The organism is Kitasatospora sp. NPDC058063, assembly GCF_042885395.1.
In the GTDB taxonomy this organism is placed as follows: Bacteria; Actinomycetota; Actinomycetes; order Streptomycetales; family Streptomycetaceae; genus Kitasatospora; species Kitasatospora lactacystinica.
The window spans coordinates 114735-170824 of sequence record NZ_JBHVSD010000007.1 but is presented as its reverse complement, the minus strand read 5'-3'; the positions used below and the strand labels follow the sequence as shown (position 1 = coordinate 170824).

At 71.9% G+C, this 56090-nt stretch carries 50 protein-coding genes, 1 tRNA gene, 1 pseudogene and 1 riboswitch (2 of these 53 cut by a window edge); of the genes and pseudogenes, 21 read left to right on the top strand and 31 right to left on the bottom strand.

Annotated elements, in window-relative coordinates:
* From ACFVUY_RS14345 to ACFVUY_RS14320, 6 genes are all read right to left on the bottom strand, one after another.
* On the bottom strand, nucleotides 1-257 hold the 5' portion of the coding sequence (locus ACFVUY_RS14345) for an SIS domain-containing protein (protein WP_387695203.1). Its footprint begins 829 nt before the window's first position; the window shows 257 of its 1086 coding nt (coding positions 1-257); it begins with the start codon at nucleotides 255-257; its stop codon lies beyond the left edge, outside the window.
* 239 nt (nucleotides 258-496) lie between these two features.
* Nucleotides 497-1777 carry an extracellular solute-binding protein gene (locus ACFVUY_RS14340; protein WP_387695202.1) on the bottom strand — a complete coding sequence of 427 codons (1281 nt, stop codon included), beginning with the start codon at nucleotides 1775-1777 and terminating at the stop codon, nucleotides 497-499.
* Between the two features lie 456 nt (nucleotides 1778-2233).
* On the bottom strand, nucleotides 2234-3787 hold the full coding sequence (locus ACFVUY_RS14335; protein ID WP_387695201.1) for a glycoside hydrolase family 3 protein: 1554 nt from the start codon (nucleotides 3785-3787) through the stop codon (nucleotides 2234-2236).
* Between the two features lie 6 nt (nucleotides 3788-3793).
* Nucleotides 3794-4624, bottom strand: a complete 831-nt coding sequence (locus tag ACFVUY_RS14330) for a carbohydrate ABC transporter permease (RefSeq protein ID WP_387695200.1) — start codon at nucleotides 4622-4624, stop codon at nucleotides 3794-3796.
* Nucleotides 4621-5646 (bottom strand): carbohydrate ABC transporter permease, encoded by a 1026-nt coding sequence (locus ACFVUY_RS14325; RefSeq protein ID WP_387695199.1) that lies wholly within the window; start codon nucleotides 5644-5646, stop codon nucleotides 4621-4623. Before ACFVUY_RS14325 ends, ACFVUY_RS14330 begins: the two co-directional genes overlap by 4 nt.
* Nucleotides 5647-5737: 91 nt before the next feature.
* Entirely contained in the window at nucleotides 5738-7012 is a 1275-nt protein-coding gene (locus ACFVUY_RS14320; protein ID WP_380548227.1) for an extracellular solute-binding protein, read from the bottom strand.
* 337 nt (nucleotides 7013-7349) lie between these two features.
* Here ACFVUY_RS14320 and ACFVUY_RS14315 point away from each other — a divergent pair, with 337 nt between their 5' ends.
* The 4 genes from ACFVUY_RS14315 (at nucleotide 7350) to ACFVUY_RS14300 (ending at nucleotide 11503) form a co-directional block, all read left to right on the top strand.
* Nucleotides 7350-8141, top strand: coding sequence for a GntR family transcriptional regulator (locus ACFVUY_RS14315; protein WP_355261095.1), 792 nt, complete (start codon nucleotides 7350-7352; stop codon nucleotides 8139-8141).
* A 434-nt stretch (nucleotides 8142-8575) separates the two neighbouring features.
* On the top strand, nucleotides 8576-8839 hold the full coding sequence (locus ACFVUY_RS14310; protein ID WP_387695198.1) for a DUF3311 domain-containing protein: 264 nt from the start codon (nucleotides 8576-8578) through the stop codon (nucleotides 8837-8839).
* Nucleotides 8836-10449, top strand: coding sequence for a monocarboxylate uptake permease MctP (gene mctP / locus ACFVUY_RS14305; protein WP_387729907.1), 1614 nt, complete (start codon nucleotides 8836-8838; stop codon nucleotides 10447-10449). Before ACFVUY_RS14310 ends, mctP begins: the two co-directional genes overlap by 4 nt.
* Before the next feature lie 154 nt (nucleotides 10450-10603).
* Nucleotides 10604-11503: a histidine phosphatase family protein gene (locus ACFVUY_RS14300; RefSeq protein WP_387729904.1), complete on the top strand. Its 900-nt coding sequence runs from the start codon at nucleotides 10604-10606 to the stop codon at nucleotides 11501-11503.
* A gap of 70 nt (nucleotides 11504-11573) precedes the next feature.
* Here the strand turns inward: ACFVUY_RS14300 and ACFVUY_RS14295 are convergent, their stop codons facing one another.
* Entirely contained in the window at nucleotides 11574-12536 is a 963-nt protein-coding gene (locus ACFVUY_RS14295; RefSeq protein ID WP_387695195.1) for a helix-turn-helix domain-containing protein, read from the bottom strand.
* A 380-nt stretch (nucleotides 12537-12916) separates the two neighbouring features.
* Here ACFVUY_RS14295 and ACFVUY_RS14290 point away from each other — a divergent pair, with 380 nt between their 5' ends.
* Together ACFVUY_RS14290 and ACFVUY_RS14285 are read left to right on the top strand one after the other, a co-directional pair.
* Nucleotides 12917-13411, top strand: a complete 495-nt coding sequence (locus ACFVUY_RS14290) for a GNAT family N-acetyltransferase (RefSeq protein WP_387729901.1) — start codon at nucleotides 12917-12919, stop codon at nucleotides 13409-13411.
* Between the two features lie 106 nt (nucleotides 13412-13517).
* The gene (locus ACFVUY_RS14285; protein ID WP_387729899.1) at nucleotides 13518-15749 is read left to right on the top strand and encodes an acyltransferase family protein; all 2232 of its coding nucleotides are present in this window, start codon (nucleotides 13518-13520) and stop codon (nucleotides 15747-15749) included.
* A 27-nt stretch (nucleotides 15750-15776) separates the two neighbouring features.
* On the opposite strand, the gene ACFVUY_RS14280 is transcribed toward ACFVUY_RS14285, so the two are convergent.
* The 5 genes from ACFVUY_RS14280 to ACFVUY_RS14260 all read right to left on the bottom strand — a co-directional run bounded on the left by ACFVUY_RS14280 (nucleotide 15777) and on the right by ACFVUY_RS14260 (nucleotide 22034).
* Entirely contained in the window at nucleotides 15777-16973 is a 1197-nt protein-coding gene (locus ACFVUY_RS14280; protein WP_387729896.1) for a glycoside hydrolase family 113, read from the bottom strand.
* 15 nt (nucleotides 16974-16988) lie between these two features.
* Nucleotides 16989-18440: a glycosyltransferase family 2 protein gene (locus ACFVUY_RS14275; protein ID WP_387729894.1), complete on the bottom strand. Its 1452-nt coding sequence runs from the start codon at nucleotides 18438-18440 to the stop codon at nucleotides 16989-16991.
* 79 nt (nucleotides 18441-18519) lie between these two features.
* Nucleotides 18520-19296 carry a hypothetical protein gene (locus tag ACFVUY_RS14270; RefSeq protein ID WP_387729892.1) on the bottom strand — a complete coding sequence of 259 codons (777 nt, stop codon included), beginning with the start codon at nucleotides 19294-19296 and terminating at the stop codon, nucleotides 18520-18522.
* Between the two features lie 168 nt (nucleotides 19297-19464).
* Nucleotides 19465-20919 carry a glycoside hydrolase family 26 protein gene (locus ACFVUY_RS14265; protein WP_387729890.1) on the bottom strand — a complete coding sequence of 485 codons (1455 nt, stop codon included), beginning with the start codon at nucleotides 20917-20919 and terminating at the stop codon, nucleotides 19465-19467.
* 140 nt (nucleotides 20920-21059) lie between these two features.
* Nucleotides 21060-22034, bottom strand: coding sequence for a hypothetical protein (locus ACFVUY_RS14260; RefSeq protein ID WP_387729888.1), 975 nt, complete (start codon nucleotides 22032-22034; stop codon nucleotides 21060-21062).
* A gap of 333 nt (nucleotides 22035-22367) precedes the next feature.
* Nucleotides 22368-22512: riboswitch (cobalamin riboswitch) on the top strand.
* A gap of 192 nt (nucleotides 22513-22704) precedes the next feature.
* Here ACFVUY_RS14260 and ACFVUY_RS14255 point away from each other — a divergent pair.
* Both ACFVUY_RS14255 and ACFVUY_RS14250 read left to right on the top strand, forming a co-directional pair.
* Nucleotides 22705-25116, top strand: a complete 2412-nt coding sequence (locus ACFVUY_RS14255; RefSeq protein ID WP_387695222.1) for a ribonucleoside-diphosphate reductase subunit alpha — start codon at nucleotides 22705-22707, stop codon at nucleotides 25114-25116.
* The gene (locus ACFVUY_RS14250) at nucleotides 25116-26135 is read left to right on the top strand and encodes a ribonucleotide-diphosphate reductase subunit beta (RefSeq protein ID WP_387695187.1); all 1020 of its coding nucleotides are present in this window, start codon (nucleotides 25116-25118) and stop codon (nucleotides 26133-26135) included. Before ACFVUY_RS14255 ends, ACFVUY_RS14250 begins: the two co-directional genes overlap by 1 nt.
* A 66-nt stretch (nucleotides 26136-26201) precedes the next feature.
* Here ACFVUY_RS14250 and ACFVUY_RS14245 read toward each other — a convergent pair whose 3' ends face one another.
* Complete coding sequence (locus ACFVUY_RS14245) at nucleotides 26202-26411, bottom strand: DUF397 domain-containing protein (RefSeq protein ID WP_387729885.1); 210 nt, start codon at nucleotides 26409-26411, stop codon at nucleotides 26202-26204.
* A gap of 29 nt (nucleotides 26412-26440) precedes the next feature.
* Nucleotides 26441-27295 carry a helix-turn-helix domain-containing protein gene (locus tag ACFVUY_RS14240; protein WP_387729883.1) on the bottom strand — a complete coding sequence of 285 codons (855 nt, stop codon included), beginning with the start codon at nucleotides 27293-27295 and terminating at the stop codon, nucleotides 26441-26443.
* Between the two features lie 234 nt (nucleotides 27296-27529).
* Here ACFVUY_RS14240 and ACFVUY_RS14235 point away from each other — a divergent pair, with 234 nt between their 5' ends.
* Nucleotides 27530-27967, top strand: a complete 438-nt coding sequence (locus ACFVUY_RS14235) for an ATP-binding protein (protein WP_387729880.1) — start codon at nucleotides 27530-27532, stop codon at nucleotides 27965-27967.
* On the top strand, nucleotides 27964-28236 hold the full coding sequence (locus ACFVUY_RS14230) for a hypothetical protein (RefSeq protein ID WP_387729877.1): 273 nt from the start codon (nucleotides 27964-27966) through the stop codon (nucleotides 28234-28236). The genes ACFVUY_RS14235 and ACFVUY_RS14230 overlap by 4 nt, the downstream gene beginning before the upstream one ends.
* 106 nt (nucleotides 28237-28342) lie before the next feature.
* On the opposite strand, the gene ACFVUY_RS14225 is transcribed toward ACFVUY_RS14230, so the two are convergent.
* Complete coding sequence (locus ACFVUY_RS14225) at nucleotides 28343-28804, bottom strand: SRPBCC family protein (protein WP_387730065.1); 462 nt, start codon at nucleotides 28802-28804, stop codon at nucleotides 28343-28345.
* 179 nt (nucleotides 28805-28983) lie between these two features.
* Here ACFVUY_RS14225 and ACFVUY_RS14220 point away from each other — a divergent pair, with 179 nt between their 5' ends.
* The 3 genes from ACFVUY_RS14220 to ACFVUY_RS14210 all read left to right on the top strand — a co-directional run bounded on the left by ACFVUY_RS14220 (nucleotide 28984) and on the right by ACFVUY_RS14210 (nucleotide 31487).
* Entirely contained in the window at nucleotides 28984-29475 is a 492-nt protein-coding gene (locus tag ACFVUY_RS14220; protein ID WP_387729874.1) for a hypothetical protein, read from the top strand.
* A 67-nt stretch (nucleotides 29476-29542) separates the two neighbouring features.
* On the top strand, nucleotides 29543-30400 hold the full coding sequence (locus ACFVUY_RS14215; protein WP_387729872.1) for a transcriptional regulator: 858 nt from the start codon (nucleotides 29543-29545) through the stop codon (nucleotides 30398-30400).
* 103 nt (nucleotides 30401-30503) lie between these two features.
* Complete coding sequence (locus tag ACFVUY_RS14210; protein ID WP_387695179.1) at nucleotides 30504-31487, top strand: NAD-dependent epimerase/dehydratase family protein; 984 nt, start codon at nucleotides 30504-30506, stop codon at nucleotides 31485-31487.
* Nucleotides 31488-31577: 90 nt separating this feature from the next.
* On the opposite strand, the gene ACFVUY_RS14205 is transcribed toward ACFVUY_RS14210, so the two are convergent.
* From ACFVUY_RS14205 to ACFVUY_RS14195, 3 genes and pseudogenes are all read right to left on the bottom strand, one after another.
* A complete protein-coding gene (locus ACFVUY_RS14205) occupies nucleotides 31578-32165 on the bottom strand; it encodes a sugar ABC transporter permease (RefSeq protein WP_387729870.1) in 588 nt (195 codons plus the stop codon).
* A 55-nt stretch (nucleotides 32166-32220) separates the two neighbouring features.
* Nucleotides 32221-32493: pseudogene (locus ACFVUY_RS14200) on the bottom strand (carbohydrate ABC transporter permease); the annotation flags it as partial.
* Between the two features lie 17 nt (nucleotides 32494-32510).
* On the bottom strand, nucleotides 32511-32813 hold the full coding sequence (locus tag ACFVUY_RS14195) for a hypothetical protein (RefSeq protein ID WP_387729867.1): 303 nt from the start codon (nucleotides 32811-32813) through the stop codon (nucleotides 32511-32513).
* Nucleotides 32814-32891: 78 nt separating this feature from the next.
* Between ACFVUY_RS14195 and ACFVUY_RS14190 the strand changes: the two genes are divergently transcribed.
* Entirely contained in the window at nucleotides 32892-33785 is an 894-nt protein-coding gene (locus ACFVUY_RS14190) for a LacI family DNA-binding transcriptional regulator (RefSeq protein ID WP_387729864.1), read from the top strand.
* Nucleotides 33786-33842: 57 nt separating this feature from the next.
* Here the strand turns inward: ACFVUY_RS14190 and def are convergent, their stop codons facing one another.
* From def to ACFVUY_RS14150, 8 genes are all read right to left on the bottom strand, one after another.
* Entirely contained in the window at nucleotides 33843-34484 is a 642-nt protein-coding gene (gene def / locus ACFVUY_RS14185; protein ID WP_387695175.1) for a peptide deformylase, read from the bottom strand.
* A 43-nt stretch (nucleotides 34485-34527) separates the two neighbouring features.
* Nucleotides 34528-35520, bottom strand: a complete 993-nt coding sequence (locus ACFVUY_RS14180) for a hypothetical protein (RefSeq protein ID WP_359908447.1) — start codon at nucleotides 35518-35520, stop codon at nucleotides 34528-34530.
* A gap of 289 nt (nucleotides 35521-35809) precedes the next feature.
* The gene (locus tag ACFVUY_RS14175) at nucleotides 35810-37144 is read right to left on the bottom strand and encodes an HD-GYP domain-containing protein (RefSeq protein ID WP_380540019.1); all 1335 of its coding nucleotides are present in this window, start codon (nucleotides 37142-37144) and stop codon (nucleotides 35810-35812) included.
* Between the two features lie 104 nt (nucleotides 37145-37248).
* Nucleotides 37249-38682, bottom strand: coding sequence for an HD-GYP domain-containing protein (locus ACFVUY_RS14170; protein WP_387695174.1), 1434 nt, complete (start codon nucleotides 38680-38682; stop codon nucleotides 37249-37251).
* A gap of 401 nt (nucleotides 38683-39083) precedes the next feature.
* Entirely contained in the window at nucleotides 39084-39494 is a 411-nt protein-coding gene (gene rsrA / locus ACFVUY_RS14165; protein ID WP_387694949.1) for a mycothiol system anti-sigma-R factor, read from the bottom strand.
* Complete coding sequence (locus tag ACFVUY_RS14160) at nucleotides 39491-40396, bottom strand: sigma-70 family RNA polymerase sigma factor (RefSeq protein WP_387729862.1); 906 nt, start codon at nucleotides 40394-40396, stop codon at nucleotides 39491-39493. The genes rsrA and ACFVUY_RS14160 overlap by 4 nt, the downstream gene beginning before the upstream one ends.
* A 129-nt stretch (nucleotides 40397-40525) precedes the next feature.
* A complete protein-coding gene (locus ACFVUY_RS14155) occupies nucleotides 40526-41164 on the bottom strand; it encodes an alpha/beta family hydrolase (protein ID WP_387729859.1) in 639 nt (212 codons plus the stop codon).
* Nucleotides 41165-41184: 20 nt separating this feature from the next.
* Complete coding sequence (locus ACFVUY_RS14150; protein ID WP_387694947.1) at nucleotides 41185-41937, bottom strand: SOS response-associated peptidase; 753 nt, start codon at nucleotides 41935-41937, stop codon at nucleotides 41185-41187.
* A gap of 151 nt (nucleotides 41938-42088) precedes the next feature.
* Here ACFVUY_RS14150 and ACFVUY_RS14145 point away from each other — a divergent pair, with 151 nt between their 5' ends.
* The 5 genes from ACFVUY_RS14145 (at nucleotide 42089) to hisN (ending at nucleotide 46660) form a co-directional block, all read left to right on the top strand.
* A complete protein-coding gene (locus ACFVUY_RS14145) occupies nucleotides 42089-42814 on the top strand; it encodes a M50 family metallopeptidase (RefSeq protein ID WP_387729857.1) in 726 nt (241 codons plus the stop codon).
* A 65-nt stretch (nucleotides 42815-42879) separates the two neighbouring features.
* Entirely contained in the window at nucleotides 42880-44211 is a 1332-nt protein-coding gene (gene aroA / locus ACFVUY_RS14140; RefSeq protein WP_387729854.1) for a 3-phosphoshikimate 1-carboxyvinyltransferase, read from the top strand.
* Nucleotides 44212-44226: 15 nt separating this feature from the next.
* Entirely contained in the window at nucleotides 44227-45279 is a 1053-nt protein-coding gene (rsgA, locus tag ACFVUY_RS14135; protein WP_387694944.1) for a ribosome small subunit-dependent GTPase A, read from the top strand.
* Between the two features lie 128 nt (nucleotides 45280-45407).
* The gene (locus ACFVUY_RS14130) at nucleotides 45408-45731 is read left to right on the top strand and encodes a DMT family transporter (RefSeq protein WP_380448541.1); all 324 of its coding nucleotides are present in this window, start codon (nucleotides 45408-45410) and stop codon (nucleotides 45729-45731) included.
* 131 nt (nucleotides 45732-45862) lie between these two features.
* Nucleotides 45863-46660, top strand: coding sequence for a histidinol-phosphatase (gene hisN / locus ACFVUY_RS14125; RefSeq protein ID WP_380540004.1), 798 nt, complete (start codon nucleotides 45863-45865; stop codon nucleotides 46658-46660).
* Nucleotides 46661-46741: 81 nt separating this feature from the next.
* On the opposite strand, the gene ACFVUY_RS14120 is transcribed toward hisN, so the two are convergent.
* Complete coding sequence (locus ACFVUY_RS14120; protein WP_387729851.1) at nucleotides 46742-48217, bottom strand: catalase; 1476 nt, start codon at nucleotides 48215-48217, stop codon at nucleotides 46742-46744.
* Nucleotides 48218-48321: 104 nt separating this feature from the next.
* Between ACFVUY_RS14120 and ACFVUY_RS14115 the strand changes: the two genes are divergently transcribed.
* On the top strand, nucleotides 48322-48735 hold the full coding sequence (locus ACFVUY_RS14115) for a Fur family transcriptional regulator (RefSeq protein ID WP_380354946.1): 414 nt from the start codon (nucleotides 48322-48324) through the stop codon (nucleotides 48733-48735).
* A 74-nt stretch (nucleotides 48736-48809) separates the two neighbouring features.
* Here the strand turns inward: ACFVUY_RS14115 and ACFVUY_RS14110 are convergent, their stop codons facing one another.
* The 3 genes from ACFVUY_RS14110 to ACFVUY_RS14100 all read right to left on the bottom strand — a co-directional run bounded on the left by ACFVUY_RS14110 (nucleotide 48810) and on the right by ACFVUY_RS14100 (nucleotide 54260).
* Nucleotides 48810-50786, bottom strand: a complete 1977-nt coding sequence (locus ACFVUY_RS14110) for a tetratricopeptide repeat protein (RefSeq protein WP_387694941.1) — start codon at nucleotides 50784-50786, stop codon at nucleotides 48810-48812.
* Nucleotides 50787-51164: 378 nt separating this feature from the next.
* A tRNA-Met gene (locus ACFVUY_RS14105) sits at nucleotides 51165-51238 on the bottom strand.
* Between the two features lie 64 nt (nucleotides 51239-51302).
* Complete coding sequence (locus ACFVUY_RS14100; RefSeq protein WP_387694939.1) at nucleotides 51303-54260, bottom strand: UPF0182 family protein; 2958 nt, start codon at nucleotides 54258-54260, stop codon at nucleotides 51303-51305.
* A 275-nt stretch (nucleotides 54261-54535) separates the two neighbouring features.
* Between ACFVUY_RS14100 and ACFVUY_RS14095 the strand changes: the two genes are divergently transcribed.
* Nucleotides 54536-55108 carry a PPA1309 family protein gene (locus tag ACFVUY_RS14095; RefSeq protein WP_359908408.1) on the top strand — a complete coding sequence of 191 codons (573 nt, stop codon included), beginning with the start codon at nucleotides 54536-54538 and terminating at the stop codon, nucleotides 55106-55108.
* A gap of 62 nt (nucleotides 55109-55170) precedes the next feature.
* On the opposite strand, the gene ACFVUY_RS14090 is transcribed toward ACFVUY_RS14095, so the two are convergent.
* Nucleotides 55171-56090, bottom strand: partial view of a PDZ domain-containing protein gene (locus ACFVUY_RS14090; RefSeq protein ID WP_359908403.1) — the 3' portion only. The gene runs 190 nt beyond the window's last position; only the last 920 of its 1110 coding nucleotides appear in the window; its start codon lies beyond the right edge, outside the window; the stop codon is at nucleotides 55171-55173.

Genomic DNA, 56090 nt, shown 5'->3' with positions numbered 1-56090 from the left:
GTGGTGGACATCGAGGTCAGGCCGGCCGGCTTGCCGAGCAGGATCTCGATCAGGTACTTGGCGTACAGCGCGGCGTTGTCGGACGTGCCGCGCGCGGTGAGCAGGACGAAGCGCGGGTTGCGGGCGGCGATCTGCGCGGCGACCTCGCGGATCTTCGGGGCGCCCTCGTCGAGGATGCGCCGGAGGACGGCCGGCTGCTCGGCCATCTCCGCCGCCATGATCCGGCCGGGGACGGAAACAGTCTGCGGGTCGGACATCTGGGTCTGCCTCCGATGAGACGGTTCGACCCCGTGCGGGCGGCTGCCCGGCGGGGACCTCCACGGCGGCGAGTCCGCACACTCGCTGCGGTCCTTCGTCCGGCAATCCTACGGGCGCGCCTTCCGCCGGGCACCTCCGTCCGCACGCCCGCGCGCACCCGGCGCGCCCCGGCGGCGCACGCCCGCGGCACGCGCCCGCACGGTCGGGAGGGGCGCGTGGCCGCGGGCGCGACGGAAGGTCAGGACGCCTTGTTGATCAGCTGGTCGATCGCGGCGTCGGCCTCCTTGGTGGCCTGGTCCACCGACTTGCCCTTGAGGATCGCGGTCAGCATGTCCGGGATGACCTTCTGCTTCTCGACCGCGGCCCAGCCCGGGGCCAGCGGGGTGAACCAGGCGTCCGGGACGGCGTTGGCCGCGGCGGCGGTGGTCGGCTTGTTCTTCAGCGGGTTCAGCTGGGTCAGGTTGTTCGGCAGGATGTCCTTGTCGGCCAGCGCCTGCTCGGACTTGGTGCTGGTGAACATCCGGATCCAGTCGGTGGCCAGCGCCACCTGCTGGGACTTGGCGGTGACGGCGAGGTCGGAGCCGCCGATGAAGGTCGGCAGCGGCTTGCCGTCGGGGCCGGGCATGGTGGCCACCTTGACGGCGTCCTTGAGGCTCGGGTCGCCGGTGACCGGGGCGGTGACGCTGGCCGCCTCGTAGCCGTTGCCGTAGAAGGACGCGGCGTGCCCGCGGGCCATCGACTCGAACTGGTTCTGCTCGTTCACCGTCAGGTCGCCCTTGTTGTACTTGCGCACCAGGTCGACGAAGTGGCTGACGCCCTGCTGGGACTTGGGGTCGTGCAGGGTGCCGTGCCAGTTGCCGGAGCTGTCGAACTTGGCGATGCTGCCGCCGTACGCGGCCACGTAGCTCATCGCGGCGTACCAGTACGGGCCGGGCAGGTAGAGCGGGGAGTAGGTCTTGTCGGCCTTGTTGCGGTCCGCGACCTTGTCCAGCGCGGCCAACAGGTCCGCCTCGGTCTTCGGGAAGTCGGCGCTGCCGGTGGCCTGCTGGAAGGCGGCGGAGTTGTAGATGGCGACCCGGGAGCCGGCGTAGTAGGGCACGCACCAGAGCTTGTCCTGGTAGGTGCAGGTGTTGGCGAGCGCCTTGATCCAGCTGTCGGAGTTGTCGAAGGTGCTGCGGTCCACCGGGGCCAGCGCGCCGGAGAGCACGTACTTCATGGTCTCGGTGTTGCCCAGCTCGACCACGTCGGGGGCGCTGCCGTCGGCGATGGCCTTGTCGAGCTTGCCCACCTTGTCGGCCCAGCCCTGGTACACGAGCTTGAGGCTGGCGTTCGGGTACTTCGCCGCGAACTCGTCGTTGACCCGCTGGACCAGGTCCGGCCAGTTCTTCTGGGCGTCGTCCATCAGCCAGACGGTGACGGTGCCCCCGGCGGCCTTCGGGTCCGCGGAGCCGCCCGCGCCACTGTCGCCCGCCGGCTTCGCGGTCGAGGAACAGGCCGTCAGGCCGACTGCCAGTGCCATGGTCCCGAGCGTCGAGATGAGTTGACGCTTCTTCACGCCGTCCTCCGAGGGTTGTAGAGCCGTCTTGCCCGCCGGCAGCGTGATTGGCGCCCGCGGCGGAGAGTCCGGACAGGGGGCGGCGAAGAGCTTCGGGGTGGGCCGATACCACATCCGGCAAGGTTGAATCTCGAACCGGATGACTGGACTCTGGCCTAGACCATAGGTGGTGTCAACGACCGAAAGCCCTCCTTGGGACGGCCGTTGCAGAGCTGTTGTACCGCGTGGCCGCCAGTTGTCGTTCCGTCACCCTAAGTGGGCCTTAAGGTGGATTTAAGGCCCACTTGAGGGAACACGGTCACTCGACGAACCCGCAGGTCAACTCCGGGGAAACGGAACGGGCCCGCCATGCGACATGCGCATGACGGGCCCATCGGCCGACGCCCACCGGACACGGCCGGTGACGTCTCGTCGAACGGTTCAGCCGATCGCTCCCGGCTGCCCGGTGAGGACCTCCACGGCCGCCAGTCCGCAGACCCGGGCGGCGCCGTGGGTGGCGATGTGGAGCGCCCCGACCGGCTCGGACTGGGGCAGGCCCATCTCGACCACGGCGGCGTCCGGCCGGGCCGCCACCAGACGGCCCAGCGCCGCGGCCATCCACCCGTGCCGGTGCGCGTCGCGGACCACCAGCACCAGGCGCCGGCCCTCTGCGGCGGCCAGCAGCTCGTCGACCAGCGCGTCCAGCAGCTCCGGCGCGGCGTCGGCCGCCGACACCTCGCGGGTGCGGGTACCGGGGAAGCGGTCGGCCAGCATGCCCGCCACACCCCACGGGGTGACGTCGCCGACGGCGATGTTCGGCTCGTCCGAGAACGAGGCCACGTACGGGCGCTCGCTCACCGGCGGCACGGTCAGGCCCGGCGCCCGGACCACCCTGAGCGCCCGGCGCGCGGCCCGCAGGCCGACCGCCAGGTCCGGCTCGACCCGCTCGCCCTGGGCCGCGATCCGGCCCCAGCTGCCCAGCGCCCGCACCCGCGCGGCCGCGTCCGCCAGCCGCTCCTCGGCGAGCCGGCCGGAGCGCACGCCCGCCACGATGGCGTCGCGCAGCATCAGCACGGTCTCCTCGTCGGCGAGCCCGCCGCCGACGCAGATCGCGTCCGCGCCGGCCGCCAGGGCCAGCACGGTGCCCTCGCCCATCCCGAAGGTGTCGGCGATGGCGCCCATCTCGATCGCGTCGCTGACGATCAGGCCCTGGTAGCCGAGGCCGCCGTCGGCCGGGGCCGCGCGCAGCAGGTCGCGCAGCACGGCCGGGCTCAGGGTGGCGGGCAGCTTCGGGTCCAGCGCCGGGATCATGATGTGGGCGGTCATCACGGCCTTGGTGCCGGCCGCGATCGCCGCCTGGAACGGGATCAGGTCACGGGCCCGCAGCACGTCCAGGTCGACGTCGATGACGGGCAGCCCGTGGTGCGAGTCCACCGCGGTGTCGCCGTGGCCGGGGAAGTGCTTGGAGCAGGCGGCCACGCCGGCCGACTGCAGGCCCTCCACCCAGGCGGCGGTGTGCCGGGCGCACAGCTCGGGGTCGGCGCCGAAGGAGCGGACGCCGATGACCGGGTTGCGCGGGTTGGAGTTGACGTCCGCGGTGGGCGCCCAGTTGTAGTTGACGCCGGCCGCGGCCAGCGCCCGGCCCAGCTCCCGGGCGACGTCCCGGGTCAGCGCCGGGTCGTCGATCGCGCCGAGCGCGAGGTTGCCGGGCCAGGACGAGCCGGAGCCCGCCTCCAGCCGGGTGACGTCGCCGCTCTCCTCGTCGATGGCGATCAGCAGGTCGGGGTTCTCGGCGCGCAGCGCACCGGTGAGCGCGGACAGCTGGTCGAGGTCGACCACGTTGCGGTCGAACAGCGCGACCGAGCCGAGGCCCGCGGCGAGGTGGCGGCGCAGCCACTCCGGCGGCTCGGTGCCGACGAAGCCGGGCTGGAGGACGGTCAGGGCGTCACGGTGCAGCTGGTCGCTGTCCGGCACGGTGGGAACGAGGATGCTCACGTTGACTCAGCCCTTCACTGCGCCGTCGGTCAGTCCGTTGACCGCCTTGCGCTGCAGGAAGATGAACAGGATCAGGATCGGCACGGCGAAGAGGGTGGACGCGGCCATGGTCGCGCCCCAGTCGGTGCCGAACGCGGTCTGGAACGAGGAGAGCCAGACCGGGAGGGTCTGCGCCGTCTCGTTCTTGTTCAACATGTTGACCAGCGGGAACTCGTTCCACGCGGTGATGAAGCCGAACAGCGAGGTCGACATCAGGCCGGGGGCGAGCAGCGGGAAGATCACCTTCACGAAGGCCTGGGTGCGGGTGCAGCCGTCCACCATGGCCGACTCCTCCAGCTCCTTGGGCACGGCGGCGATGAAGCCGCGCAGCGTCCAGATCGTGAAGGGCAGCACCATCATCAGGTAGAAGGCGGTCAGCGGCACCAGGCTGTTGAGCATCTCGCTGTCGCGGACGATCAGGTAGGCCGCGATGATCATGACCTCCCAGGGCGCCATCTGGGCGGCCATCACGACCAGGACGAAGCCCTTGCGGCCGCGGAAGCGCATCCGGGCGATCGCGAAGGCGGCCAGGGTGGCGATCACCAGCGAGCCGAGCACCGCGCCGACGGTGACGATCAGGCTGTTGCCGACGTACGTCCAGAAGTTCGGGACGTGCACGGCCCGGTCGAAGTGCTCGAACGTGCCGTTCAGCGGCAAGAAGACGGGGTCCCGGCTGACGATGTCCTTGTTCTGCTTGAACGCGGTCGAGAACATCCAGTAGACGGGGAAGATGAAGAAGACGAAGAGGACGACCGCGATCAGGTTCGGCCAGGTGCGTCCGATGAGCGAGCGCCTCACAGCTCGTCCTCCTGCTTGAGAATGATGCGGAAGTAGTAGGCCATCAGCGCGCCCAGCATCACGATGGTGAGCACCGCGATCGCGGAGCCGACACCGAAGTGCTGCGACCCGATGCCTTCGAGGAAAGCGTGCACCGGCAGGGTGCGGGTCAGGCCGTCCGGTCCGCCCTTGTTGATCAGGTAGACCTGGGTGAAGGCCTTGAACACCCAGATGACCTCCAGGAAGGTCGTGGCCAGGAGGAAGGGCTTCATGATCGGGAAGATCACCGAGCTCCAGATCTTGCCCGAGCCGGCGCCGTCCATGCGGGCGGCCTCGTAGAGCTCCTTGGGGATCGTGGTCAGGCCCGCGTACATGTTGAACGCCACGAACGGGACCGACTGCCACACGATCAGCAGGATGATCACGAAGAAGGTGGAGTACTGGCCGCTGGTCCAGTTGAAGTGGGCCATGGCGTGCCAGCCCAGCTTGTCCAGGAACCAGTTGACGACACCGAAGTTCTGGTCGAAGAGCCAGGTGTAGACGGTGGTCGCGGCGACCACCGGCATCGCCCAGGCCAGCAGCAGGCCGACCGAGAGCAGCAGCCGCATCCGCTTGCCGAGGGTGTTGAGCAGCAGGCCGACCAGCGTGCCGAACACCATGATCAGCACGACGTTGACCACCGTGAAGACCACCGTGCGCAGGGTGATCGCCCAGAACTCCGAACTACCCAGCTGATCGGTGTAGTTGGAGAAGCCCGTCCACTCGGTCAGGTGCTGGATGAACTGCCGCCTGTTGAGGTTCTGGGCCGAGACCACCACCGTCTCGATCAGCGGCCAGACCAGCAGGACGAGGGTCGCCGCGATGGCCGGCAGCAGCAGCAGGTAGGGGGCGAACCTGGAGGCCGCACTGGGCCCGTCCGACGGTCTGCCGCTCCTCCTCGGGGTGCGCTCGGCACCGGGGGTGGTGGACTTGTCTGTCGACGCCACCACGGAATTCGTTGGTTCCGGGGACTGTGTCTGCACCCGTTCCGACTGCGCAGCCATCGTTCTCTCTTCCTTGCAAACCCGACCACGACGGAAGGCGTCGCTCACCGACCCCCCGCCGGGAGCCGGTGAGCGACGCCGCTCGACTGCCTTACTGCTTCTGGTTGAGACGCTTCGCGATCTCGTCGTCGGCCTTCTTGGCCGCGGCGGCGTAGTCGCCGTTCAGCGCCGAGGTCAGGAAGTCCTTGATCGGGTTCGGCTCGTTCTCGACGTTGGTCCAGGTCGGAACGTTCGGGGTGGTCGCACCGTTGAGCGAGGCCGGCAGGGCGGCCTTGGCGAAGTCGCCGGTGACCTTGCTGTTGAGCGCGACCTTGTTCGGGATGAGACCCGAGGAGGCGATCAGGCCCTCGTTCTTGTCGTTCATGGCGATCTTCAGGAAGCCCTTGGCGAGCTCCGGGTTCTTGCTCTGCTGGGCGATCGCCAGGTTCGAGCCGCCGAGGAAGACGCTGGAGGGCTTGTCCGCGGTCGCGCCGGGGAGCGGGAAGTAGCCGATCTTGTCGGCGGCCAGCTCCTCGGGCTTCGGGACCTCCCAGCCGAGACCGATGATGGTGCCGATGTCACCCTTGGCGAAGACGTCCTTCTGCTGCGGGGTGGCCTCGTCCTTGTCCTTCGGCGCGGTGGTCGAGTGGCTCTGCAGCTTCTTGTAGGTGTCGAAGGCCTTCTGGGCCTCGGGGCTCGACAGGCCGCCGACCCACTTGTCGCCGTCCTTCTTGGCGAGCTTGCCGCCCTCGCTGGTCAGCAGGCCGAAGTAGGCGTACCACTCCTGGCCGGGCATGTAGAGGGCGTCGGTGACGCCCGGGACGGCCTTGACCTTGTCCAGGTCGGTGTAGAACTCGTCCAGGGTCTTCGGCGGGGTGGTGATGCCGGCCTTGGTCCAGATGTCCTTGTTGTAGGTCACCACGCGGTTGGTGAAGTACCACGGGGCGGCGTACTGCTTGCCGTCGATGATCGAGGACTCGTTCAGGTTGGCGGCCCAGTCGGCGCCACCCAGGTCGGCCTTGTCCTTGGTGATGTCGAGCAGACCACCGGTGGCCGCGTAACCCGCGGTCTGGGTGTTGCCGATCTCCAGGACGTCCACCGAACCCTCGGAGAGGGCGGCGGTGACCTTCTGGCCGATGCCGTTCCACTTCTGGGTCTGGATGTCGAGCTTGGCACCCGGGTAGGCGGCGGCGAAGTCGGCCTTGACGCTGTCCTCCCAGCCCTTGGGGGCCGAGCCGTCCATCAGCCACACGGTCAGGGTCTTGCCGTCGTAGTTCTTGGCCGCCGCGGACGAGCCGCCCTCGGTCTTCTTGCCGTCCGAGCTGCAAGCCGCCAGGCCGACGACCATTGCTGCGACGCCGACCGCCGCGATGAGCTGACGCTTCACGCCATCCTCCTGAGGGATGCCTGGGTTGCCCCCGTCGGGCGGCAGCGGCAGACCCACACAAAGCGGGGGGAAAGGTGCCGCGGACCCCATCGAACGGGTGGGGGGATTCATAGTTACCGGTCTAGTGGTGTAGACCAGCTGCCTGGAGCTTGGCCTAGACCAATGGGCCTGTCAACGGCTGTTCGACCGATCTCGACCACCCGTTATCAAGCCGACACCGCACATCGTTCATCGCGTGATGAGGTATTCGTTCCGTAGCCATACATGCAACGATGTGAGCCGTTAACGATGTGGCGGGGTCGCTGGAGGCCTCGCGAGAAGCGGGAGAACAGGTCCGATGAGCAGCGACGGGGGATCCACCGCCCAGGTCAACGACCCCGAGGTGAACAACCTCCCGACGCAGGCCGGCACCGACCCGACCGCGCGCGTCCCCAAGTACTACGGCCTGAAGCGGCACCTGCTGCAGCTCACCGAGACCCAGCCCGCCGGCACCCCGGTGCCGCCCGAGCGCGCGCTGGCCGCCCAGTTCGACACCTCGCGCACCACCGTGCGCCAGGCCCTCCAGGAGCTGGTCGTCGAGGGCCGGCTGGAGCGCATCCAGGGCAAGGGCACCTTCGTCGCCAAGCCCAAGGTCGCCCAGGCCCTCCAGCTCACCTCCTACACCGAGGACATGCGGGCGCAGGGCCTGGAGCCCGCCTCCCGGCTGATCGAGATCGGCTACATCACCGCCGACGACCGGCTCGCCCCGCTGCTCGACATCAAGCCCGGCGGCCGGGTGCTGCGGATCGAGCGCCTGCGACTGGCCAACGGCGACCCGATGGCCATCGAGGTCGCCCACCTGTCCGCCAAGCGCTTCCCGGCCCTGCGCCGCAACCTGGCCAAGCACAACTCGCTGTACGCGGCGCTGCGCGAGGTGTACGGGGTCACCGTGGCCGAGGCCGAGGAGACCATCGAGACCACCCTGGCCAACCCCCGCGAGGCCGGCCTGCTCGGCTCCGACCTCGGTCTGCCGATGCTCCAGCTGTCCCGGCACTCCTTCGACGCCGAGGGCGATCCGGTCGAGTGGGTCCGCTCGATCTACCGCGGCGACCGCTACAAGTTCATCACCCGGCTGAAGCGTCCGGAGTAGCCGGAGCGTCCGGGCCGGCCGCGGCGCCCGGAACAGCCGCACTCCCCCGCCGCACCTCGGGCGCCGGCGCGCAAGACCCGCGCACCGGCGCCTTTCGCGTTCCGCACCCGCATGGACGGTGACAGCGTGCCCGCCCGCACCTTCCCCGGACCGCCTCGACCGCTCGCCCGCCGCCCGCGGCAGCGCGTTTCCGTCGCCCGGCGGTGAACTATCGGTCGGTTGCGTCCGACTGGCGGGAAGTTACGTCAATTCCGGTGACATGGATCACTCCATGCTCTAGATTGCGCAGCCGTACTGACCTGACTGCCGATCACCGATGGTGCTGCTCGGCGGGCCCGTGCGGCGCTCGGCGCCGACCGGGCTGCGGCGCCGACGGGGAACCCTCCGGAGCGGAGCCGAAGATGCCGTCTGATCCCCTCACCCTCGAAGATGTCATGCCCGAGCCAGCCGGGAGGCCCGTCCCGGCCGTGACGCCCGAGCGGGTGCTGGCCGGCCTCGCCCTGCTGGTGCCGATCGTCGCGATGCTCTGGGTGTCCTCGTACAACAAGAGCGAACCGGCGGTGGCCGGGGTGCCCTTCTTCTACTGGTACCAGCTGCTCTGGGTGCCGGTGTCGGCCGTGTTCACGGTCGCCGCCTACCTGCTGATCACCCGGGACGAGAAGGCCCGCAAGGCGGCCCGGACGGGCGGTGCGCGATGAAGGACGTCAACGTGCCGGCCCTCGTGGTCTTCGTGCTGTTCTTCGCCCTGGTCACCGTGATGGGCTTCCTCGCCTCGCGCTGGCGCCGCGCCGACAACGCCGCGCACCTGGACGAGTGGGGCCTGGGCGGGCGCAGCTTCGGGACCTGGGTGACCTGGTTCCTGCTCGGCGGCGACCTCTACACCGCGTACACCTTCGTCGCCGTCCCCGCGGCGGTGTACGCCACCGGCGCGGCGGGCTTCTTCGCGGTGCCGTACACGATCGTCGCCTACCCGCTGGTCTTCCTCTTCCTACCCCGGCTCTGGTCGGTCTCCCGGGTGCACGGCTACGTGACCCCGGCCGACTTCGTGCGCGGCCGGTACGGCTCGCGGCCGCTGTCGCTGGTCGTCGCGCTGACCGGGATCCTGGCCACCATGCCGTACATCGCCCTGCAACTCGTCGGCATCCAGGCCGTGCTGGACGTGCTGGGGGTCGGCGGCGGGGAGAACGCCAACTGGTTCGTCAAGGACCTGCCGCTGTTCATCGCCTTCGGCGTGCTGGCCGCCTACACCTACTCCTCCGGCCTGCGCGCCCCGGCGCTGATCGCCTTCGTCAAGGACGCCCTCGTCTACATCGTGATCATCGTCGCGGTGATCTACATCCCGATCCGGCTCGGCGGCTACGGGCACATCTTCGACGCCGCCGCGCACAAGTTCAGCGCGCCGGGCGCCAAGGGATCGCTGACCGTCCCGCACGGCAGCCAGTGGACGTACGCCACGCTGGCCCTCGGCTCGGCGATGGCGCTGTTCATGTACCCGCACTCGGTCACCGGCGTGCTGGCCTCCAAGTCCCGCAGCACCGTGCGCCGCAACATGGCGATCATGCCCGCGTACTCGCTGATGCTGGGCCTGCTGGCGCTGCTCGGGTTCATGGCGATCGCGGCGGGCGTGGGCAAGGGCGTCAAGGGCTACAACGCCCAGCTCTCGGTGCCGCAGCTGTTCGCGGACATGTTCCCGGACTGGTTCACCGGCGTGGCCTTCGCCGCGATCGGCATCGGCGCGCTGGTGCCGGCCGCCATCATGTCCATCGCGGCGGCCAACCTGTTCACCCGCAACGTCTACAAGGACTGGCTCAAGCCCTCCGCCACCCCCGCCGACGAGACCCGGATCGCCAAGCTGGTCTCGCTGCTGGTGAAGGTCGGCGCCCTGGCCTTCGTGCTCGGCATGGACAAGCAGGCCGCGATCAACCTCCAGCTGCTGGGCGGCCTGTGGATCCTGCAGACCTTCGTGGCGATCGTCGGCGGCCTGTTCACCCGCTGGTTCCACCACTGGGCGCTGTTCGCCGGCTGGGCGGCCGGCATGGTGTACGGCACCTGGAAGGCGTACGGGATCGCCAGCCCGGCCACCAAGCACTTCGGCGGCAGCGCGGCCGGGATCCCCGGCATCGGCGAGATCGGCTACATCGGCCTGACCGCCTTCGCGCTCAACCTGATCGTCGCGGTGGCGCTCACCCTGGTGCTGCGGGCGCTCAAGGCCCCGGAGCTCCCGGACGAGACCAGGCCGTCCGACTACAGCGCCGAAGCCGGTGACGAAGAGCTGAAGAACGCGCCGGAGCCTGTAGCGGCGCACTGATTCGCGCGGTACGCGCCCTGTGATCGCGCCGCCTTCTCCGTGAACACTGGAGAAGGCGGCGCGATCATATGTATGAACAGGCGTGCACGCCGGGCACCACCAGACCGGACCGGCATCCGGCCGGAACCTGATCGACCACGGGGAGCTCGCGGCCATGGCAGAACTCGGCACCACCCTCAACGGCCAGCACCAGTCCACCCAGAGCCAGCACCACCACGCCACCGCCCAGGGCCAGCACGGCGCCGCCCAGGGTCAGCGCGGTGCCGCCCACGGCCAGCACCCCGGCGGGCAGGAGCAGCACCCCGGCGGCCACGAACAGCACGGCAGCACCCACCGCCCGGCCGCCGCCGGCCGGCTGCCGTCCCTGCTGATCGCCACCCGGCACGGGGAGTCCACCGCCAACGTCGAGTTCCAGCTGGCCGAGGCCGCCGGAGCGCTCAGCGTCCCGATCAGCTGCCGCGACGCCGACATCCCGCTGTCGCTGCACGGCCGGCAGCAGGCCCAGGCGCTCGGCCACTGGTGGGCCGGCCTGCCCAGCGCGGACCGCCCGCGCAGCGTCTGGTGCTCCCCGTACGTGCGCACCGCCGAGACCGCCCGGATCGCGCTCGCCCAGGCCGCCGGGCTCGGCGCCGTCCCGGTCACTCTGGCCGTCCGGTACGACGAACGGCTGCGCGACCGGGAGCTCGGCATCCTGGAGATGCTGCCGAAGGCCGCGATCGAGGCCAAGCACCCGGAGGAGGCGGCCCGGCGGCGCAAGATGGGCGAGCTGTACTACCGCCCGCCGGGCGGCGAGTCCTGGGCCGACGTCGCGCTGCGGGTGCGCAGCCTGCTGCGGGACCTCTGCGAGGAGGAGGCCGGGCGGCCCGTCCTGCTGGTCGCGCACGACTGCACGGTGCTGATGCTCCGCTACGCGCTGGACCGGCTCACCGAGGAGCAGCTCACCGCGCTCGGACCGGTGCACAACTGCTCCACCAGCCTGTGGCGGGCCCAGGACGGGCGGCTGCGGCCGGACGGCTGGAACAGGGTCGGGCACCTGGTGCCCGGCGGGGACTGACGCCCCCTCGGCCCGCCCGGGAGTCCCCTCGGCCCGCCCGGGAGTCCCCTCGGCCCGCCCGGGGCTCCGGTCAGCCCGCCCGGGGCTCCGGCTCGGCGAAGCAGCGCCGGTAGGCCAGCGGCGTGGTGCCCAGCCGCCGGCCGAAGTGGTGCCGCAGGGCGGCCGCGTTGCCGAAGCCGCAGCGGGCGGCGATCGCGTCCACCGGCTCGGTGGTGGACTCCAGCAGCCGCTGGGCGAGCAGCACCCGCTGCCCGACCAGCCAGCGGTGCGGGGTGGTGCCGGTCTCCTGCTGGAAGCGGCGGGCAAAGGTGCGCGGCGACATGTGCGCCCGGGCGGCCAGCTGCTCGACGGTGGCCTCCTCCGCCAGGTGGTGGCGCATCCAGTCCAGCAGCGGGGCCAGCGAGGCGTCGGCGGCCTCGGGCAGCGGGCGGTTCACGAACTGGGCCTGCCCGCCCTCCCGGTGCGGGGCCACCACCATCCGGCGGGCGATCTCCCGGGCCACCTCGGCACCCTGCACCTTGCGCACCAGGTGCAGGCAGGCGTCGATGCCGGCCGCCGTCCCGGCGGAGGTGATCACCGGGTCGTCGTCCACGTACAGCACGTCCGGCTCGACCGTGGTCAGCGGGAAGCGCTCGGCCAGCGCCGCGCTGTGCCGCCAGTGCGTGGCGGCACGACGGCCGTCCAGCAGCCCGGCGGCGCCCAGCACGAAGGCGCCGCTGCAGATGGACAGCACCCGGCCGCCGCCCTCGACCACCCCGCGCAGCGCCGCCAGCAGCGGCTCCGGGTAGTCGCGGCGGATGCTCGCCGCGGTGACCACGGCGAGGTCCGCCCCGGCGAGGCGCTCCGGGCCGTACGGGACGTCCACCGCGAAGCCGGAGTGGGTGGCGTGCGGCCCCGGACGGGCCCCGGCGATCGCGAAGTCGTAGCCCGGCAGCCCGTCGGCGGTGCGGTCCAGGCCGAACACCTCGCAGGCCACGCCCAGTTCGAAGGGGTGGACCTCCTCCAGCACCACCGCGACCACGTTCTTCAGCATGCCCACCAGGATGCCCCCGGTGCCCGCCCCGGCGGAAGGAACGGAACGGCAGGAGGATGGCAGGATTTCGAGGTGATCGGTCGTTCCTGCCACTCGTGACCGCGGCGCCGCCCGGCCACAGTGGTGCCCATGGACAGCGACACCCTGATCGGCGCACTCGCCATGACCGCGGCCGTCGGCGGTTTCGGCCTGCTCGGCCTCCTGATCGGCCGCGAGACCTCCCGCGGCCCGGCGGCCGGCCGCGACAACTACCACCGCCCGGGCGGCTACCCGGCCGACCCGGCCCGGCCCGAGCGGCTGTACGGCACCGCCGGCCCGGTCCCGTCGACCGGTTCGACCCCGGAGGACCGCCCCGACCAGGGCTCCGGCACACTGGCCCGATGGACTTCCTCATCCGCCAGGCCCTCCCCGAGGACCTCACCGACGCCGGTCGGATCACCGTCGAGGCCTTCGTCGGCGACGGCTTCACCAACCCCACGAGCACCTACGTCGAGCTGCTGGGCGACGCCGGGCGACGGGCCCGGGAGGCCGAACTCCTGGTCGCCGTCGACGCGGCCGGAGCCGGGGTCCTCGGCTGCGTGACCTTCGCCGTCGGCGGCACCGAGTGGGCGGACATCGCCTCCCCCCGGGAGGGCGAGATACGGATGCTGGCCACCGCCGGCGCCGCCCGGGGCCGGGGCGTCGGCGAGGCCCTGGTCCGCGCCTCCGTCGCCCGCAGCCGCGACCTCGACCTGGCCGGTATGGCCTTCTCCACCCGCCCGGAGATGACCACCGCCCACCGCCTCTACGAGCGGGTCGGCTTCCGCCGCACCCCCGAGCGCGACTGGGCCCCGTACCCGGGGATGGACCTGATGGTCTACACGATGGCGTTCTAGCAAGGGGCCTGAGCCGGCGTCGGAGATCACCGGCCGCCCCCTACCGGTGACCGACAGACGATCAACAGGCGTCTTTTGATATAAACCACAGATCAAGACATGTCCCATGGACACGTCGCTCCAGTCGATCGACCCCGGGGGAACAGACCACATGGACGACGGGCCCGGACTCGGCGTGCCCGCGAGCGGGCCCACGCTCCAGGACATGCGCAGGAGCAGGGGCGTCGAAGCCCCCGCCACCAGCCGCTACGCGATCCCCGCACCGACCCCGGAGCCGCGCGGTCCGCTGCCGCCCTCCGTCCGGTTCAAAGCGGTCGACGGCCTGCGCGGCCTGGCCATCGCATCGGTGCTGCTGTACCACACCAACTGGTTCCAGAACGGCCTGTTCGGGGTGGACGTCTTCTTCGTCCTCTCCGGCTTCCTGGTCACCCTGGTGCTGGTCCGCGAACTGGACCGCACCGACGGCATCCGGCTCGGCGTCTTCTACCGCCGCCGGGCCAAGCGGCTACTGCCCGGCCTGTTCACCACGATCATCCTGGTGGTGGGACTGTCCGCCCTGGTCAGTCCGCTACGGGACGTCAGGGATCTTCGCCCGCAGGCGCTGGCCGCACTCGCCCAGATCGCCAACTGGGCCCAGCTGTCGCGCGGTGACGCCTACTGGCAGCACTTCGAATCGATCGACCCGCTCGCGGCCATGTGGTCGCTCAGCATCACCGAACAGTTCTACGCCCTCTGGCCGCTGCTGCTGCTCGTGGTCTTCGGGATCTGCCGCCGCTCCGTCCGCGCGACCGGCTTCGTCACCGCCGGACTGTTCGTCGCCGCCGCGCTGATCGCCCCGCTGATGTGGAACGGCCAGAACAGCGACCGCCTCTACCTCGGCACCGAGACCCGTGCGGTCGGCTTCGCGGCCGGCGCCACCGCCGCCTTCGGGGTCTACCTGTGGCTGCGTCGCAAGGTCCGTGCCGGCTCCTCCGGCGGCACCGGCGGGGCGCGCTCCCGCTCGCGCGTGCCGGCCGGCCCCGTCCTGCCCACCCTGATCGGCACCGCGGCCCTCGGCGGCCTCGTCTGGGCCAGCCTCTCCGTCGGGAACTACCACGAGCCCTGGCTCTACCAGGGCGGACTGGCCGTGGTCGCGGCCCTCGCCGCCGTCCTCACCGTCTCGCTCTGCCAGGAGCGGGGACCGCTGGTGTGGCTGATGTCGCTGCCCCCGCTGCGGCTCACCGGCACCATCTCCTACAGCCTCTACCTGCTCCACCTGCCGGTGTACTGGCTGCTCCAGCACTACCTCGACGACATCTCGCCGAAGCGACTGCTGCTCATCGGCGCACCGGTCTCCTGGGTCCTGGCCTGGCTGCTGCACACCGGCACGGAGAAGCTGCGGGTGCTGCGCTGGCGGGCCTTCCCGGCCGTCCCGCTGGTGGCGGTCACCGCCGCGGTGGCAACCACCGGCGCCTGGTACCTGCCCGTCTGGGTCACCCACGACATGAAGTCCGGGCCGAGCGCCAAACCGATGGTTCTGCTCCTCGGCGATTCCTTCTCCCAGGACCTCTCCACCGGCCTGTACCGGCACGGCGACCGCTACCGCGTCGTCGACGGCGGGATCAGCGGCTGCGGGGTGTTCGGCCCGGAGAAGGTGCGCACCACCTCCCAGGAGGAGTTCGAGACCAGCCAGGAGTGCCGCGACCGGGCCGCCGCCTGGGACCGGCAGCTCGGCAGCGGGCCGCAGGCCGTCGTGGTCCACCTCGGCTGGGACGCCGCCGAGCAGTACGTCGACGGCAGCTGGCTCAACCCCTGCGACGAGGACTACCGGACCATCTACGGCACCCGGCTCGCCCAGGCCGTGGACCAGATCCGCCGTCGCGCACAGGACGCCCAGGTGCTGCTGATGAACGAGCGGGTCGAGAACGGCGCCATCAACAAGACCTGGGGCACCTGCTACAACCAGCAGGTCGGCGACTTCGTGAAGGCCTCCGGCGGCGCCGTCCGGCTGCTCGACCTCAACACCTTCTACTGCCCGTACGAGACCTGCGCCTGGAAGGACAAGCAGGGCCACCTGGTCTCCCCGGCCAACGACGGGGTGCACCTCACCCCGGCCGGCATGCGGTTCGTCACCCCGTGGTTGGAGAAGGAGATCGCGGGCGCGCTGACCGGCGCGGCGCCGGGCCGGCCGGTCGCGGCACCGACCCCGACCCCGACGCCCACACCGACCCCCACCCCGACGCCCACGCCCACGCCCACGCCGACCGCGACCGGCAAACCGACGACCGGCCACGCCCCCGCGAAGTCCACCCGGACCCCGACCCCTAGGACGACCGGACCCCAGGGCGAGGGGAACTAGCGGCGGGGGCCGCGGGACGGCCGGGCCTCAGGAAGGCGGCAGTTCGTAGGACTGCGAGAAGCAGGTGCGGATCGCCTGCTCGGAAGCGGGACGCCCGGCGAAGTCCATCCGCGGGGTGTCCTGGTTGGTCGGCAGGGTCGGGTCGATGCCGAAGTAGAGCGACCAGAAGTACACCCCGCCCAACTTGCGCTCCTGCGCCACCTGGCAGACCGCGGTGAACCAGGCGGCCTGGACGGCCTCGTTCAGCTCGCGTTTGGTGTAGAAGTCGCCGGGCGTCTTGTAGGCGCCCTTCTGCGCCGGGATGCCCACCTCGGTGAGCTTGGTGGCCGGCTGGGGCCCCGCGCCCCGCTTGTCGAGCCAGCTGTGCCAGCTGGTCACCAGGTCGGCCACCGGGGCGTCGTCGCCCGCCGACTTGGCGGGGAAGTAGGCGTCCACGCCGGTCCCGTCGGTCGGCAGCGGGAGCGCCCCCTTGGACCAGTTGTCCCAGTTGGCGTCGTACACGATCTGGCCCCGGAAGGTCCTCCGGGCCTGCTCGATCAGTCCCGTCCAGTGCGGGTCGCTCTCCAACGAGTTGAACTCGGTCCCGACGGTGAACTCGGTCGCGGAGTGCTCCTGGGCGGTCTTCAGATAGGGCGTCAGGAACGCGGCATAGCTGGCGAACCAGGCGTCCTTGTCGCTGGGCGCGATATTGCCGCGCCACACGCCGGTGGCGGAGTAGTTGAACACCTCCTCGTCCATGATCGGCCGCACGGTGGTGCGCAGACCGGCCCGGTGGGCGGCGTCCAGCAGCAGGGCCAGCCGCTCCGGGGTCGGGGTGGTCGGGCGGGCGGCGACGCCGTTCGACTTGGGTCCCGTCGTGTAGTACGGGAACGTCACCGAAAGGGAGTTGGCGTTCAGCCCGACCACGTACTCGACGATGCGGTCGACCTTGCCCTGGACGAAGCTGTCCGGGTCCGCCGGGTCGTCCAGCCAGTACACCTGCACGCCCCACTCGGGGCTGCCCTTGGTCCACGGGCGGGCCACCTTGGGGCCGGTGTCCTCCACCGGCGGCGCGTCCTTGCCGAAGCCCCAGACCCGGCCCTGCTCGGTCGGCGCGCCGGCCCAGTGCACCGTGGTCGGGCGCTGGTGGTCGAACTTGACCGGGTGGTCCCCCCAGACCACCGGGATGCCGACGGTGAGGGCGACCACCACGGTCGGGAGGATGAAGATGACGGGGCGCTTCACGGTTGTGACCTCCGATCACGCCGGCTTGGCGATGACGACGAACTTGTTCTCCTCGCGCTTCAGGAACTTGATCAGTCCCCTCAGCCCGCCCCAGCCCTCCAGGAAGGAGAACAGCGGAATGGCCGCCACCACCACGATCGGCTCCCACCACTTGCGCCGGTGGTTGGCCGACGCCACCACGTTCAGCCGCAGGCCCTCCCAGTACGTCCAGATGACGTAGGCGAAGTTGATCGACCAGACCAGCACCACGGACTGGGTGACCGGCGAGGTGTTCCAGGTACCGGTGAACCACGCCACCAGCAGCACCAGGCCGACGTGCTGCAGCGGGCCGAGCACCCAGCTGACCATGCCCATCCCGATGAACAACCGGTACCGCAGCGGGATCGTCTTGTTGAAGCAGAGCGCGACCAGGCCCCAGGCCCAACGCTCGCGCTGCTTGAGGAAGTCATTGATGCCGGCCGGCGAGGCGCCGTAGCAGCGGCCGTTGAACCAGTCACTACGGCCGGGGTAGCGCTGGCAGAAGTTGAGCGCCATCTGGGCGTCCTCGACGATGGTCTTCGGTCCGAAGTCCCAGCCGATGGTGGCCTCCACCGAGGAGCGCACGATCAGCAGCTCTCCGTGCACGCCCGCGATCGGGGTGCCGGTGCCGGTCATCGCCCGGAAGCGGGCGATGTCGTCGGCCGGGCGGATCGCGTCGGCGAGCCAGGTGAAGGTGGAGACGGCGTTCTCACGCGGGTACGTCAGGATGCCCTGCGCCATGTGCTTGGCGTCGTCCCCGGCCCGGCGCTGCCGGTTGACGAACTGGGCGACGGCGGCGGCGGTGTCCGGGCCGACGCCGGTGTCGTCGTCCATGTGCAGCACCCAGACGTCGTCCTCCGCCTCGCCCTCCTCGATCCGCAGCTCGTGCGAGTAGTGGTTGGCGCGGGCCTTGAACTTGGTGCCGTTGGGCGTCTCGTACGCCTTCGGTACGGTCACCACGCGGATCAGCGGGTGACGCTCGGCCAGCTCGTCGATCTTCTCCCCGGCGGCGCAGCCCTCCTCGGTGAGGATGTCCACCCGCATCCACGGAAAGTACGGAGGAAGGTGCTCGACGTACGAGAGCACCGAGCGTTCCAGCGCCGGGTAGGTGTCGTGGCGGCCGATCGTCGGCACCAGCACGATCAGGAAGTCGTCCTCGACGGGCACGGCCGGGGTCATCCGGCTGACCTGGCGCAGCCGGCGGCGGACCATCAGCACGCCCTGGAAGCCGATCAGCACGCCGAAGACCGGCATGCCCCACAGGATGGTGATGGCCCAGCCGAGCGGGGTGGGATTGGGCACGTACGCCCACACCGAGAACGCGAAGATGATCACGAAGGAGATGTAGAACGGGGTCACCCGGGGCTTCCACGACATCTGTCGCTCGGCGAGCCGGGCGGCCTCGCGGGACGTGGTCAGCACCGCCCGCTCGGTGGTTGTCGATGACATGGCGAAAGCAGTTCCTCGTCTGGTGTCGTCTCGGCCCCGGGCGGGGCAAGGATCTTCGTGAGCGGTCAGCCCCGGGCGGTCACCCCTGGGGCGGCCTGTCCGCCGGCGGCGGCACGACGGGACCGGGCGGCACCGGGCCGGGGGCCACCGGTCCGGGGACCGGCGCGCCGGGCTGCGGCAGGACGGCGGGCCACGGCTGGGGCGGTTGCTGCTGATACGGCATCGGCGCCGGCGGCGGGCCCGGCACGGGCTGCCCCCAACCGGGCTGGGTCTGCTGCTGCCCGGGCAGGGGCTGCGGCCAGGCCGCCTGCGGGTACGGCTGGGGCTGGAGCGGCGGCTGGGGCTGGAGCGGCGGCTGCCCCCAGGCGGCAGGCTGGGGCTGGAACGCTTGCAGGACCGGGGCCTGAGCCGCAGCCGCGCCCGGCTGCTCCCGCCACACCGACCGGGCCAGCAGCGCGATCAGCACCGCGGTGACGACCACCCCGAGCCCAAAGGTCGTGAGCTTGAGCCAGCCCTCGGTGGTGCCGGTGAACCACTTCCGTTGCGGCTCGTCCAGGAGCGCGCCGGTCAGGCTGCGCACCCGGTTGTACCCCTCGACCAGCGCGACGCCGGCCGCCACCCCGAGCGCCCAGCCGCGCCCGCGCAGCAGGAGGGCGCCCGAGACCAGGTACAGCAGGCCGTAGTTGAGGCTTCCGGTCTCGGCGGCCACCGAGGAGCCGCCGTAGTAGAAGACGCCCTTGAGGTAGGTGGCGACGCCGACCTGACCGAAGCAGTTGTACCCGGCCCAGCCGAGCAGCACCACGCCCCAGCCGGCGGCCACCGCGCCGGCCGCGCGCATCGGACCCGTGCGTGTCATCCCGTATCCCCCGCCCCTCCGGGCCCGTCCCCGGCCGTTCACCCGCCCTCGGCTTCGCCGCCACAGGATGCCACACGGCGCAACGGAGCCGGAATTCCCCCCGTTCGGCGGGGCCGCCGGGTGCGGCCCACCTCACAGTGCAGGCTCCGCGCCGGAGATGGCGCCGGCTCAGCGCACGTGCAGACCGCCCCAGTCGACGTTCGCGCCGAACGAACCGGAACCGCCGGTGAGCGCCAGCGGACTGCGGTAGGTGGCGGTGACGTCGGCGGCCGAGTTGCGCGGCTGGTCCGGGGTCAGGTTGTTCGCGGTGAGCGACTGCCCCCAGACCGTCCAGATCGTCCAGGGCGTGCGCCGCAGGGTCTCCGGCTGGCGGGAGTTGACCGGGACGGCGAAGGACTCGGCCAGCATCCGAGGCTTACCGTAGGCGGACAGCCCGTCGTAGTACCGCTTGGTCCACACCTCGCCGGTGCCGATCGGGTGCGCCGGGCTGCCGCTGTAGTCGTCCACGCCGACCACGTCGACGAACTGAGCGCCCGGGTAGTAGTCCCAGGGGTCCACGCCCGGGGCGCCGTCCCAGGACACCGGCGTCCAGACGAACAGCAGGTTGTGCAGGCCGCGGGTCTCCACCAGGTACTTGTAGGTGATCTTCCACAGTGCCTGGTAGTCGGCCGGCTTCTGGCCCGCCCACCAGAACCGGCGGGAGCAGTCCAGCACGTTCATCTCGTGGTACGGGCGCAGCAGCACCGGCACGTCGCGGGCGGCCAGGTACTCCAGGTGGTCGGCCAGGTAGGACAGGTCGGTGATCAGCGCGCGGTACTCGGGGGTGTCGTGCGCCCCGTCCACCACCCGGCCGAACCAGTCGGGGTCCTTGGCCGCCGGCGACTTCGAACAGAGCACCCGGTCGAAGGACTTGACGTCCGATCCGGGATAGGGCTGGTGGAAGGACATCCCGACGATCCCGGCCGGTCCGCCGCCGTTGTCGGGCAGTTCGGTGCTGCTGCCGTCGCAGTTCTGCTGCACGCCCACAGCGCCGTAGCCGCCGTCCTCGGCGCGCGGGTGGCCGTCCCAGACGGCGGCGAGCAGGTCGACGGCGTCGTCGGTGTACTGCCAGCCGGCCCGGCAGGTGGGCCAGCGGCCGGCCGAGTAGGAGCGCGGATTGCCGACGCCCCAGCCGGTCTGGCCGTAGCCGGGGCCGAGGTCGGTCTCCACGAAGCCGGGCAGCTTGCCGGTGATGTCGGCGGCCTTCTTGTAGTAGTAGCCGACCTGTTTGGTGCCGCGGTAGTCCCCGTACTCGGGGTTGTTGCGCTCGTTGTGCGCCTCGACGTGCTGTCCGATCACCGTGCCGCCGCTCTGCCCGGTGCGGGCCTGGGCCTCCAGATCGGCGAGGAATTGCTGGACGGCGCGGGCGTTCGGCGAGGCCTGCGGGTCCCTGGCGAGCAGGTCCCGGCCCACCTCCGGCGGCAGGGTACGCCCGGGCAGGCCGACCGAGACCGGCACCCGTGGCGGCTGTTCGCCTTCGGCCCTGCCGTCGTGGTCCAGCAGGACGACCGCTCCCGCGGCGACGACGATCCCGGCCGCGGCCAGGACGGCGGGCTTGCCGCGCAGGGCTCTGGGCAGGGCCACGGACCGCTCCTCCGGTTGCTCGCCGGCGCCGCCCCCCACGGACGCAACCGGAACACACATGCGAAATGACTGTTCCGAGAGCCTGCCACACTCCCCCGGCCCCCGCGAACGACCCGCCGGGACCGGGGTGTCACGGCGGGTCAGCCCGCCGGGGTCCCCTGAACGCCGGGCGCGGCCGAGGAGGCGGCCTTGGCGCGCTTGAGCAGTTGGCCCTTCACGTGCTCGGCGAACCCGGCAGCCGCCGCGGTCGCCGTGGCGTCCGGAGCGTTGCCGCCCTTCGCCGAGCCCTCGACCGTGAAGTAGTCGTACCGGCCCAGGCTGTTGTGGGTACCGGTGCAGCCCGGACCGGCGCAGAACGCCGGCGAACCGGGGGCGGGCGCGCCCTTGAGCTGACCGGCGAAGTTCTTCAGCGCGGTGTCGGCCTGGAGCTTGTGCTCGAAGACCGCCACCCCGACGGTGACCGCGCTGTCCCCGGAGATGTACGTCGCCCGGAGGACCTGCTGGCACCCCTGGTCGCCGAGCACCTTGCCCAGCCCGCCGGTCGTGGAGTTCCCATCCCAGCAGGGCGAGTCCAGCGACACGACGGTGCGGTTCCAGGTGGCACCGTTGATCGTCACCTGGAGCGCGGAGAACAGCGCTCCCGCGTCCTGCGGCGCCGGGTCGGTGGTGGCCTCCCAGATCGGCTTCGACGGGTCGTCCGGCTGACCGCCCGGCGTGCCGGAGGCACTCGGGACGGAGGCCGGTTGGGTGGTCCTGCCGGCCGTCGGGGAACCGTCGTCCTTCTTGCCCTTGAAGAGCAGCACGCCGCCCGCGACCAGACCGCCCACCACGGCGACCGCGGCCACCACGCCGATGACCTTCATCCGGCGGCGGCGCTTGCCATCGGCCGCGTTGCGGTCCGCCAAGGCATCCCAGTCCGGCTCGACCCGCTGCGGCGGGACCGGCTGCGGGGGCTGCTGCTGCTGGAGGTGCCACTGCGGCTGCGGTGGTGGCGCGACCGGCTGCGGCACCGGCGGGACGGGCTGCGCGACCGGCTGCGGCACCGGCGGGACGGGCTGCGCGACCGGCTGCGGCACCGGCGGGATGGGCTGCGCGACCGGCTGCACCGACGGCACGACCGGCCCGTACGAGGCGGGCGGCGGCCCGAAACCACCACTCGGCGGCGGTACCGGACCAGGTACCACCGGCTGCTGACTCTGTGCGCCCCCCGGCCCGGCGGGAGGCGTTCCCTGCGGCCCCTGCCCAGGTGCGCCAGTTCCGTCGCTCATGCGCCCAGATCGTAGGGCATCCTCATGACCGCCGATCCTCCCGGTGACCATTCCGTATCGAAACCAGGACGCCCCCGGCCCGGTTCCGGGGGCTCCGGCGAACACCGCCCGCCACGTTTCTGGTACCACCGGTCATCGCTCCGACACGCGGCGCCGTACTACATCTGGGGTCGCTTCAGAGAGACACCACTACATGTATGCTCGCTTCTGCTGTCGATGCAGGGGAACCCGGTGCGAATCCGGGACTGCCCCGCAGCGGTGAGCGGGCGGCTCCAGCAGCCGCGCCCCGCGAGTCCGAGTACCTGCCGACGGCGTGCGCCACGGCCCTCCCGCAGAGGCCGCGCCGGCACCAGCAGTACCCCTCCGGGCCTCGCGGGCGGGCCGGGGAGTCACCTCGCGCGACGCTTTTTTGCGTTCGCGCCGTGCTCCCCTGCCCAGATCGGCCCGGTGGCCCCCCGATCACCGCCGCCGATCGCCGCCAGGAGAGAGCGCCTTGACCACCGCTGCCTCAGCCACCCTGCCCGCCCAGGGCTCCGGTACCGCCTTCACCGACCCGACGGTCTCCGACCCCGGGGGCGCGCTGCTGCGGCTGCTCACCGACCGCAGCACCGACCTCACCGAGGTCGACCCCGGCCATGTCGCCGCCGCCGCGCTGCGCGGCCGCCACGCCGGCTCGGACTTCGCCGAGCTGCGCGGGCTGGCCGTGGACGCCGCCGCGTCGATGATCGCCGAGGACCCCCAGTACTCGAAGCTCGCCGCCCGCCTGCTCGCCCTGGAGATCGTCGACGAGGCGAACAGCCAGGGCTCGGTGTCCTTCTCCGCCTCGATCGCCGTCGGCCACGCCGAGGGCCTGATCGGCGACACCACCGCCGCCTTCGTCACCAAGCACGCGGCCGCGCTGGACGCGCTCGTCGACACCAAGGGCGACGACCGCTTCGAGTACTTCGGCCTGCGCACGGTGCAGTCCCGCTACCTGCTGCGCCACCCGATCACCCGCAAGGTGATCGAGACCCCGCAGCACTTCCTGCTCCGCGTCGCCTGTGGCCTGGCGGTCGGCGACAGCGAGCAGTCCGTGCGCGAGGTGGCCGAGCTGTACGGCCTGATGAGCCGCCTGGAGTACCTGACCTCCTCGCCGACGCTCTTCAACTCCGGCACCCGCCACCCACAGATGTCGAGCTGCTACCTGCTCGACTCGCCGCTGGACAACCTGGACTCGATCTACAACCGCTACGCGCAGATCGCCCGCCTGTCCAAGCACGCCGGCGGCATCGGCCTGTCGTACTCGCGCATCCGCTCGCGCGGCAGCCTGATCCGCGGCACCAACGGCAAGTCCAACGGCATCGTGCCGTTCCTGCGCACCCTCGACTCCTCGGTCGCCGCCGTCAACCAGGGCGGCCGCCGCAAGGGCGCGGCCTGCGTCTACCTGGAGACCTGGCACGCCGACATCGAGGAGTTCCTGGAGCTCCGCGACAACACCGGCGAAGAGGCCCGCCGCACCCACAACCTCAACCTGGCGCACTGGATCCCGGACGAGTTCATGCGCCGGGTCAACGCCAACCAGGACTGGTCGCTGTTCTCCCCGGCCGACGTGCCGGAGCTGGTCGACCTGTGGGGCGAGGAGTTCGACGAGGCCTACCGCAAGGCCGAGCTGGCCGGCAAGGCCGTGCGCACCATCCCGGCGCAGACCCTGTACGCCCGCATGATGCGCACCCTGGCGCAGACCGGCAACGGCTGGATGACCTTCAAGGACGCCTCCAACCGCGCCGCCAACCAGACCGCGCTGCCGGGCCGCACGGTGCACTCCTCCAACCTGTGCACCGAGATCCTGGAGGTCACGGACGACTCCGAGACCGCCGTCTGCAACCTGGGCTCGGTCAACCTGGGCGCCCACGTGGCCCCCGGTGCCACGGCCGACGACCTGATCGGCGCCATGGACTGGGAGCGCCTCGACGCCACCGTCCGCACGGCCGTGACGTTCCTCGACCGCGTGGTGGACATCAACTTCTACCCGACCACCGAGGCCGGCACCTCCAACTCCCGCTGGCGGCCGGTCGGCCTCGGCGTGATGGGCCTCCAGGACGTCTTCTTCAAGCTGCGGATCGACTTCGACTCCGCCGAGGCCGCCCGCCTGTCCACGCTGATCGCCGAGCGCATCATGCTCACCGCGTACGAGCGCTCCGCCGACCTGGCCGAGCAGCTCGGCCGCCACGAGGCGTACGGCGAGACCCGCGCCGCCCGCGGCGAGCTGCACATCGACCACTTCCCGACGGCCGCCCCGCAGTGGGCCGACCGCTGGACGGCGCTGCGCGCCCGGATCGCCGAGACCGGCCTGCGCAACTCGCTGCTGCTGGCCATCGCGCCGACCGCGACCATCGCGTCCATCGCCGGCGTGTACGAGTGCATCGAGCCGCAGGTGTCCAACCTGTTCAAGCGCGAGACGCTGTCCGGCGAGTTCCTCCAGGTCAACCCGTACCTGGTGCGCGAGCTCAAGGAGCTCGGCGTCTGGGACCAGCAGACCCGCGACGCCCTGCGCGACGCCAACGGTTCCGTCCAGGAGCTGAACTGGCTGCCCGCCGAGGTGCGTTCGCTGTACCGGACGGCCTGGGAGCTGCCGCAGCGCGCGCTGATCGACCTGGCCGCGGCTCGCATGCCGTACCTGGACCAGAGCCAGTCCCTGAACCTGTTCATGGCGGCGCCGACCATCGGCAAGCTCAGCTCGATGTACGCCTACGCGTGGAAGGTCGGTCTGAAGACCACCTACTACCTGCGTTCGCGCCCGGCCACCCGCATCGCCCAGGCCGCGTCCGGTGCCGCCCGTGCCGCCGCGCCCGCGCCCGTGCCCGTGAACACCCCGACCCTCACCCCGGAGCAGGAAGCCGCCCTCGCCTGCTCCCTGGAGAACCCCGAGTCCTGCGAGGCCTGCCAGTAATGTCCCAGTCCGAAGACCGCAAGATGCTGCTCGACCCCGGCTTCGAGCTGACCCTGCGCCCGATGCGCTACCCGTCGTTCTACGACCGGTACCGGGACGCGATCAAGAACACCTGGACCGTCGAGGAGGTGGACCTGCACTCCGACGTCGCCGACCTGGCGAAGCTCAGCGAGGGCGAGCGCCACCTGATCGGCCGGCTGGTCGCGTTCTTCGCGACGGGCGACTCGATCGTCTCCAACAACGTGGTGCTGAGCCTCTACAAGCACATCAACTCGCCCGAGGCGCGGCTGTACCTCTCGCGGCAGCTGTTCGAAGAGGCCGTGCACGTCCAGTTCTACCTGACGCTGCTCGACACCTACCTGCCCGACCCGGAGGACCGCAACGCGGCCTTCGCCGCGGTGGAGAACATCCCCTCCATCCGCCAGAAGGCGCAGTTCTGCTTCAAGTACATGAACGCGGTCGACCACATCGACTCGCTGCAGACCAAGGAGGACAGGCGGGCGTTCCTGCTCAACCTGATCTGCTTCGCGGCGTGCGTCGAGGGCCTGTTCTTCTACGGCGCGTTCGCCTACGTGTACTGGTTCCGGAGCCGGGGCCTGCTGCACGGCCTGGCCACGGGCACGAACTGGGTGTTCCGCGACGAGTCCATGCACATGGACTTCGCGATGTCGGTGGTGGACACCGTCCGCGAGGAGGAGCCCGACCTCTTCGACGACGAGATGGCCAAGCAGGTCACGGAGATGCTGGAGGAGGCCGTCGAGGCCGAGCTCCAGTTCGCCCAGGACCTGTGCGGTGACGGCCTGCCCGGCATGAACACCGCCTCGATGCGCGAGTACCTGGAGGCCGTGGCGGACCAGCGCCTGGCCCGCCTGGGCCTGCCGATCCGGTACGGGTCCACGAACCCGTTCGGCTTCATGGAGCTCCAGAACGTCCAGGAGCTGACCAACTTCTTCGAGCGCCGCGTGTCGGCGTACCAGGTCGCCGTCGAGGGCACCGTCGCCTTCGACGACGACTTCTAGGAGGAACAAAACGAACGACAGAGGTGCCCCGCACGGCCACAGCCCGTGCGGGGCACCTCTGTCATGTCAGTCGGTCGAAAACTCCCCGGACTTGATCCCGGCGAGGAAGGAGACCCAAGCATCTGCCGGAAAAAGAAGCCCCGGCCCGCCCAGGTCCTTCGAGTCGCGGACCGCCATACCACGCAGCCCCAGCTTCAGGGCTTCTACACACTCGTTCGCCTGAGCGCTGTAGCTGCTCTTGTACCAACCCCGAGCGCCGTCCTCAGTCACAGTCATGCGCTCACGCCTCTTGTCTGGTCTCGTCGTCACGTCTCCGCCGCAATGGCCGCGATCATATCCAGCGATTTCACGGGGTCCAGGGCAGCCGACCGCAAGTACTCGAAGACCAGCCCATAGCCGTCCAGCTCTCCTTGCTGCTCCAAGTAGTGGCTGCTCGTCAACGTTTCCAGAAACACTGCCCCTGGAGTAGGCGAGTCGGAGAAGCCGTACATCACGAACGCACCGCATGCTCCGGCGGTTGCGCCGACATCCAGTGTCACCACTTGCAGGGTCACGTTGGGGAGATTCGCCATCTCCATCAGGTGCCGCAGCTGCTCCCTGTGGACCTCCACCCCTCCCACGGGACACCTGAGCGCAGGCTCCCAGATGATCGCCCAGAAGCGGGCCGGGTCCGGCTTCGCGAGAACTTCCTTCCGCTCCATCCGGATCTCGACCAACTGGTCAACCCGTTCCGGACGCACGGCGGCAGGATTGGCTTCAAGCAAGGCCCGGGCATAGCGCCTCGTTTGCAGCAAGCCCGGCACGACCATGGTCTGCCACATCCGGATGTATCGAGCGTCGTCTTCGAGCCCGAGAACGTCGACGTAGGCCGAGGGGATCGTGTCGCCGTAGTCGTGCCACCAGCCGCGCTTCTTGCTCTCCCTCGACAATGCCTCAAGACCATCGCGTTGCGCCCCGGCCACCCCGTACAGATCGAGCAGGATCCCGAGGTCCAACCGCCGAACGCCCGACGCCCCGGTCTCTATGCGGCTGATCTTTGCGCGCGAACAGGCAAGCGCCTGCGCCGCGTCTTCGGTCCCCTTGCCCGCAGCCTCGCGGAGACGGCGAAGTTCCGAGCCAAGTCGGCGAGCACGCACGGTCGGCCTCAGCTCATCAGCCATGTCCAAGTCCTCTCGCTGGCGGCCTCCAGTCTGCCTTGTGACGATTCGTCAATCCAACGAGCCGATATCTGCATCGTTGCATTCGTTTCGCTTGCGGTCTGCATCAACACAGGTGCATGCTACCTGGAGTAGTGAGTCGCGCCACACAGAGTCATCGCGGCAGGGCTCATCACCCGGGCATCCCCATGCCCTCTTCAGCCGCTTTCACCTGCACACTCCATAGGTGGCCCCGCCATGCCTGAAGACCTCTCCCCCTCCCCCATCCCCGCCGAGCGGACCTGCTGGTTGCCCCGGCACCGCAAGGCCCCCCGCGCCGCCCGCTGGGAGCTCCACGACTTCCTCCTCCCCCACCCCTCCGGCGAACTCCTCGTCTTCACCGGGGAGTTGCTGGTCAGCGAGCTGGTCACCAACGCCGTCCAGCACGCCCGCGCCCCGCGTGACCGGCTGATCTTCATCCGTTTCCAGCTCTCCCCGGACGACACCCTCCGCATCGAGGTGCACGACGCCGACAGCGAGAAGCCCTCCCTCCGGCCCGCCTCCACCTCCGCCGAGACCGGCCGGGGCCTGCGGCTCGTCCAGCAGCTGGCCACCCAATGGGGCTGCTGCCCGCGCGAGGGCGGCGTCGGGAAGTTCGTCTGGTGCCACATCTCCCCCGAGGTGAACGCCGCGTGAGCGCCGTCCGGGCCGGGATCGCCGGCATCATGCTCCCCGCCGACTTCCCCAGCCTCGACCACGCCCTCCCCGTCCTCTGGGAGCACGTCCGCGAGCTCCCCATCCGGGAGGCCCACCGCGACTTCATCCGGATCTGCATCGGGCCGGGCGGCGGCCAGGGCATCGCCAACTGCCTCTCCCGCAACGACATCTGGAGCGTCACCCTCTATGTCGGCGAGATGGCCGACTGGACCTCCCACCTGATCACCGTCACCGCCCACCAGCCCTGAACTCCCCCGTCCCCGCCCGGCGTTCACGCCGGGCGGGGACGGCCCGACCTCATCGCGGCTGTTCGCCCCCGCCGTGACCACGCAGGGCGCCCACCGTCACGCGGCATCACCGCCCCCCGGCCCGCCGCCCACCGGTGAGTTCGGCGTCGGCGGCGGCGAGGATCCGGCCGAAGGTGTGGGCGATGACCGGCTTCGCCAGGGCCCGGGTGAGGGCCGCGCCGAAGGGCAGGCGGACCTGGAAGGTGGTCGTCCACGCGACCTCCGTCCCGCCGGCGACCTCGGTGAAGGTCATCCGGCCGAGTTCGCGCCGGGACGGCGGCAGGCTGCGCTCGACCGTGTAGTCGAAGCCGTACGGCGGGTTGTACGCGGTGACCCGCTCGCGGAACCAGCCGATCGTCCAGGTGTGCAGCCGTACCGCCCCCACGCCGTACGGCGCACCGGCGCCCGGTCGGGCCAGTCGGGCCTGGAGGATGAGCGGGGAGCGGGTGTAGTTGGTGGTGGTGGCGCACCAGTCGAACACGTCCTCGATCGGTGCGGCGATGACGCGTCGGACGGTCAGGGTCTCCATGGTCATGTCCCCTCTCTCGGTCGGCGGCGCGGACTGCGGCCACCGCACCCGACAGGAAGACCGGATGCCCGCCGGGAACGTGACACCGGGACCGGTTCCCCACCCCGGGGCGTGGCGCCCCCTGCGCGGCCCGCCGTCTCCGATCGCCGAAATCTATCGGACCTGCTACGGTCGTAATCATGACGAAAGAAACCGGCGCCCAGTCCGCCGCGACCGAGCTCCGGATGCCCCTCGACACCAAGGTGGTCGTCTGGGTCTTCTGCGGCGCGGTCGGCGCCGGCCTCGGCTTCGCCGTCCCGTGGCTCCTCCGGTTCGCCGCCGAGCATCCGATCCCCTACGCAGACACCGTGCGGTTCCTGGGCTCGTTCTCCTCCCCGGCCATGGTGATCGGACGACCAGTGGCGCTCGCCGCCGTCGGCCTCGTGATCGGGATGTTCGTCACCTACCACGCCGCCGTGCTGCGCATCTCGGACGAGAGCATCACCATCGTCGAGGGCGACGACAGCCGGGTGATCACCCGCGACCAGGTCGGCGGCGTCTTCCGTCACGGCGGCAAGGTGCGGATCGAGTCACCGGTCGGTCGTGTCCTCTTCGACGACGACGTCGAGGGCGGGAGGGCGGCCATCGCCTCGGCCTTCCGCCGCCACGGCTATCCCTGGGAGGGCGCCTGAGGTCCGGTGTGGCAGATTGACCGGACGGCCCCGCCCCGGGCCCCGTGATCGAGAACCGAGGTCTCCCGTGTCCGCAGACAACGCCGCGCCGTACCGACCCGCGCCGCGCACGGTCGTCGAGGCCTGTTTCGATCCGCAGGGCACGGCCGCGCTCGACTACGTCTACGACGTCGCCGCGGCGGTCGGCCTGTCGGACCAGCCGGTGCGGCTGGCCGTCCGCCGGCTGGAGGCGGCGGGCGTCCTGCGGCAGGAGGGGCGGGGCCGCAAGGGCCGGCTCGTGCTGACCGACGCGGGCAGGCTCCGCTCGGACATGGACGTCCGGTTCGTCGCGCTGGCCTACGCGCAGGACGCCGGCCACGCCCCTTGGGACGGGCTCTGGCGCCTCTACACCTTCTCCGTCCCCGAGCGGCACCGGTCGGAGCGCGACGCCCTGCGTGCCGCGCTGACCCGGCTCGGTGCCGTGCCGCTCGCGCCCGGCGCCTATGCGAGCCCGCACGACCTCCTCGACGAACTCACCGACGAGGCCTCGGCGGCGACGGTCGGCGCCTACCTGATCACGGCGGAGGCCACCCGCCTGACCGGTCCCGGCTTCACCGATCCCGCCTCCACCGCGGAGCACCTGTGGCCCTCGGCCGAGACGGTCGAGGCCTACCGGCCTCTCGCCGACGCGCTCGCCGCGGAACCCCTCGGCCCCGACCGCGGGTCCGTCGAACTCGTCGCCGTCGCGCTGCGGCTGGCCGAGGCCTTCACCCACGCCCTGGAGCGCGACCCGCTCCTCCCTCCGGAGCTGAGGCCCGCCCCCTGGCTCCCGTCCCGGATCCGGCGCGACTTCCACGAGGCCTGGGCCACGATCCGCGGCCGTACTCCCGACCTCTCGCTCTTCCGCGCCTTCGACACCGGGCCGGCGGCCGCCCACCGGGCCTGAACTCCGTCCCGGGACAAACCCTGCTCGCCCGATATTCACTCGGACGGACGCGATTTCGAATTCCCGGATCGCCCATATGTTCTAGGCCTGATATATCGATTATATGCTCGAAGAATACGACAAGGTATTGGTGTCGGGCGGATTGGGTTTCGTCGGAAGGCACCTGACCAGCGCTCTTCTCTTCCTGGGGAAAGAGGTGTCGATCATCGACAACGCCCGGACGGCCACGAGCATCTCGGCGCCGTCCGGGACCACCCTGCACCTGCTGGACATCCGCGAGGTCGACGCCGTCGCCGAGGCCGTGGACGACGCTGACCTGGTCTTCCACGTCGCCGCGAACGCGAACGGCACGTTGTCGGTGACGCAGCCGCGCCTCGACTTCGAGATCAACGCACTCGGCACGCTGATCTTCGCCGAGGCCCTCCTCAAGGCGCCCGTCCGCCGGGTCGTCTACGTCTCGTCCGCGTCCGTCTACGGAACGCCCCGGAAATTCCCCATGGACGAGGACCACCCGACCCGCCCCTTCGTGCCGTACGGCGCGTCCAAACTCAGCGGCGAGATCACCTGCCTGGCACTCCACCGCGCCTGCGGCCTCCCGGTGGTGGTCGGCCGCCCCTTCTGCGTCTACGGACCGGGGGAGAACCCGCACGAGGCGATGGTCGAGGTCGGCCGCTTCCTGCGCTGGCACCTCAACCACCGACCCATCCAGATCGTGGGCGACATCGACCGGAAGACCCGCGACTTCGTCCATGTCACCGACCTGGTCCAGGGGTTGCTGACGATCGCCGACCGGGCCGACCTGGGCGAGGTGTTCAACATCGGCTCCGGCACGGAGGTGTCGATGCGCCGGCTCGTCGACACGATCGGGGAGGCCACCGGCAAGACTCCCGAGGTCAGCGTGATCCCGGAGATCGAGGACGACACCTACCGGCTGGTCGGCGACATCTCCAAGCTCCAGGGCCTGGGATACCGGCCGTCGGTCTCGCTGGTTGAGGGGGTGCGCGACCTGGCCGACCACCTCGGCGCGAATCCGGAGCTCCCCGGCAGCCCGACCATCTTCTCCCGCGGCCAGCACGGCGAATCCTGATCCGCCGCCCGCACGGGACCCCCTGTACGGGACCCACCACCCCGCCCCGGACGTCGTCGGCGTCCGGGGCGGCAGACCGGCCACCCGTGCTCAGCCCTTGACCGATCCCGCGGTCAGCCCCTGGGCCAGGTAGCGCTGGAGGAACTGGTAGACCACGATCACCGGCAGCGAGGTCACCAGCGCCCCGGCGGCGAACAGGCCGTAGTTCTGGTCCTGTTGGCCGGAGATGATCCCGTAGAGGCCGACCGCGACCGTCTTGGAGTCGTTCGAGGTCAGGAAGATGTTCGCGAGGATCACGTCGTTGAGCGCGGCGGTCAGCGACAGGACGGAGATCACCACCAGCATCGGCGCGGCGAGCGGCAGGATCAGCCGGAAGAAGATCTGGGCGTGCCCGGCGCCGTCCACCTTGGCGGCCTCGTCGATCTCGCGCGGGATGGTGTCCAGGTAGCCCTTCATCAGCCAGGTGTTCACCCCCATCGCGCCGCCGAGGTAGACCAGCACCAGGCCCCACGGGGTGTCCAGGCCGATCGCCGGCAGCACGTCGCCGATCTTCGCGAACATCAGGTAGAGCGAGATCACCGCGAGGAACTGCAGGAACATCTGCACCAGGAAGACCGCCATCAGCCCGAACCGCCGCCCCCGGAAGCGGAACCGCGAGAAGGCGTACGCGGCCAGCACCGTTGAAGTTGAAGGCGAAGGACGAGATCAGCACCGGTGCGGCGGCGACCAGCAGCAGCGGGAAGGTGACCGCCCGGAACGCCCGCCACGGCCCGGCGCCGTCGATCCGGGCGGCCTCGTTGAGCTCGGCGGGCATCGCCTGCAGCACGCCGGTGCAGATCAGCAGCATGTTGGGGAAGCCGAGCCAGAGGCTGGTGAGCACCACCGCGAACCGGGCGCTCCAAGCCTCGCCCAGCCAGTCGATCCGGGTGTGCAGCAGCTGGTTGAGCAGCCCGAAGTCCCGGTTGTACATGCTCTGCCAGATCAGGATGCCGATGAACGCGGGCATCGCGTACGGCAGCAGCATCAGCGAGCGGTAGACCCGCTGCCCGCGCAGCCGAAGGTCCAGGCGAGCACGCCGAGGAAGGGGCCGCGGATGGCGGGGCTGGTGAGCACGGCGGTGAAGTTGGCGAAGCCGACGGTGCGGTGCCAGCCGGTGGGCAGGGTCCGCCCGGAGCCGTCGGCGGCGGTGTACCGGCCGTCCTCCGGGTGGTAGACGGTGCCGTCGCGGGTGTCGGTGAGGGTGTCGGTGAGGGTGTCGGTGAGGGTGTCGGTGAGGGTGTCGGCCGCCCGGTCGTGGACGAGGGTGGGCCGGGCGGTGGTGGCCATCGAGAGCCCCTGGCTCACGAGGAAGGCACCGACCGGCCGGGTGTCTCCGACGACACCAGGCTCAAGGTCGCCGAGGCCATGCGGGAGCTCGGCTGGCAGCCCGACCAGGGCTACGACCCGCACCAGGGCGCGCTCATCGGCATCGTCGTCCCCGAGCTCGACAACCCGGTCTTCCCCCTGCTCGCCTCCGCGATCGAGGTGCAGCTCGCCAAGCACGGCCTGACCGCCGTGGTCGGCACCTCCACCCGCCAGGGCACCGCCGAGCTGGGCTACATCGACGTCCTGCTGCGCAAGTGCGTCTCCGGGCTGGTCCTGGTCTCCGGCCGGCACGCCAACCCGCACGCCGACCACGGCTTCTACCGGCTGCTGCACGAACGCGGCATCCCGATGGTGCTGGTCAGCGGCCGGGTCGAGGGCCTGGCCGTACCCACCGTCGCCACCGACGAGGCGCTCGGCGCCCGGATCGCCGTCGCGCACCTGCGCGAACTCGGCCACCGGCGGATCGGACTGGCCGGCGGCCAGGGCTACCTGCGGCCCTCGATCAACCGCCTGGAAGGCTACCGGCGCGCGATGCGCGAACTGCTCGGCGAGGAGGCCCCCGCCGACTGGTACGCCGAGTCCTCCTACTCGATCGCCGGCGGCGCCGCGGCCGCCCGCCAGCTGTTCGACGCGGGCGTCACCGCGATCGTCGCCGGCAGCGACCTGATGGCCCTCGGCGTCGCCCAGGCCGCCCGCGAGGCCGGCCGCCCGGTGCCCGGCGACCTCTCCGTGGTCGGCTACGACGACTGCTACCTGGCCGCCCACAGCAACCCGCCGCTGACCACCGTGCGCCAGCCGATCCAGGAGATGGCCGCGGCCGTCGCCGAGGCCCTGTGGCGCCAGCTGGAGGGGCACGGCGGCCAGGTCAGGGACTACCTGTTCAGCCCGGAGCTGGTCGCCCGCGAGTCCACCGGCCGGCTGCGGCACGGCTGACCTCACGCCGAGGGCCGGGACACCAGCGGTGTCCCGGCCCTCGCACGTACCGAAACGTCAGGCGTTCGACACCGTGGCGTACTTCGGGGTGCCCTCGGCCATCTGCTGCAGGGCGTCCTTGCGGTCCCGCTTCGACAGCTTGTCGATGTAGAGGGTGCCGTACAGGTGGTCGGTCTCGTGCTGGAGGCAGCGGGAGAAGAAGCCGGTGCCCTCGACGCGGATCGGCTCGCCGTCCTTGTCGACGCCGGTGACCGCGGCGTAGTCCGGGCGGGCCAGCTCCGCGTAGGCGGTGGGGACCGAGAGGCAGCCCTCGTTGCCGTCGTCCAGGACGCGGCGGCGGTCGGCCGGGTACTCCTCCAGCACCGGGTTGATCACGTGGCCGATGTGGCGCACGCCCTCGTCGTCCGGGCAGTCGTAGACGAAGACCTTGAGGTCGACGCCGATCTGGTTGGCGGCGAGGCCGACACCCTCGGCGGCGTACATCGACTGGAACATGTCGTCGATCAGTGCGGACAGCTCGCCGTCGAAGACGGTGACGTCCTTGACCTCGCGGTGCAGCACCGGGTTGCCGACGACGGTGATCGGGCGCGCGGTGCCCCTGCTGAGGTCGGGCTCCTCACCGATCACCTTCACGGGCGTCTCGGGCGCCGTCCCCTCCACGTCGTGCTCGTGCTCGTGCTGCTCGGCCTGCTCCGCCATGTCTTCCGCTTCCGTCGGTGTACGCGTTACCTCACCAGGGTACTCAGCACACTTCTTCGAGATCCCGGTAAGCCCGGCTTCCCGGGGCGGCCGCGACCCAGCGGTCCAGCAGGGTGCGCACCAGGTGGGCCGGTGCGGCGATCCCGCACTCGCGCTCGACCAGCCAGGACATCCCGGCCGCGCCGCCCTGGCTGAGGTGGCTGAGGTGGCCGGGGTGGGCGGCGTCGCCGTCGTCGTGCGGGTCGTGGTGGGCGGCGACGCCGTCGTCGGAGGCCATCCGGCTCTCCGAGCAGGCGCGGCACAGCAGCCGCACCGAGGAGGTCCAGTCCTCGGCCGCGTAGCCGGCGTCGGCGACCAGCCGCTCCAGCGCGTCCCGGTCCCCGGCGGTGGCGGCCTGGAGCAGCACCACGTAGGTCGGCACCGGGGAGGGCGCCCACAGCTCGATCTCGTCGAACACCGGGTAGGCGACGCCGTCGGTGACCCGCTCGCCGTGCGGGGCGCCGTCGTGCAGCACCACCTCGCCCCAGCGGCGGCCGGAGGAGGGCAGCGGGATGGACAGCACCTCGATCCGGGCCGGGTCCAGCCGGCGGCCCCAGACCACCTCGGACTCGCCGTCCGGGGAGAGCCGTACCGGGGTGGTGCCGAGGTCCAGGCTGACCGGGCCGTCCTGCTGCCCGCCGGGGCCGCCGGGCAGCTTCAGCCCGTACGCCTGCCAGGCGCGGCGGGCCAGCGGCCAGTCCTGGAGGGCGGTGGCGGTGATACCGAGGTTCCACCAGTCCGGGGCGCCGTGCTCGCGGTCCAGCAGGGCGACGGCGCGCAGCCCGGCCGAGCGGGCCTGCTCCCAGTCCCGGCGGAACTTGTGCAGCAGGGCGAGGTTGAACCAGGAGTCGGAGAGCCACGGCTCCAGGTCGGCGGCCATCACCAGCAGCGCGCCGGCGTCCTCGTAGCGGCCGTCGCCGATCAGCGTGAAGGCCCGGTCGGTCGTCTGCCGCCAGGTGGCGGACGGCCGGTGCCGTGCCCGGTGGAAGATCCTCACGTTCGTCCCTGCCGTCGTCGTCCGCTCAAGTCCCGTGCCACCGTGCCCGTACCGCCTCGGACGGTGTTCGGGGCCCGGTGCCCCGGGTCGGTGTTCCACGCTACGACCGCATCCAACCACGCCCGCCCCCGCCCGCGCTCCCCACCGCCGAGGTTGGGGTCCGCCCCTCCCCAGCCTGCCCGCCCGATCCCACCCGCTCAACCCCTGACGGCCGGAACCCGGTTTTCCCGGTCCCGCGACGCCGGCGCACGGCCCCTACCGTGCGAGCCCCGCGCACCCGGGCCCACCCTCAGCGCCGGGCCTGGCCGCCCACCCTGGCGAGGGCGTCCACCACGCGGGGGTCGTAGACCCGGCCGCGGCCCAGCCGCAGCACCTCCAGGGCCTCCAGCCGCCCGACGGCCTCGCCGACGCCCCGGCCGCGGGCCGACGTGAGCAGGTCGTCGTGGGCGTTGGCGACCCGGATGATCCGGGACGCGAGCGGCACCGGCCCCTCGCCGGGGGCGGGTCCGGTGTACGGGTCGGCCAGCCGGGCGACCTGCTCGGCGACCTGCCGGGGCACTCCGGTGCGGCTGATCACCTCGCTGCCGAGGCGGGCGATCCGCTGCTGCTCGGCGTACGGCAGCAGGGCGGTGGCGCCGTCCGGAACCGGTTCGACCAGGGAGAGCTGGCCGACGTCGTGCATCAGTGCGGCGTACTCCAACAGGGCGAGCTCGCGGGTGCCCATACCCAGCTCGCGGCCCAGCGCGCACGCCGTGTCCGCGACCCGGCGCGCGTGCCCGTGCGGGGTGTAGCCGGCCACCTCGGTGGCCCGGGCGAGGCTGGCGATGGTCTGCCCGGTGGTGGCCCGCACGGCGGCGGCGCGCCGGAAGGACACCTGGGCGAGCAGCAGCGGGGTGCAGAACAGCGGCAGCGCCCACAGCCCGACCTCGCCCGCCGCGAGGCTGACCAGCATCCCGGTGGCGACGATCGCCGAGCCGATGCCGAACAGCGAGCGCAGCTCGTCCTCCAGCGCCGCCGGGAACCGCAGCCCGCCGCCGGAGCGGCGCAGCAGCGCCGCCAGGGTCGCGTCGCAGAGCGCGGCCAGCGCGGCGACGGCGGTCAGGAACACCCCGTACGCCGGGCCCTCGGGCGAGAAGCGGTCGACCGCGCCGCCGTTGTAGAGCGGCTGGAAGACGGCGGCCGCGAAGCCGACGGCGAGCAGCCGGCGGGCGGCGCCGTCGCGGCGGGCCGGGTCGGCCCAGGGCGGACGGCCCGGCGGACGGCCGGGGCCGCCCGGCAGGACGCGGCGGGGCAGGACGAGGCAGGCCAGCCAGCCCAGCAGCAGGCCGGCCCCGGTCACCGCGACCACCTGGAGCGTCCCGTGCGCGGTCGGCACTCCGCGCAGCGGCCCGAGCAGCGCGTACGCCAGCGCGCCGGCCGCCCCGATGGGCGCCTGCTCCCGATCCCCCGGAAGGGTGATCCGGACGCACTCGCCGAGCGCGATCAGCGCGGTGAACGCCAGCACGACCCCGGGCTCCGCGACCCCGCGCACCGCGACGGCGCCCAGCGCGAGCGCCAGCAGCGCGGCGGCCACCGCGTGCACCGCGCGCGCGGTGCGCCCGCAGGGCGTGCGGCCGAGGAGCACCCGCCGCAGCGCCCGGGGCCCGAACGCCCCCGCTCCGCACACCGCACGCCCGAACGCCCCCGCTCCGGGCACCGCACGCCCGGAAGCCGCGCGCCCGGGGGCCCTCACGGCTGCCCGGCCGCGGGGACGCTCCCGCCCTGGGGCGGAACCCGGCCCGGCGCCGCCCGGACCGGCTCGGGCACCCCGAGCGGGATGTCCGGCACCGCCTCGATGCCGTCCTCCGAGTGCACCACCGGCTGCCAGTCGTGCCCGGCCAGCGCGTCGATCAGCGCCCGCACCATCACCGGGTCGAACTGGCTGCCCGAGCAGCGCTCCAGCTCCGTGACCGCCTCGCCGACCGGGCGGCCGCGCCGGTAGGAGCGGGTGGAGGTCATCGAGTCGAAGGCGTCGGCGACCGAGATGATCCGGGCGAACTCGGGGATCCGCTCGCCGGCCAGCCCGCTCGGGTAGCCCCGGCCGTCCATCCGCTCGTGGTGGTGCAGGATTCCGGCGTGCGCCTCGCCGAGGAAGTCGATCCCGCGCACCAGCTCGTACCCGTACACCGGGTGGATCTCCACCGCCCGGCGCTCCGCCTCGGTCAGGGGACCGTTTCTGCGCAGCAGCTCGGTGGCCACCCCGAGCTTGCCGACGTCGTGCAGGATGCCGGCGAAGCGCAGGGTGCGCAGCCGCTCGGCCTCCATGCCGAGCTGAGTGGCGATCAGCACCGAGGCCCGGCCGACCCGTTCGCTGTGGCCCCGGGTGTAGGAGTCCTTGATCTCCACGGCCTGCACCAGCGACTGCACGGTGGCCTGGTGGGCGTCGCGCTCGCGCTGGCCCTGGGCGAACACCCAGGCCGAGATGGACAGCGGCAGCAGGGCGAGCAGCGCCGCGAACGCGCCGTACGGGCCCTGCCAGAGCACCGCGACCATCAGCCCGCCGGCCGCGTGCACCAGCACCGGCAGGCCGCACACCGCGTGCGCCCCGCGCAGCAGCACCCCGGGGCGGCGCCCCTCGCCGAGCATCAGCATGACGCCCACCACCACCCCGTTGACCAGGCAGAACACCGCGACGGCGGCGAATCCCGGCAGCAGCGCGGCCGGGAAGCGGGAGCCGAGCAGCAGCTGCGGGCCGCGCAGCAGGTGGAAGGCGGCCGAGGAGGCGAAGGCGCACAGCGCGAGCTGGGAGCCGTTGAACAGCTGGCGCGGGCGGCAGCCGCGCCCGTTCGGGCCGCCGAGCAGCGCGGCCGGGGCGGCGACCAGGGCGGCGGCGGACGGCGGGAGCATCAGCACCCCGGCGAACAGCACCGGGAAGAAGGCGTTCACCCCGGGCCGGGCCGGCGTCCGCTCGGGCAGCGCGGGCCGGTGCAGCAGCCGGCGCACCAGCACCAGGCAGGGCGTGGGCAGGCCCTGGGCCAGGGACTCCCAGCAGCCGTGCAGGAAGGCCAGCAGCCCGACCTTGGGCCAGTCCACCGGAGCGCCCAGCCAGTGCGGCACCCCGGGGACGGCCGCGGCGGGCAGCAGCGGCACCAGGCAGCACAGCGCCGCCACCGGGACGGCCACCAGGTAGCGCGCCGCCCCTCGCGGCAGGGTCGATCCTCCACAGTCGGTAGCGATCTCGACCTCCCCGCCGTACGGACCCCGTCTTGCCTCAACGCGTCGGGCGGACCGACGGTGAGTGTCCGTCAGGAGAATAGGCCGCCGTCCGGACATGGGGACGCATGATGGCGCAATGGCGCAGTTGGCGCACCGCCAACTCACTCGAACGAGTGAGGGCACGTACGAGCGGAACGGGAGCGGCCCCGGGAGCACACACTCCCGGGGCCGCTGTTACTCCTTGCCCGACCTGCGCGAACCGCCCGCCGCACCCTCACCGGCGGGCCGGCGGACCACCGCTCCCGGTGGTCGACCACCCGGCCGTCCGCCGCACGGGCGTTCGCCGCGCGGGCGTTCGCCGGGGGCCGTCACTCCGCCTGGGCGCCGGCCTCGACCGGCGCGCCGGGGCGCTCCGTGGACCCCTGCTCGGCCGCCCCGCCCAGCCCGGGCGCCGGACGGGCCGACTCGGCGTGCACCTCGACGGTGGTCTCCACCGCGACCACCACCTGCTCGCCCGAGCGCTGCCCGGCCCGGATCGAGTCGATCCTGGCCAGCACCTTGCTGCGCAGGTCGGTCGGGGTGTCGTCGCACCCGCAGGAACGCTTGATCAGCGCCTTGATCGCCTGCTCCAGCCCGTACTGCTTCAGGCAGGGCGAGCACTCCTCGAAGTGGACGCGCAACTTTGCGCAGTCGCCCTCGGGCATCTCGTTGTCGAGGAATTCATAGAGGTGGTCGAGGACCTCGCCACACTCGGTTTCGTGCGGATCGCCGCAGCTCATGAGCCCGAGCCCTTCGCTTCCTGCCCTGCCCCGCTGCCGGCCGGGACCAGCCCGCGCTCACGGGCGTAATCCTCCAGCATGCCGCGCAGCTGACGACGGCCGCGGTGCAGCCGGGACATCACCGTACCGATGGGAGTACCCATGATGTCCGCGATCTCCTTGTACGCAAAGCCTTCTACGTCCGCGAGATAGACGGCGATCCGGAATTCCTCCGGGATGGCCTGGAGCGCGTCCTTCACATCACTGTCGGGAAGGTGGTCGAGCGCCTGGGTCTCGGCCGAGCGCAGACCGGTCGACATGTGCGACTCGGCCCGGGCCAGCTGCCAGTCCTCGATCTCCTCCGCCGCGGTGCGCTGGGGCTCCCGCTGCTTCTTGCGGTACGAGTTGATGAACGTGTTGGTGAGGATGCGGTACAGCCAGGCCTTGAGGTTCGTGCCCTCGCGGAACTGGTGGAAGGACGCGTACGCCTTGGCGAACGCCTCCTGGAGCAGGTCCTCCGCGTCGGCCGGGTTGCGCGTCATGCGCAGCGCCGCCGAGTACATCGGATCCAGGTAGCCCAGGGCGTCGCGCTCGAAGCGCTCCCGCCGGGTCTCCTCGCTCTCCTCCGCCGACACCCGGTAGGTGTCCTCACCGATCGCCTCGGCCAGCTCCTCACCGGTGAGCGCCTCGCCCGCGGGCAGGGCGTCGCCCGGGCCACGGCCCGGATCGGCCTCGTGCTCGGTCCCGACGACCGGACCCACCTCCTCGGCATGACGGGCACGGCCCACGGCGGGCCGCCCAGAAATGGAGGATATCGGGCTGACGGGCTTCTCGCCCGCGTCGAGCCACTCCGACCACGAGGGGGCGAACGCCGTGGTGGCCTCGCGCTCCTCAGGCCGCTCGGGGCACGCGATCGAACCCATCTGCCCTGCCTCTCACACCGGTGACTCGTGCTGACGGACACGACAACCACACCGGCCCCGGCCGCATTCCCGCCCCCGGGCACCATTAACTCGCACGAGTGATCGAGCGGAAACTCCCCGCTCACGGCCTCACAGCAGCCGGAGCACCCAGTCCCCCACCGACGAGCAGATCAGGTCCAGCACCTCGTCCTGCCCCACCGGCGCCCGCTTGGGCACCTCGAAGCCGTGGCTGCCGTACGGCACCGCCACCAGCTCGTGCCCCGCCGGGAGCTCCGGGAACTCCGCCGGCCCGCCGAACGGGTCCGCCGCGCTCTGCACCACCAGCGTCGGCAGAGCGGACTCCAGCAGCTCCCCGGCCCGGCTCTTCTCCGGCTTGCCCGGCGGGTGCAGCGGGAACGCCAGGGCCACCACCCCGACCGCCCCGGTCGCCGCGCCCGTGCGGCAGGCCACCCGCGCCCCGGCGCTGCGACCGCCCACCACCAGCGGCAGGCCCTGCCCGGCCAGCCGCTCCGCCACCGGCCGCCAGCCGAGGTCCAGCGTCCTCGGCGCCGGGCCGAGCCTGCGGCCCGCCACCCGCCAGGGCTGCTCGACCAGCGCCACGGTGATCCCCCGGGCCGGCAGCTTCCCGGCCAGCGCCACCAGGTCCCGGGCCTCGATCCCGCCGCCCGCGCCGTGGCCGAGCGCCAGCACGGCCACCGGCCGCTCGGCGTGGTGGTAGCTGATCCGGGCCTCCCCGGCCTCGGTGGGGACCAGTTCGGTGGTGCTCATCGCAGTGACTCCAGGAAGGTTCAGAACAGGGTGGTCTCGTACTCGACCTCGGTCCACGGCTCCTTGAGCTCCGGACCGTTGTTGCGGATGCTGCCGACCGCCGGCGACACCGGGGTGGCCAGCAGCGCGCCCGGCGGCGGGGGTACCAGCAGCCGGCGCAGCCCGTCCGGGTCGGTCGACCGCGGGTCCAGCCACGCGTCCCAGTCCCCCGGGTCCAGGAACAGCGGCATCCGCTCGTGGATCGGCGCCAGCGACTCCTCGGCGTCCGTGGTGACGATCGTGAAGGTCACCAGCCAGGCCTCCGGGTGCCCGGGCGGCACCGCCCGGTTGCGCCAGAACTCGTACAGCCCGGCCAGCGCCAGCGGGGTGCCGTCGGCCCGGGAGACGAAGTACGGCTTCTTGCGGGCCTTTCCGCGCTCCCCCGGCACCGTCTGCCACTCGTAGTAGCCGTCCACCGGCAGGATGCACCGGCGCGCGGCGAAGGCCTGCCGGTACGAGGGCTTCTCGTGCACCGTGTCCGACCGGGCGTTGATCATCTTCACCGCCGTCTCGGCGGAGTTCGACCACTGCGGCACCAGCCCCCAGCGCAGCACCCGCAGCTGCCGCACCGGCCGCGGCCGCTCCCCGCCCAGCCGCTCCAGCACCACGAAGGCGCTGTTGGTCGGCGCGACGTTCCAGTTCGGGTCCAGGGTCTCCGCGGGATCCCAGTGCTCGACGTCGAACAGCTCGACGACGTCCTCGGGCTTGCTGCTGGCTGCGAACCGACCGCACATGCGGGCCAGCTTGCCATGCCACCGGTCCTCAGGACTTGTTCATCCCCGGACCAGAACCACCCGCCGCCTCCCGCCCGTCCCCGCATGGGAGGCTGCCCCGAACGGCCCAACGCGACGGCCCACTGCGGCGGACGGAGGCGGAGAGACACCGATGAACGCGAACGACCGGACCCTCGGCGACCTGTGGAACCAGGTGACCGGCACCCAGGCCGCCCCACCCGGCTGGCTGGTCCTGGCGACCTGCGCCGCCGCCCTGCTCACCGTCCTGGCCCGCCCGCTCTGGCACGTCGCCCGCAACGCCGTGACCATCGCCCACGAGGGCGGCCACGGCCTGATCGCCGTGGTCACCCGCCGCAAGCTGGCCGGCATCCGGCTGCACTCGGACACCTCCGGGCTCACCCTCTCCTACGGCCGCCCCACCGGTCCCGGCATGGTCCTCACCGCCGCCGCCGGCTACACCGCCCCCGCGCTGCTCGGCCTCGGCTGCGCCGCCCTGCTCGCCGCCGACCGGATCACCCTGCTGCTCTGGCTGGCGATCGTGCTGCTGCTCGCCCTGCTGCTGCGCATCCGCAACGCCTTCGGCTTCCTCAGCGTGCTGGTCGCCGGCGGCGCCTTCTTCCTGGTCTCGTGGTTCGGCAGCGCCGAGGTCCAGGCCGGCTTCGCCTACCTCGGCTGCTGGTTCCTGCTCTTCGGCGCCGTCCGCCCCGTCCTGGAGCTCCAGCACCAGCGCCGGATCGGCTGGGCCCGCGACTCCGACGCCGACCAGCTCGCCCGGCTCACCCACGTCCCCGCCCTCGCCTGGGTCACCGTCTTCCTGCTCGTCGCCCTCGCCTGCCTCGGCCTCGGCGCCGCCTGGCTGGTCCAGCCGCTGCGGTAGCCGGCCGGGGCCTCCCGCCGCCCGACCGACGAGGGGGCTTCCTCCGCGGCCCCTAGACTTGCCCCATGACCGAGACCCTGTGGCCCGCCCCCGTCGCGACCAGCCCCGTCGACGCCACCGTCACCATCCCCGGCTCCAAGTCGGTCACCAACCGGGCCCTGGTGCTGGCGGCACTCGCCGACGGGCCGGGCTGGGTGCGGCGCCCGCTGCGCAGCCGCGACTCCCAGCTGATGGCCGACGGCCTGCGCGCCCTCGGGGTCACCATCGAGGAGAAGGTCAACAACGACTCCGGCGGCACCGGCGGCGGCGAGGCCTGGCGGGTCATCCCCGCCCCCGCGCTGCTCGGCCCCGCCTCCGTCGACGTCGGCAACGCCGGCACGGTGATGCGCTTCCTGCCGCCGCTCGCCGTCCTCGCCGACGGCCCGGTGCACTTCGACGGCGACCCGCGCTGCTACGAGCGCCCCCAGCACGGTGTGATCAACGCCCTGCGCGCGCTCGGCGCCCGGATCGAGGACGGCGGCCGGGGCGCCTTCCCACTCACCGTGCACGGCACCGGCTCGCTGGACGGCGGCCCGGTCGAGCTGGACGCCTCCTCCTCGTCCCAGTTCGTCTCCGCCCTGCTGCTCTCCGGGGCCCGCTACAACCACGGCATCGAGGTCCGCCACGTCGGCGGCCCGGTCCCGTCGCTGCCGCACATCCGGATGACCGTGGAGATGCTGCGGCTGGCCGGCGCCCAGGTCGACGCCCCCGAGGACGGCGGCGAGAAGGACGTCTGGCGGGTCACCCCCGGCGCCCTGCTCGGCCGCGACCTGGTGGTCGAGCCGGACCTCTCCAACGCCGCGCCGTTCTTCGCCGCCGCCCTGGTCACCGGCGGCCGGGTCACCGTGCGGGACTGGCCCAGGCACACCACCCAGCCCGGGGACCAGCTGCGCGAGATCTACACCCGGATGGGCGGCGCCTGCGAGTTCACCGACGAGGGCCTGCAGTTCACCGGCACCGGCCGGATCCACGGAATCGAGGCCGACCTGCACGACGTCGGCGAGCTCACCCCGGTGATCGCCGCCGTCGCCGCGCTGGCCGACTCCGAGTCCCACCTGTACGGCATCTCCCACCTGCGCCTGCACGAGACCGACCGGCTCGCCGCGCTCGCCAAGGAGATCAACGACCTGGGCGGCGACGTCACCGAGACCGAGGACGGCCTGCGGATCCGCCCGCGCCCGCTGCACAGCGGCATCTTCCACACCTACGAGGACCACCGCCTCGCCACCGCCGCCGCCGTGCTCGGCCTCGCCGTGCCCGGCGTCGAGGTCGAGAACGTCGCCACCACCGCCAAGACCCTGCCCGACTTCCCCGGGATGTGGTCCGAGCTGCTCGGCGAAGCGGCGGCGGGCGCCTGAGCGGAGACTGAGCACATGCGCCGCTACGGCAAGGACGCCGACGAGGACGACATCCGCAACCGCCCCGCCCGCCGGGGCTCCCGGCCGCGGACCCGGATCCGGCCCAAGCACGAGGACGCCGCCGAGGCGATGGTGCTGACCGTCGACCGCGGTCGGATCACCTGCCTGGTCGACCTGGGAACGAAGCAGGAACGCGAGGTCGTCGCCATGAAGGCCCGCGAGCTGGGCCGCAAGGGCGTCGTCGTCGGCGACGTGGTCAACCTGGTCGGCGACCTCACCGGGGAGGCCGACACCCTCGCCCGGATCGTCCGGGTCGAGGAGCGCACCTCGGTGCTGCGGCGCACCGCGGACGACGACGACCCGTACGAGCGGATCGTCGTCGCCAACGCCGAGCAGCTGGCCATCGTCACCGCCCTGGCCGATCCGGAGCCGCGCCCCCGGCTGATCGACCGCTGCCTGGTGGCGGCGTACGACGCGGGCATGGAGCCGCTGCTGGTGCTCACCAAGTCGGACCTCGCCCCGGCCTCGACGCTGCTGGAGACCTACGCGCCGCTGGGCATCGAGTACGTGGTCACCCGCCGCGACGAACTGGAGACCACCGGCGCCGAGGCCGTCCGGGAGCACCTGCGCGGCCTGTCCACGGTCTTCATCGGCCACTCCGGCGTCGGCAAGACCACTCTGGTCAACGCGCTCGTCCCGGACCGCCGGCGGCAGACCGGGCACGTCAACGCCGTCACCGGCCGCGGCCGGCACACCACCGTCTCCGCGCTGGCGCTGCGCCTGCCCCCGCCGCCCGGCGCCAAGCCCGGCTCGAAGAAGGCGCTGAACCCCGGCTGGGTGATCGACACCCCCGGCTTCCGCTCGTTCGGCCTCTCGCACATCGATCCGTCCCGGGTCATCCTCGCCTTCCCCGACCTGGAGGCCGGCACCGCCGACTGCCCGCGCGCGTGCAGCCACGACGAGCCGGACTGCGCGCTGGACGCCTGGGTCGCCGAGGGCCACGCCGAGGCGGCCCGGCTCTACTCGCTGCGCCGTCTGCTGGCCAGCAAGGACGGCGAGGCCGACTGAGTCCGGCCGTCCGCGGCCCGTCGGCGGGGTTGGTGGCCCGTTCGAGGTGTCGGAGCGGGCCCACCTGGCGATCATAGGAAAGTCGGGCCGTATGCGGTCCGCCCGTCGATCGACAGGGAGGGCACGCGATGGCATGGGCCCTGGTGGTCCTGGCCGGCCTGCTGGAGACCGGCTTCGCGATCAACCTCAAGCTCAGCGAGGGCTTCACCAAGCTCTGGCCCACCATCAGCTTCTGCGTGTTCGCCCTCGGCAGCTTCGGCCTGCTCACCCTCTCGCTGAAGACCCTTCCGGTCGGCCCCGCCTACGCGGTGTGGACGGGCATCGGCGCGGCCGGCACCGCGATCTACGGCATGCTCTTCCTCGGCGAGAGCACCTCGGTGCTCAAGCTGGTCTCGATCTCGCTGGTGATCGCCGGTGTCATCGGCCTCCAGCTCAGCGGCACGAGCCACTGACCGGCACGACCGACTGAGCGACCGGCGGAGCCGACACGGCGCGCCGGACGGCCGCGCGCGCCCGCACCCGCTCCGGGCCGCTCCGCGAGCCCGGCTGTGCCGATCGGGGGAGGCTCGCTAGGGTTTCGGGCATGGCCGATTACCACGACGACCTCCGACTCGCCCATGTCCTCGCCGACTCGGCCGACTCGGTCACCCTGGATCGCTTCCGCGCCCTCGACCTGAAGATCGAGACCAAGCCCGACCTCACCCCGGTGAGCGACGCCGACAAGGCCGCCGAGGAGCTCGTGCGCAGCGTGCTCCAGCGCGCCCGTCCGCGCGACGCCGTCCTCGGCGAGGAGTTCGGTCTCCAGGGCTCGGGCCCGCGCCGCTGGGTGATCGACCCGATCGACGGCACCAAGAACTACATCCGCGGCGTCCCGGTCTGGGCCACCCTGATCGCCCTGCTGGAGGACGGTCCGGACGGCGTCGAGCGCCCGGTGGTCGGCATCGTCTCCGCCCCCGCGCTGCAGCGCCGCTGGTGGGCGGCCAAGGGCCTGGGCGCGTTCGGCGGCCGCAGCCTGACCAAGGCCTCCCGGCTGCAGGTCTCCGGCGTCTCCCGGATCGAGGACGCGTCCTTCTCCTACTCCTCGCTCAGCGGCTGGGAGGAGCGCGGTCGCCTCGACCCGTTCCTGGACCTCACCCGCGCCTGCTGGCGCACCCGCGCGTACGGTGACTTCTGGTCCTACATGATGGTCGCCGAGGGCGCCGTCGACATCGCCGCCGAGCCCGAGCTGTCGCTGTGGGACATGGCGGCCAACTGCATCATCGTCGAGGAGGCCGGCGGCCGCTTCACCGGCCTGGACGGCGTCCCCGGCCCCGGCGGCGCCGACGCGGTCGCCTCCAACGGCCTGCTGCACGAGGAGGCCCTGCGCCGGCTCTCCGTCTGACCCAGGCCGGCCCGAGCGTGGTCGCGGCCCCCCGACCAGTGGGAGCTGGTCGGGGGGCCGCCGCCGTTCCCGGTCCGGTGACTACCGCTTGCGCAGCTCCCGGACCGCCGCGTCCAGCCGCTGCCCGAAGTCGGCGTCGGCCTTGCGGAAGTTGTCGACCGCCCGCTCCACGATGTCCTCGCGGTCGGCGGAGACCTTGGCGATGAAGCCCGCCAGGTTGCCGATCAGGCGCTGCTTCTCCTCCTCGGAGAACAGCCGGTACAGGTCGCCGGCCTGCACGAAGTCGTCGTCCTCGGCGTGCGAGGGCGCGGCGTGGGTGCCGGTGGGGCCGTCGACGGCGGTCGCGGCCCACAGCGGACGGCCGGTCTGCACCGGGCCGCCGAAGCTGTTCGGCTCGTAGTTCTTCTGCCGGCCGTGGCGGCCGTCGTACAGGTGGCCGTCGCGGCTGTTGGTGCGGGCCTCGGTGGCGTGCGGACGGTTCACCGGCAGGTGGTCGGCGTTGATGCCGACCCGGTAGCGGTGGGCGTCGGCGTACGCGAACAGGCGGCCCTGGAGCATCTTGTCCGGGGACGGGCCGATGCCGGGCACGAAGTGCGCCGGGGAGAACACCGACTGCTCGACCTCGGCGAAGACGTTGTCGGGGTTGCGGTTGAGCTCCAGCTTCCCGATCTCGATCGGCGGGTAGTCGGCGTGCGGCCAGACCTTGGTCAGGTCGAAGGGGTTGAAGCGGTAGTTCGCCGCGTCGGCCGCCGGCATGATCTGGACCTGCACCGTCCAGCTGGGGAACTCGCCGCGCTCGATCGACTCGCGCAGGTCGCGCTGGTGGCTGTCCGGGTCCTCGCCGGCGAGGGTGTTGGCCTCGGCCTGGGCGAGGTTGCGGATGCCCTGGTCGGTCTTGAAGTGGTACTTGACCCAGAAGTGCTCGCCGGCCTCGTTCTGCCACTGGTAGGTGTGCGAGCCGTACCCGTTCATGTGCCGGTACGAGGCGGGTATGCCGCGGTCGCCGAACAGCCAGGTCACCTGGTGGGTGGCCTCGGGCGACAGGCCCCAGAAGTCCCAGACGTTGTCCGCCTCCTGGGAGCCGGTGTACGGGTCGCGCTTCTGGGTGTGGATGAAGTCGGGGAACTTGAGGGCGTCCTTGATGAAGAACACCGGGGTGTTGTTGCCGACGAGGTCGTAGTTGCCCTCCTCGGTGTAGAACTTCAGCGCGAAGCCGCGCGGGTCGCGCACCGCGTCGGCCGCGCCGAGGTTGCCCGCCACCGTGGAGAAGCGCAGGAACGTCTCGGTCTGCTTGCCGACCTCGGAGAGGAACGCCGCCCGGGTCCAGGGCGTCACGTCGGCGGTCACGGTGAAGGTGCCGTACGCGCCGGCGCCGCGGGCGTGCACCACGCGCTCCGGGATCCGCTCGCGGTTGAAGTGCGCGAGCTTCTCGAACAGCAGCTGGTCCTGGATGAGCGCCGGGCCCCCGACGCCCGCCGTCTCGGTGTTCTGGTTGTCGGCGACGGGGGCACCCGCCTCCGTGGTCAGGGTCGGGCGCTGCTCGTCCTGGATCGTCATGGGAGTGCCTCCGCGGTGTCCGGTCGTGATGACACGATCCTAACTTGGACTTTGTCCAAGTCAATACTGGAACCAATCTCGGAGCTTGACCTACTCTGGATGGCATGAGCGACCTGCTGGAGAGACTGCGCGCACGGGGCTGGCGGCTGACCTCGCAACGCCGGGTCGTGGCCGAGGTCCTGGACGGCGACCACGTGCACCTCACCGCCGACGAGGTGCACGCCCGCGCGGCGGCCCGGCTGCCGGAGATCAGCCGCGCCACCGTCTACAACACGCTCGGCGAACTCGTCACCCTCGGCGAGGTCCTGGAGGTCGCCACCGACGGCCGGGCCAAGCGCTACGACCCCAACGCGCACCGCGCCCACCAGCACCTGATCTGCTCGGGCTGCGGCGCGATCCGCGACGTCCACCCGCAGGGCGACCCGCTCGCCGCCCTCCCCGCCGCCGAGCGCTTCGGCTTCGCCGTCACCGCCGCCGAGGTCACCTACCGCGGCCTGTGCCCGAACTGCCGCCCCTGATCAGGGAGTTGCACTGATCAGGGAGTTGCACCGACCGTCGGGACAAGCGGATCGGGGCCGCTCGGATCGGGAGGCTACGCGCTCAACTCGGCGCTCAGCGCGCCCAGCAGCCGCCCGGCCCGTTCGGCCACCTCGGCCGGCCCGGAGTCGATCGCCCGCCGGCACCAGTTCTCCGCCTGCATCGGCTCCCCGCGGCGCAGTGCCAGCAGCGCCAGCCGCAGCGCCGCCCGGCCGTGCCCGGCGTCGGCGGCCCGGGTGTACCAGAGCATCGCCTCGGCCTCGCTGTCCTGCCGGGCCAGCAGCAGCCCCAGGTTGAACGCGGCGCTGCGGCTGCCCGCCTCGGCGGCCCGCCGGTACCAGCTCTCCGCGATCTCCAGCGCCCCGCGCTCGGCCGCCCGCACGCCCATCCGCACCTGCGCCCGGCGGTGCCCGGCGTCGGCGGCCAGCGCGTACCAGTGCTCGGCCTCGGCGTCCGCGTCCCCGCGCCGGTCCAGCAGCGAAGCCAGCCGGAACGCGCCCTCGGCCGAGCCTCCGGCCGCCGCCTGCCGGTAGCGCTGCAGCGCCCCGGCCAGGTTGCCGCGCTGCTCCTGGACGACCGCGAGCTGCAGGGCCGCCTCGCCGTGCCCCTCGGCCGCGGCGCGCGCGTACCACTCCTGGGCCTGCTGCTGCTCGCCGCGCCCGGCGTGCAGCACCCCGAGGTTGAACGCGCCGTCCACGCTGCCGGCCTCGGCCGCCTTGGAGAACCAGGGCTGGGCGCCGGACTCGTCGCCGCGCTGCAGCAGCACCACGGCCAGCGCGTTGCAGGCCTCCCGGTGCCCGGCGTACGCGGCCCGGCGGTACCACTGCTCGGCCTGCTGCTCGCGGCCGGTGCCGGCGCAGAGCAGGCCCAGGTTGAAGGCGCCGTTCTGGTCGCCCGCGTCGAGTGCGGCGCGGTACCAGCGCTCGGCCGCGGCGGCCTCGCCGCGGCTCGCGTGCAGCGCGCCCAGGGCGTTGGCGGCGTTGCCGTCCCCGGCCTCGGCGGCCTCCTGCCACCACTCGGCGGCGGCCGCCACGTCCCCGGAGTCGCGCAGCAGGAAGCCCAGCGCGCAGGCCGCGCGCGGCTCCCCGTTCTGCGCGGCCTGCCGGTACCAGCGGGCCGCCTCCTCCAGCAGTGACTGGTCGGTGCGGGCGCGCTCCTCCAGCAGCACACCCAGGCGCAGCGCGGCGCGGGCGTGGCTGCGGGCGGCGGCGGTGCGGTACCAGGTCTCGGCGGTCTCCTTGTCCCCGGCGGCCTCGCGCATCCGGGCCAGCCGGTAGGAGGCCTCCCGGTGCCCGGCGTCGGCGGAGACCTTGAACCAGCGCTCGGCGCGCACGTCCCGCCGGTGCTCCATCAGGTCGCCCAGGGCGTACGCGCCCAGCGGGTGGCCGTGGTCGGCGGCGAAGTGCAGCCAGTACTCGGCGGCCTCCTCCTCGCCCTGGTCGCGCAGTTGCAGCCCGAGCGCGTGCGCGGCCGGCGCGCTGCCGGCCACGGCGGCCTGGCGCCACCACTGGCCGGCCTCGGCGCGGTGGCCCTGCTGGTGCAGCAGCACGCCGAGGTTGTTGGCGGCGGCGCGCACCCCGGCGGCCGCGGCGGCGCGCAGGTAGGACTCGGCGTCCTCCAGTTCGCCGCGGCGCAGCAGCAGGGTGCCGAGCCGGCAGGCGGCGTCCGGGTCGCCGCCGTCGGCGGCCTGCCGGTGGCGGGCCTCCAGCGCGGCGGACTCGCGGGCGGCGAGGGCGGTCTCGAAGCTGGTCGAGTCGAGGCCGGCCGGGTCGAGCGCGGCGCCGGCGGCCGGCTCCCCGCCGGGCTGCTCGCCGTACGCGCCGACGGCGGCGGCGAACTGACGGGTCGACACGTGGACCAGGCTGTCGGGCCCGTAGCCGGGGGCCGGGGAACGCTCGGACAGTCCGCTGGTGCGCTGGGCGGGCAGGGCTCCGGGGTGGGCGGCGGTGCTCTCGGGGCTCTCCGCCCAGGCGTCGGTGTCCGCCTCGACGGCCGCCGCGGACTTGGCGCCTGACTTGCCGATCAGCCTCATGCCGACTCCCGCTCCCCCAGAGTGTCGCGGCATCGTGCCCCGGCGTGCGACCGGGAGGACTCCCGGGGGAGGCGCCGGACCCGACGGCCGGTCAGCGGCCGTGCACCGTCCCCCATGTGTCCCATCGTCGCATCACCCAGTACCCGCGTACACCTGCCCCGGCCGAATTCCGGCGGGGCTGACCCGAAGCCGACGAAATTGCTTCGGCGCTTTGTCGATTTCCCGACACTCCAACCCCACAAACCCCGCTGCCGTCGTCCTTGGCGACGGTCGATACTACCGGAGCGGTTCCCGCCGCTTCCGGGCGAGAACGGAGCGGGAACGGAGCGGGAAACACCAGAGGCCCGGAGGAAGAATCCTCCGGGCCTCTGGCCTTTGTAGCGGGGACAGGATTTGAACCTGCGACCTCTGGGTTATGAGCCCAGCGAGCTACCGAGCTGCTCCACCCCGCGTCGGTGGTTAAACCATAGCACGGTCGCGGGGTGGAACGGAAAACGGTTGCCGCAGCTCAGCGGGCTACGGCTGCGGGCTGGGCGATCCGCCGCCGGTGGCACCCGGGGCGGGAGTGCCGCCCGGGGCGGGCGCCGGGCTGCCGCCGCGGGCCGCCTCGGCGGCCTTCAGCGCGTCGCCGAGCGCCTTCTGGGCGTTGCCGTAGGCCACCCAGTCGCCGTTCTTGAACGCGGTCTGGCTGTCGTTGTACGCCTTCCCCGCGTCCGAGAGCGCCTTCTGGAGCTCCGGCGAGATCGTCCCGCCCGGCGCCGGCGCGGTGGGCGTCGTCGGGTTGGTCGGGGTCGTCCCGGTGCCCGGGTTGGCCGGCACGGTCGGGGTGGTCGACGGGGGCGTCCCGCCGAACACCTTCTTCAGCGCGGCCTCCAGGGTGTCCTCGAACGCCACGTTGTCGTCCCCGTACACCGCCAGGACCTTCTGCATCGTCGGGTACTTGGCGCCGCGTCCGCGCACGTACACCGGCTCGATGTTGAGCAGTCCGCCGCCGACCGGCAGGGTCAGCAGGTTGCCGTACTCCAGCTCGGCGTCCCCACCGCTCTTCAGCGCGAAGATCTGGTTGGCCACCTCCTGGCGGGAGTTGAACTTCGACTGCACCAGGCCGGGGCCGGGGGCGCCGCTCTCGCCCGTCATCTTCAGGATGCGGATCTTCCCGTAGTCGTCCCCCGGGTCCGCGTTGACGGCCATGAAGGCCGCCAGGTTGGGCCGCTGGTTGGGCACGAAGGTGCTGGTGAGCGAGAAGCTCGCGGTGCTGGTGTCCGGCATCCGCACCGTCACGTAGTACGGCGGCTGGACCTGCTTGGTGTCGCTGGTCGGGTCGACCGGGACCTGCCAGATGTCACTGCCGTTGAAGAAGGAGTTGGCGTCGGTGACGTGGTACTGGCCGAGCAGGTCGCGCTGCACCTTGAACATGTCCTGCGGGTAGCGCAGGTGCGGCAGCAGGCCCTGCGGGATGTCCGCCTTGGGCTCGACGGTGCCGGGGAAGGCCTTCATCCAGGTCTTCAGGACCGGGTCCTTGTCGTCCCACTGGTAGAGCTTCACCTCGCCGGTGTAGGCGTCCACCGTGGCCTTGACCGAGTTGCGGATGTAGTTGACCTGGTTGGCGACGGTCAGCAGCTCACCGCGCTGGTTGGTCAGCGAGTCCTTGGTGGCGGCGCCCAGCGTCGTCTTCGAGGAGAACGGGAAGCCGTCCGAGGTGGTGTAGCCGTCCAGCACCCAGAGCACCCGGCCGTCCTGCACCACCGGGTACGGGTCGGCGTCGATCGACAGCCACGGCGCGACCTTCTCCACCCGCTCCTTGGGCGTCCGGTTGTAGATCACCTTGGCGCCGTCGGTGATCGCCCCCGCGTAGAGGATCTGCGGCTCGCTGAAGCGCACCGCGTACGCGGCCCGGGTCAGCGGGTTGTCCAGCGAGACCCCGCTGCCGCCGGAGTAGGTGTACTCGGCGTTCTGGCCGGTCTTGGGATCGGTGTAGTCGATCTCCTTGTTGGCGCCGCCGACGATCGAGTAGGTGGTGGTCTTCTCGCCGTAGTAGATCCGCTGCTGGTAGTCGCCCAGCGTGCCGGTGGCCGGCAGGCCCGACTCGGTGAACACCGGCTGGCCCTTGTCGTCGACCTGGTTGCCCTTGGCGGCCACCGCGCCGTAGCCGTGGGTGTACTTGAAGTGGTCGTTGATCCAGTTGCGCTGCACGCCGTTGAGGTCGAGCTCGCGCAGGCCGATCACGCTGTCCTGCTTGCCCTGCCCGGTGCCGTAGCGGTCCACGTCCAGCGTGTTCGGGAAGGCGTAGTAGTTGCGCTGCTGCTCCAGCGACTGGAACGTCGGCGAGACCACGTTCGGGTCCAGCAGCCGGATGTCCGCGACGGTCTGCGCGTCCGGCTTGAGCGCCTCGGCGTTGGTGGTGCCCTGCGGGGTGTACTGGGTGGTCTGCGCGTCCGCGATGCCGTACGCCTGGCGGGTGGCGTCGATGTTCTTCTGGATGTACGGCGTCTCCTTGGCCTGCTCGTTCGGCTTGACCTGGAACTGCTGCACGATCGCCGGGTACAGCCCGCCGATCAGCACCGCCGACAGCACCATCAGCCCCAGGCCGATCAGGGCCGGGGCCCAGGTGCGGCGGATCGGGGTCAGGAAGAACAGCACCGCGCAGATGATCGCGACGAAGAACAGGATGGTCTTGGCCGGCAGGAACGCGTTGGCGTCCACGTAGCGCAGGCCGGTCCAGCCCGAGACGCCCTTGTACGAGCCGGTCTTCACCGCCAGCGCGTACCGGTCCAGCCAGTACGCGACGGCCTTCAGCAGCACGAACACGCCCAGCAGCACCGCCAGGTGCCCCTGCGCGCCCACGCTCGCCCGGCGGCCCGGGCCCTGCAGCCGCAGCCCGCCGTACAGGTAGTGCACCAGCGCCGAGGTCAGCAGCGAGACGATCACCGCGCTGAACGCGAAGCCCAGCACGAACTCGTAGAACGGCAGGTCGAAGGCGTAGAACGAGACGTCCATGCCGAACTGCGAGTCCTTCTCACCGAAGGAGGTCGAGTTCGTCCACATCAGCCAGGTCCGCCACTGCCCGGAGGCGGCGGCGCCGGCCACCAGGCCGATCACCAGCGAGATGCCGATCAGCGCCCAGCGCTTGAACGGCGCCAGGCCGGCCCGGTAGCGGTCCAGGCTCTGCTGCTCCACCGACATCGCCGACAGCGGCGGCCGCAGCCGGTGCGCCAGCCAGATGTTGAAGCCGACGATCACCGCCATCAGCAGCCCGAACACCGCGAACAGGCCGATCTTCGTCCACAGCTGGGTGGTGAACACCGAGGAGAAGTGGACCGACTTGAACCACAGCCAGTCCGTCCAGAAGCCCGCGAACATGACGAACAGCAGGAACAGCACCGCGAGCACGCCCAGGGTCAGCAGGGCCACCCGCGCTCGCCGGGAGGGCGGGCCTACCCTGCGCCGGAAACCCGGCTCTGAGCGTTCGGGCATCTGGAAGACCACGGTGGCACCTCGGCTGTGTCGTCTGAATGGGTCGGTCGTCAGAGAAACTTAACCAGGCTTTGGTCGAGTTCCCACCGTTAGCAGACGGTTACGACGCCGGTCCGCCCCCGGCCGTCCCGGCCGCGGCTCCCGCGGTCCTCCGGGCGGTCCCGCGGGTGGTCGTCGCGGCGGTCGTCGCGGCGGTCGTCGCGGCGCCCCCGCCGACGGCTCCCGCGGCGGACCGCCCGGCGAGCGGGCCCCGCCCGGCGTGTGAGGATTGAGTCATGTCCGACGCGTCTGATCTGAACAACTCCCCCGACGACGTCTCCAAGCTCCCGGCCGCCACCCCGCTGACCCGGGCCGCGCTGGAGATCGACGAGTACGCATCCACCCTCGGCTGGGACCTCCCGGCCCGGCTGTTCGCCCTGGTGGACAGCGCCGCCCTGCGCAAGGCCAACCCGAAGATCGCCAAGCAGCTCGGCCTCGCCGAGGGCGACGAGGCCGGCCTGACCCCGATCGAGCAGGACGAGCTGCCGGCCGGCATGGAGCTCGACAAGTTCCTCGGCACCATCGCCTGGCCCGACTCGGTGGCCGGCTGCGCCCTGGTCGTCGAGCGCATGATGCTGCCCCCGGGCGCCGAGCAGTCCCGCCCGCGGGGCGCCAGCGACGCCCAGCTCGCCGAGTGGGTGGCCAACCACCCCAAGCGCGAGGAGGTGCGGATCACCGCCGCGGTGCTGCGCGGCGGCAAGAAGGAGATCGCCCTGCGGCTGCGTTCCAAGGACGTCGCCCGCGAGGTGCTGACCGGCCCCGACCTCGTGCCGGGCCTGACCGAGGCACTGCTGGCGACCTTCGCCTGACGCCTTCCCCGCCGGCTCTCCCGGCGGCCGCCCGGCGCCTGCCGGGCGGTCGGCCGGGCCTGTCAGCCGGCGGAGCAGGACGGCAGCGCGGAGGTCTGCCCGGAGCGGACCTGCTCCAGCGACTTCAGCGCGCCGTCCAGCGTGTCCGCCTTGATCAGGGTCAGCCCGGACGGCACGTTCTTGGTCGCCTCGGCGCAGTTCGAGGACGGGGTGAAGAAGTACTCGGCCCCGGCGTCCCGGGCGGCGATCAGCTTCATCGAGATGCCGCCGATCGGGCCGACCTTGCCGTCGTCGTCGATGGTCCCGGTGCCGGCCACGAACTTGCCGCCGGTGAGGTCGCCGCCGGGGGTGAGCTTGTCGATGATGCCGAGCGAGAACATCAGGCCGGCGCTCGGACCGCCCACGTCCTGCAGGCCGATGTCGATCTGGAACGGATAGGTGTGCCGCATCCCGGTGCCGATGCCCACCACCGCGAGCTCCGCCCGCTCGGCGGAGGCGTTCGGGTCGAGGTCCTTGGCCCGGACGGTCGGGACGGTGACGTCGGTCTTCCCGCCCTGCGTGGCGGCGCCGTTCGCGTCCTTGACCCGCGGCACGACGGTGAAGACCACCGACTCGCCCGGCTTGTGCTTGGTGACGGCCGCGACCACCTGCTCGACCGAGCCGACCGGCGTGCCGTCCACCGCCACGATCTGGTCGCCCGCGTGCAGCCTGCCCTCGGCCGGGGCGCCCGCGGTGACCGACTTCACGATGAACTCGCTGCCCACCGGGATGCCCAGCTGCTTGAGCGCCGCGGTACGCGCGCTGTCCTCGGAGGAGGCGAACTCCTCGGCGTTCTGCTTCTTGGCCTCCGCGTCCGACTGCCCCTTGGGGTAGACGTTGTCGTGCGGCACCACCAGCACGTCGTCCCGCAGCCAGCCGACCACCGCGTTGACCAGGCTGGGCTCGTACTTGGCCCCGGTGACCTGGACGGTGGTCATGTTGA

Coding starts and splice junctions, on each gene's coding strand:
- ACFVUY_RS14310 (WP_387695198.1), top strand. CDS start 8,576: ATGCCCGAGCCAGCCGGGAGGCCCGTCCCGGCCGTGACGCCCGAGCGG.
- ACFVUY_RS14300 (WP_387729904.1), top strand. CDS start 10,604: ATGGCAGAACTCGGCACCACCCTCAACGGCCAGCACCAGTCCACCCAG.
- ACFVUY_RS14325 (WP_387695199.1), bottom strand. CDS start 5,646: ATGGCTGCGCAGTCGGAACGGGTGCAGACACAGTCCCCGGAACCAACG.
- ACFVUY_RS14240 (WP_387729883.1), bottom strand. CDS start 27,295: ATGGCTGATGAGCTGAGGCCGACCGTGCGTGCTCGCCGACTTGGCTCG.
- rsrA (WP_387694949.1), bottom strand. CDS start 39,494: ATGAGCTGCGGCGATCCGCACGAAACCGAGTGTGGCGAGGTCCTCGAC.
- hisN (WP_380540004.1), top strand. CDS start 45,863: ATGGCCGATTACCACGACGACCTCCGACTCGCCCATGTCCTCGCCGAC.
- ACFVUY_RS14340 (WP_387695202.1), bottom strand. CDS start 1,777: ATGGCACTGGCAGTCGGCCTGACGGCCTGTTCCTCGACCGCGAAGCCG.
- ACFVUY_RS14160 (WP_387729862.1), bottom strand. CDS start 40,396: ATGGGTTCGATCGCGTGCCCCGAGCGGCCTGAGGAGCGCGAGGCCACC.
- ACFVUY_RS14270 (WP_387729892.1), bottom strand. CDS start 19,296: ATGACACGCACGGGTCCGATGCGCGCGGCCGGCGCGGTGGCCGCCGGC.
- ACFVUY_RS14220 (WP_387729874.1), top strand. CDS start 28,984: ATGACGAAAGAAACCGGCGCCCAGTCCGCCGCGACCGAGCTCCGGATG.
- mctP (WP_387729907.1), top strand. CDS start 8,836: ATGAAGGACGTCAACGTGCCGGCCCTCGTGGTCTTCGTGCTGTTCTTC.
- ACFVUY_RS14195 (WP_387729867.1), bottom strand. CDS start 32,813: ATGGCCACCACCGCCCGGCCCACCCTCGTCCACGACCGGGCGGCCGAC.
- ACFVUY_RS14235 (WP_387729880.1), top strand. CDS start 27,530: ATGCCTGAAGACCTCTCCCCCTCCCCCATCCCCGCCGAGCGGACCTGC.
- ACFVUY_RS14095 (WP_359908408.1), top strand. CDS start 54,536: ATGTCCGACGCGTCTGATCTGAACAACTCCCCCGACGACGTCTCCAAG.
- ACFVUY_RS14245 (WP_387729885.1), bottom strand. CDS start 26,411: ATGACTGTGACTGAGGACGGCGCTCGGGGTTGGTACAAGAGCAGCTAC.
- ACFVUY_RS14110 (WP_387694941.1), bottom strand. CDS start 50,786: ATGAGGCTGATCGGCAAGTCAGGCGCCAAGTCCGCGGCGGCCGTCGAG.
- ACFVUY_RS14100 (WP_387694939.1), bottom strand. CDS start 54,260: ATGCCCGAACGCTCAGAGCCGGGTTTCCGGCGCAGGGTAGGCCCGCCC.
- ACFVUY_RS14210 (WP_387695179.1), top strand. CDS start 30,504: ATGCTCGAAGAATACGACAAGGTATTGGTGTCGGGCGGATTGGGTTTC.
- ACFVUY_RS14150 (WP_387694947.1), bottom strand. CDS start 41,937: ATGTGCGGTCGGTTCGCAGCCAGCAGCAAGCCCGAGGACGTCGTCGAG.
- ACFVUY_RS14250 (WP_387695187.1), top strand. CDS start 25,116: ATGTCCCAGTCCGAAGACCGCAAGATGCTGCTCGACCCCGGCTTCGAG.
- ACFVUY_RS14155 (WP_387729859.1), bottom strand. CDS start 41,164: ATGAGCACCACCGAACTGGTCCCCACCGAGGCCGGGGAGGCCCGGATC.
- aroA (WP_387729854.1), top strand. CDS start 42,880: ATGACCGAGACCCTGTGGCCCGCCCCCGTCGCGACCAGCCCCGTCGAC.
- ACFVUY_RS14145 (WP_387729857.1), top strand. CDS start 42,089: ATGAACGCGAACGACCGGACCCTCGGCGACCTGTGGAACCAGGTGACC.
- def (WP_387695175.1), bottom strand. CDS start 34,484: ATGGCGGAGCAGGCCGAGCAGCACGAGCACGAGCACGACGTGGAGGGG.
- ACFVUY_RS14285 (WP_387729899.1), top strand. CDS start 13,518: ATGGACACGTCGCTCCAGTCGATCGACCCCGGGGGAACAGACCACATG.
- ACFVUY_RS14130 (WP_380448541.1), top strand. CDS start 45,408: ATGGCATGGGCCCTGGTGGTCCTGGCCGGCCTGCTGGAGACCGGCTTC.
- ACFVUY_RS14225 (WP_387730065.1), bottom strand. CDS start 28,804: ATGGAGACCCTGACCGTCCGACGCGTCATCGCCGCACCGATCGAGGAC.
- ACFVUY_RS14295 (WP_387695195.1), bottom strand. CDS start 12,536: ATGCTGAAGAACGTGGTCGCGGTGGTGCTGGAGGAGGTCCACCCCTTC.
- ACFVUY_RS14315 (WP_355261095.1), top strand. CDS start 7,350: ATGAGCAGCGACGGGGGATCCACCGCCCAGGTCAACGACCCCGAGGTG.
- ACFVUY_RS14290 (WP_387729901.1), top strand. CDS start 12,917: ATGGACTTCCTCATCCGCCAGGCCCTCCCCGAGGACCTCACCGACGCC.
- ACFVUY_RS14120 (WP_387729851.1), bottom strand. CDS start 48,217: ATGACGATCCAGGACGAGCAGCGCCCGACCCTGACCACGGAGGCGGGT.
- ACFVUY_RS14190 (WP_387729864.1), top strand. CDS start 32,892: ATGCGGGAGCTCGGCTGGCAGCCCGACCAGGGCTACGACCCGCACCAG.
- ACFVUY_RS14275 (WP_387729894.1), bottom strand. CDS start 18,440: ATGTCATCGACAACCACCGAGCGGGCGGTGCTGACCACGTCCCGCGAG.
- ACFVUY_RS14115 (WP_380354946.1), top strand. CDS start 48,322: ATGAGCGACCTGCTGGAGAGACTGCGCGCACGGGGCTGGCGGCTGACC.
- rsgA (WP_387694944.1), top strand. CDS start 44,227: ATGCGCCGCTACGGCAAGGACGCCGACGAGGACGACATCCGCAACCGC.